68 protein-coding genes, 1 tRNA gene and 2 pseudogenes are annotated in these 46,386 nt (G+C 44.4%); 8 read left to right on the top strand and 63 right to left on the bottom strand.

All coding sequences use genetic code 11. The annotated features are described in order from the left end of the window. From D9738_RS11510 to D9738_RS11240, 54 genes and pseudogenes are all read right to left on the bottom strand, one after another. A partial coding sequence (locus D9738_RS11510) for a tail fiber protein (RefSeq protein ID WP_130260213.1) occupies positions 1-1,331 on the bottom strand: 1,331 nt, incomplete at its 3' end. 30 nt (positions 1,332-1,361) lie between these two features. Continuing rightward, positions 1,362-1,943, bottom strand: coding sequence for a phage tail protein I (locus D9738_RS11505; protein WP_000763347.1), 582 nt, complete (start codon positions 1,941-1,943; stop codon positions 1,362-1,364). Then, positions 1,936-3,060 (bottom strand): baseplate J/gp47 family protein, encoded by a 1,125-nt coding sequence (locus tag D9738_RS11500; protein WP_095585700.1) that lies wholly within the window; start codon positions 3,058-3,060, stop codon positions 1,936-1,938. Before D9738_RS11500 ends, D9738_RS11505 begins: the two co-directional genes overlap by 8 nt. Continuing rightward, positions 3,057-3,377, bottom strand: a complete 321-nt coding sequence (locus D9738_RS11495) for a hypothetical protein (protein ID WP_130260212.1) — start codon at positions 3,375-3,377, stop codon at positions 3,057-3,059. Before D9738_RS11495 ends, D9738_RS11500 begins: the two co-directional genes overlap by 4 nt. Then, positions 3,374-3,841, bottom strand: coding sequence for a phage tail protein (locus tag D9738_RS11490; RefSeq protein ID WP_000635200.1), 468 nt, complete (start codon positions 3,839-3,841; stop codon positions 3,374-3,376). The genes D9738_RS11495 and D9738_RS11490 overlap by 4 nt, the downstream gene beginning before the upstream one ends. After that, a complete protein-coding gene (locus D9738_RS11485; RefSeq protein WP_130260211.1) occupies positions 3,838-4,458 on the bottom strand; it encodes a phage baseplate assembly protein V in 621 nt (206 codons plus the stop codon). Before D9738_RS11485 ends, D9738_RS11490 begins: the two co-directional genes overlap by 4 nt. A 2-nt stretch (positions 4,459-4,460) precedes the next feature. Beyond that, positions 4,461-5,462, bottom strand: a complete 1,002-nt coding sequence (locus D9738_RS11480; RefSeq protein WP_130260210.1) for a contractile injection system protein, VgrG/Pvc8 family — start codon at positions 5,460-5,462, stop codon at positions 4,461-4,463. A gap of 200 nt (positions 5,463-5,662) precedes the next feature. Further along, on the bottom strand, positions 5,663-8,455 hold the full coding sequence (locus D9738_RS11470) for a phage tail tape measure protein (protein ID WP_171021411.1): 2,793 nt from the start codon (positions 8,453-8,455) through the stop codon (positions 5,663-5,665). A gap of 154 nt (positions 8,456-8,609) precedes the next feature. Next, on the bottom strand, positions 8,610-8,891 hold the full coding sequence (locus D9738_RS11465; RefSeq protein ID WP_130260209.1) for a phage tail assembly protein: 282 nt from the start codon (positions 8,889-8,891) through the stop codon (positions 8,610-8,612). A 9-nt stretch (positions 8,892-8,900) separates the two neighbouring features. Continuing rightward, the gene (locus tag D9738_RS11460) at positions 8,901-9,422 is read right to left on the bottom strand and encodes a phage major tail tube protein (protein WP_130260208.1); all 522 of its coding nucleotides are present in this window, start codon (positions 9,420-9,422) and stop codon (positions 8,901-8,903) included. Positions 9,423-9,438: 16 nt separating this feature from the next. Further along, complete coding sequence (locus tag D9738_RS11455; RefSeq protein ID WP_048828134.1) at positions 9,439-10,902, bottom strand: phage tail protein; 1,464 nt, start codon at positions 10,900-10,902, stop codon at positions 9,439-9,441. After that, positions 10,902-11,192 carry a hypothetical protein gene (locus tag D9738_RS11450; protein ID WP_130260207.1) on the bottom strand — a complete coding sequence of 97 codons (291 nt, stop codon included), beginning with the start codon at positions 11,190-11,192 and terminating at the stop codon, positions 10,902-10,904. Before D9738_RS11450 ends, D9738_RS11455 begins: the two co-directional genes overlap by 1 nt. Next, on the bottom strand, positions 11,193-11,678 hold the full coding sequence (locus D9738_RS11445; protein ID WP_050015676.1) for a hypothetical protein: 486 nt from the start codon (positions 11,676-11,678) through the stop codon (positions 11,193-11,195). It abuts the gene before it with no gap. Next, the gene (locus D9738_RS11440; RefSeq protein ID WP_001083980.1) at positions 11,675-12,019 is read right to left on the bottom strand and encodes a hypothetical protein; all 345 of its coding nucleotides are present in this window, start codon (positions 12,017-12,019) and stop codon (positions 11,675-11,677) included. Before D9738_RS11440 ends, D9738_RS11445 begins: the two co-directional genes overlap by 4 nt. After that, entirely contained in the window at positions 12,019-12,411 is a 393-nt protein-coding gene (locus tag D9738_RS11435) for a hypothetical protein (protein WP_171021410.1), read from the bottom strand. Before D9738_RS11435 ends, D9738_RS11440 begins: the two co-directional genes overlap by 1 nt. Further along, positions 12,412-13,455, bottom strand: coding sequence for a major capsid protein (locus D9738_RS11430; RefSeq protein ID WP_097329835.1), 1,044 nt, complete (start codon positions 13,453-13,455; stop codon positions 12,412-12,414). A gap of 20 nt (positions 13,456-13,475) precedes the next feature. Next, positions 13,476-13,859 carry a hypothetical protein gene (locus D9738_RS11425; RefSeq protein ID WP_048828128.1) on the bottom strand — a complete coding sequence of 128 codons (384 nt, stop codon included), beginning with the start codon at positions 13,857-13,859 and terminating at the stop codon, positions 13,476-13,478. Positions 13,860-13,868: 9 nt separating this feature from the next. Next, a complete protein-coding gene (locus D9738_RS11420; protein ID WP_170967954.1) occupies positions 13,869-14,933 on the bottom strand; it encodes a head maturation protease, ClpP-related in 1,065 nt (354 codons plus the stop codon). Next, positions 14,926-16,500, bottom strand: a complete 1,575-nt coding sequence (locus D9738_RS11415) for a phage portal protein (protein WP_130260206.1) — start codon at positions 16,498-16,500, stop codon at positions 14,926-14,928. Before D9738_RS11415 ends, D9738_RS11420 begins: the two co-directional genes overlap by 8 nt. Beyond that, positions 16,497-16,736, bottom strand: a complete 240-nt coding sequence (locus tag D9738_RS11410; protein ID WP_001058287.1) for a DUF6148 family protein — start codon at positions 16,734-16,736, stop codon at positions 16,497-16,499. Before D9738_RS11410 ends, D9738_RS11415 begins: the two co-directional genes overlap by 4 nt. 11 nt (positions 16,737-16,747) lie before the next feature. Beyond that, a complete protein-coding gene (locus D9738_RS11405; protein ID WP_001406385.1) occupies positions 16,748-18,604 on the bottom strand; it encodes a phage terminase large subunit family protein in 1,857 nt (618 codons plus the stop codon). Positions 18,605-18,609: 5 nt separating this feature from the next. After that, positions 18,610-19,161 (bottom strand): hypothetical protein, encoded by a 552-nt coding sequence (locus tag D9738_RS11400; RefSeq protein WP_001019009.1) that lies wholly within the window; start codon positions 19,159-19,161, stop codon positions 18,610-18,612. Further along, on the bottom strand, positions 19,161-19,751 hold the full coding sequence (locus tag D9738_RS11395; protein WP_001185429.1) for a ParB/Srx family N-terminal domain-containing protein: 591 nt from the start codon (positions 19,749-19,751) through the stop codon (positions 19,161-19,163). Before D9738_RS11395 ends, D9738_RS11400 begins: the two co-directional genes overlap by 1 nt. Before the next feature lie 556 nt (positions 19,752-20,307). Next, positions 20,308-21,027: a hypothetical protein gene (locus tag D9738_RS11390; protein ID WP_000775053.1), complete on the bottom strand. Its 720-nt coding sequence runs from the start codon at positions 21,025-21,027 to the stop codon at positions 20,308-20,310. 16 nt (positions 21,028-21,043) lie between these two features. Beyond that, positions 21,044-22,417, bottom strand: coding sequence for a ParB N-terminal domain-containing protein (locus D9738_RS11385; protein WP_130260205.1), 1,374 nt, complete (start codon positions 22,415-22,417; stop codon positions 21,044-21,046). Continuing rightward, complete coding sequence (locus D9738_RS11380) at positions 22,417-23,040, bottom strand: ParB/Srx family N-terminal domain-containing protein (RefSeq protein ID WP_040123400.1); 624 nt, start codon at positions 23,038-23,040, stop codon at positions 22,417-22,419. The genes D9738_RS11385 and D9738_RS11380 overlap by 1 nt, the downstream gene beginning before the upstream one ends. A 234-nt stretch (positions 23,041-23,274) precedes the next feature. Continuing rightward, a complete protein-coding gene (locus D9738_RS25100) occupies positions 23,275-23,700 on the bottom strand; it encodes a hypothetical protein (protein WP_240780585.1) in 426 nt (141 codons plus the stop codon). Further along, positions 23,701-23,985, bottom strand: a pseudogene (locus D9738_RS25420) (tail fiber assembly protein); the annotation flags it as partial. Between the two features lie 389 nt (positions 23,986-24,374). After that, a complete protein-coding gene (locus D9738_RS11365; RefSeq protein WP_024173201.1) occupies positions 24,375-24,830 on the bottom strand; it encodes a hypothetical protein in 456 nt (151 codons plus the stop codon). Positions 24,831-24,904: 74 nt separating this feature from the next. After that, entirely contained in the window at positions 24,905-25,102 is a 198-nt protein-coding gene (locus D9738_RS11360; RefSeq protein WP_023278665.1) for a hypothetical protein, read from the bottom strand. Continuing rightward, complete coding sequence (locus tag D9738_RS11355) at positions 25,102-25,371, bottom strand: hypothetical protein (RefSeq protein WP_023278666.1); 270 nt, start codon at positions 25,369-25,371, stop codon at positions 25,102-25,104. Before D9738_RS11355 ends, D9738_RS11360 begins: the two co-directional genes overlap by 1 nt. A 112-nt stretch (positions 25,372-25,483) precedes the next feature. Continuing rightward, entirely contained in the window at positions 25,484-26,071 is a 588-nt protein-coding gene (locus D9738_RS11350) for an MT-A70 family methyltransferase (protein WP_130260204.1), read from the bottom strand. 303 nt (positions 26,072-26,374) lie between these two features. Further along, positions 26,375-26,450, bottom strand: a tRNA-Ile gene (locus tag D9738_RS11345). Positions 26,451-26,743: 293 nt separating this feature from the next. Next, positions 26,744-27,022 carry a hypothetical protein gene (locus D9738_RS11340; protein WP_130260203.1) on the bottom strand — a complete coding sequence of 93 codons (279 nt, stop codon included), beginning with the start codon at positions 27,020-27,022 and terminating at the stop codon, positions 26,744-26,746. Beyond that, the gene (locus tag D9738_RS11335; protein WP_042038384.1) at positions 27,019-27,564 is read right to left on the bottom strand and encodes a glycosyl hydrolase 108 family protein; all 546 of its coding nucleotides are present in this window, start codon (positions 27,562-27,564) and stop codon (positions 27,019-27,021) included. Before D9738_RS11335 ends, D9738_RS11340 begins: the two co-directional genes overlap by 4 nt. After that, complete coding sequence (locus D9738_RS11330) at positions 27,548-27,844, bottom strand: phage holin family protein (protein ID WP_130260202.1); 297 nt, start codon at positions 27,842-27,844, stop codon at positions 27,548-27,550. The genes D9738_RS11335 and D9738_RS11330 overlap by 17 nt, the downstream gene beginning before the upstream one ends. Beyond that, entirely contained in the window at positions 27,831-28,226 is a 396-nt protein-coding gene (locus D9738_RS11325; RefSeq protein WP_001271967.1) for a phage holin family protein, read from the bottom strand. The genes D9738_RS11330 and D9738_RS11325 overlap by 14 nt, the downstream gene beginning before the upstream one ends. 190 nt (positions 28,227-28,416) lie before the next feature. Next, positions 28,417-28,692 carry a hypothetical protein gene (locus D9738_RS11320; protein ID WP_001705009.1) on the bottom strand — a complete coding sequence of 92 codons (276 nt, stop codon included), beginning with the start codon at positions 28,690-28,692 and terminating at the stop codon, positions 28,417-28,419. A gap of 1 nt (position 28,693) precedes the next feature. Next, positions 28,694-29,068 (bottom strand): hypothetical protein, encoded by a 375-nt coding sequence (locus D9738_RS11315; RefSeq protein ID WP_130260201.1) that lies wholly within the window; start codon positions 29,066-29,068, stop codon positions 28,694-28,696. 1 nt (position 29,069) lies between these two features. Further along, a complete protein-coding gene (locus D9738_RS11310; RefSeq protein ID WP_045133283.1) occupies positions 29,070-29,288 on the bottom strand; it encodes a DUF4014 family protein in 219 nt (72 codons plus the stop codon). A 1-nt stretch (position 29,289) separates the two neighbouring features. After that, the gene (locus D9738_RS11305) at positions 29,290-29,478 is read right to left on the bottom strand and encodes a hypothetical protein (RefSeq protein WP_045133282.1); all 189 of its coding nucleotides are present in this window, start codon (positions 29,476-29,478) and stop codon (positions 29,290-29,292) included. A 62-nt stretch (positions 29,479-29,540) separates the two neighbouring features. Further along, positions 29,541-29,753, bottom strand: a complete 213-nt coding sequence (locus tag D9738_RS11300) for a hypothetical protein (RefSeq protein ID WP_045133281.1) — start codon at positions 29,751-29,753, stop codon at positions 29,541-29,543. A gap of 45 nt (positions 29,754-29,798) precedes the next feature. Then, a complete protein-coding gene (locus D9738_RS11295; RefSeq protein WP_032206196.1) occupies positions 29,799-30,158 on the bottom strand; it encodes a hypothetical protein in 360 nt (119 codons plus the stop codon). 1 nt (position 30,159) lies between these two features. Beyond that, positions 30,160-30,696, bottom strand: a complete 537-nt coding sequence (locus D9738_RS11290) for a hypothetical protein (protein WP_089570215.1) — start codon at positions 30,694-30,696, stop codon at positions 30,160-30,162. Next, entirely contained in the window at positions 30,689-30,943 is a 255-nt protein-coding gene (locus D9738_RS25090; protein WP_089570214.1) for a hypothetical protein, read from the bottom strand. Before D9738_RS25090 ends, D9738_RS11290 begins: the two co-directional genes overlap by 8 nt. Then, on the bottom strand, positions 30,940-31,305 hold the full coding sequence (locus D9738_RS11280; RefSeq protein ID WP_000023819.1) for a hypothetical protein: 366 nt from the start codon (positions 31,303-31,305) through the stop codon (positions 30,940-30,942). Before D9738_RS11280 ends, D9738_RS25090 begins: the two co-directional genes overlap by 4 nt. After that, entirely contained in the window at positions 31,302-31,583 is a 282-nt protein-coding gene (locus tag D9738_RS11275) for a hypothetical protein (RefSeq protein WP_000823235.1), read from the bottom strand. Before D9738_RS11275 ends, D9738_RS11280 begins: the two co-directional genes overlap by 4 nt. Before the next feature lie 77 nt (positions 31,584-31,660). Then, positions 31,661-32,728 (bottom strand): DUF3560 domain-containing protein, encoded by a 1,068-nt coding sequence (locus D9738_RS11270; RefSeq protein ID WP_024227027.1) that lies wholly within the window; start codon positions 32,726-32,728, stop codon positions 31,661-31,663. Positions 32,729-32,897: 169 nt separating this feature from the next. Then, complete coding sequence (locus D9738_RS11265; RefSeq protein ID WP_001250512.1) at positions 32,898-33,275, bottom strand: hypothetical protein; 378 nt, start codon at positions 33,273-33,275, stop codon at positions 32,898-32,900. Positions 33,276-33,278: 3 nt separating this feature from the next. After that, positions 33,279-33,611, bottom strand: coding sequence for a DUF1064 domain-containing protein (locus tag D9738_RS11260; RefSeq protein WP_001270825.1), 333 nt, complete (start codon positions 33,609-33,611; stop codon positions 33,279-33,281). Further along, on the bottom strand, positions 33,608-34,012 hold the full coding sequence (locus D9738_RS11255) for a Ref family recombination enhancement nuclease (RefSeq protein ID WP_001014473.1): 405 nt from the start codon (positions 34,010-34,012) through the stop codon (positions 33,608-33,610). The genes D9738_RS11260 and D9738_RS11255 overlap by 4 nt, the downstream gene beginning before the upstream one ends. Beyond that, positions 34,012-34,245, bottom strand: a complete 234-nt coding sequence (locus tag D9738_RS11250) for a hypothetical protein (RefSeq protein ID WP_000017467.1) — start codon at positions 34,243-34,245, stop codon at positions 34,012-34,014. Before D9738_RS11250 ends, D9738_RS11255 begins: the two co-directional genes overlap by 1 nt. After that, positions 34,242-34,757: a hypothetical protein gene (locus tag D9738_RS11245; RefSeq protein WP_130260200.1), complete on the bottom strand. Its 516-nt coding sequence runs from the start codon at positions 34,755-34,757 to the stop codon at positions 34,242-34,244. Before D9738_RS11245 ends, D9738_RS11250 begins: the two co-directional genes overlap by 4 nt. After that, positions 34,754-35,248 (bottom strand): hypothetical protein, encoded by a 495-nt coding sequence (locus D9738_RS11240; RefSeq protein ID WP_000143880.1) that lies wholly within the window; start codon positions 35,246-35,248, stop codon positions 34,754-34,756. The genes D9738_RS11245 and D9738_RS11240 overlap by 4 nt, the downstream gene beginning before the upstream one ends. Positions 35,249-35,421: 173 nt before the next feature. Here D9738_RS11240 and D9738_RS11235 point away from each other — a divergent pair, with 173 nt between their 5' ends. The 5 genes from D9738_RS11235 to D9738_RS24750 all read left to right on the top strand — a co-directional run bounded on the left by D9738_RS11235 (position 35,422) and on the right by D9738_RS24750 (position 37,851). Beyond that, positions 35,422-36,078, top strand: a complete 657-nt coding sequence (locus tag D9738_RS11235; protein ID WP_021543140.1) for a helix-turn-helix domain-containing protein — start codon at positions 35,422-35,424, stop codon at positions 36,076-36,078. A 92-nt stretch (positions 36,079-36,170) separates the two neighbouring features. After that, on the top strand, positions 36,171-36,482 hold the full coding sequence (locus D9738_RS11230) for a hypothetical protein (RefSeq protein ID WP_240780584.1): 312 nt from the start codon (positions 36,171-36,173) through the stop codon (positions 36,480-36,482). Positions 36,483-36,693: 211 nt separating this feature from the next. Next, positions 36,694-37,347: a ParA family protein gene (locus D9738_RS11225; RefSeq protein WP_000156167.1), complete on the top strand. Its 654-nt coding sequence runs from the start codon at positions 36,694-36,696 to the stop codon at positions 37,345-37,347. Positions 37,348-37,390: 43 nt separating this feature from the next. Continuing rightward, a complete protein-coding gene (locus tag D9738_RS11220; protein ID WP_000730008.1) occupies positions 37,391-37,639 on the top strand; it encodes a hypothetical protein in 249 nt (82 codons plus the stop codon). 62 nt (positions 37,640-37,701) lie between these two features. Continuing rightward, positions 37,702-37,851: a hypothetical protein gene (locus D9738_RS24750; RefSeq protein WP_165383330.1), complete on the top strand. Its 150-nt coding sequence runs from the start codon at positions 37,702-37,704 to the stop codon at positions 37,849-37,851. A 598-nt stretch (positions 37,852-38,449) separates the two neighbouring features. Here D9738_RS24750 and D9738_RS11215 read toward each other — a convergent pair. Beyond that, on the bottom strand, positions 38,450-38,989 hold the full coding sequence (locus tag D9738_RS11215; protein ID WP_240780583.1) for a helix-turn-helix transcriptional regulator: 540 nt from the start codon (positions 38,987-38,989) through the stop codon (positions 38,450-38,452). 449 nt (positions 38,990-39,438) lie between these two features. Here D9738_RS11215 and D9738_RS11210 point away from each other — a divergent pair, with 449 nt between their 5' ends. The 3 genes and pseudogenes from D9738_RS11210 to D9738_RS25080 all read left to right on the top strand — a co-directional run bounded on the left by D9738_RS11210 (position 39,439) and on the right by D9738_RS25080 (position 40,778). Beyond that, on the top strand, positions 39,439-39,630 hold the full coding sequence (locus D9738_RS11210; protein ID WP_000183351.1) for a hypothetical protein: 192 nt from the start codon (positions 39,439-39,441) through the stop codon (positions 39,628-39,630). Beyond that, positions 39,627-39,983, top strand: a pseudogene (locus tag D9738_RS25085) (ORF6N domain-containing protein); the annotation flags it as partial. The gene D9738_RS11210 and the pseudogene D9738_RS25085, both read left to right, overlap by 4 nt. A gap of 78 nt (positions 39,984-40,061) precedes the next feature. Further along, entirely contained in the window at positions 40,062-40,778 is a 717-nt protein-coding gene (locus tag D9738_RS25080) for a Rha family transcriptional regulator (RefSeq protein WP_265326995.1), read from the top strand. Positions 40,779-41,587: 809 nt separating this feature from the next. Here D9738_RS25080 and D9738_RS11195 read toward each other — a convergent pair. The 8 genes from D9738_RS11195 to D9738_RS11160 form a co-directional block, all read right to left on the bottom strand. Further along, positions 41,588-41,860 carry a helix-turn-helix domain-containing protein gene (locus tag D9738_RS11195; protein ID WP_000148348.1) on the bottom strand — a complete coding sequence of 91 codons (273 nt, stop codon included), beginning with the start codon at positions 41,858-41,860 and terminating at the stop codon, positions 41,588-41,590. A gap of 63 nt (positions 41,861-41,923) precedes the next feature. Continuing rightward, complete coding sequence (locus tag D9738_RS11190) at positions 41,924-42,304, bottom strand: hypothetical protein (protein WP_130260198.1); 381 nt, start codon at positions 42,302-42,304, stop codon at positions 41,924-41,926. A 163-nt stretch (positions 42,305-42,467) separates the two neighbouring features. Continuing rightward, positions 42,468-42,767 carry a helix-turn-helix domain-containing protein gene (locus D9738_RS11185; RefSeq protein ID WP_001259435.1) on the bottom strand — a complete coding sequence of 100 codons (300 nt, stop codon included), beginning with the start codon at positions 42,765-42,767 and terminating at the stop codon, positions 42,468-42,470. Beyond that, positions 42,767-43,114: a type II toxin-antitoxin system RelE/ParE family toxin gene (locus tag D9738_RS11180; RefSeq protein ID WP_000269912.1), complete on the bottom strand. Its 348-nt coding sequence runs from the start codon at positions 43,112-43,114 to the stop codon at positions 42,767-42,769. Before D9738_RS11180 ends, D9738_RS11185 begins: the two co-directional genes overlap by 1 nt. A 244-nt stretch (positions 43,115-43,358) precedes the next feature. Next, the gene (locus D9738_RS11175; RefSeq protein ID WP_000424604.1) at positions 43,359-43,622 is read right to left on the bottom strand and encodes a hypothetical protein; all 264 of its coding nucleotides are present in this window, start codon (positions 43,620-43,622) and stop codon (positions 43,359-43,361) included. 23 nt (positions 43,623-43,645) lie between these two features. Beyond that, positions 43,646-43,933: a hypothetical protein gene (locus D9738_RS11170; RefSeq protein WP_000356589.1), complete on the bottom strand. Its 288-nt coding sequence runs from the start codon at positions 43,931-43,933 to the stop codon at positions 43,646-43,648. A gap of 643 nt (positions 43,934-44,576) precedes the next feature. Beyond that, positions 44,577-45,557, bottom strand: a complete 981-nt coding sequence (gene repA, locus D9738_RS11165; protein ID WP_240780582.1) for a plasmid replication initiator RepA — start codon at positions 45,555-45,557, stop codon at positions 44,577-44,579. A gap of 181 nt (positions 45,558-45,738) precedes the next feature. Continuing rightward, on the bottom strand, positions 45,739-46,293 hold the full coding sequence (locus D9738_RS11160) for a recombinase family protein (RefSeq protein ID WP_001199266.1): 555 nt from the start codon (positions 46,291-46,293) through the stop codon (positions 45,739-45,741). Between the last annotated feature and the right edge of the window lie 93 nt (positions 46,294-46,386).

The raw sequence follows: 46,386 nt of genomic DNA, 5'->3' as shown, positions 1-46,386 counted from the left end.
AAACCGAGGTATTCGATAACGGCGGCAACGGTCGATTTCGCAAGAATATCCCGCCCGACTTTTGTCAGAGTTGCCAGGCTGGCGACATCATTCCCCGTAAAATACGGAAACCTGTCTGCCGCAGTAGCAAGCCCAGCCAGCGCCGTCAGGGTGGCATCCTTAGGTTGCTTACCCGCAAGCGCGTTAGTCATGGTGGTCGCAAAATTCGGGTCGTTGCCCAACGCAGCCGCCAGCTCGTTCAGCGTATTCAGTGCATCAGGCGACGAATCCACGAGGGCAGCGATCGCAGCCATAACATAAGCCGTGCTTGCGATCTGAGTATTGTTAGTACCTTTTGGCGCAGTTGGTGTTGTTGGTGTTCCGGTCAGCGCAGGACTGTTTAAGGGCGCTTTCTTGTTCGTTTCATCCATTACCGCCTTAACAGCTTTTGGTGTCGCAGCCAGCGTTTCAGACGTGCTGTTGGTGGCGCTACTGAGCTGAACAATCCCTTTTTTCGCTGTGGTAGCGTCCTGTGCGGTGTATTTAGCGTTAGCAAGGTCATATGCTGCCTTAACAGCCTTAGGCGTCGCAGCAAGCGTTTCAGAATCGCTGTTAGTTGCGCTACTGAGCTGAACAATCCCTTTTCGCGCCGTGGTAGCGTCCTGTGCGGTGTATTTAGCGTTAGCAAGGTCATATGCTGCCTTAACAGCCTTAGGCGTCGCAGCAAGCGTTTCAGACGAGCTATTGGTGGCGCTGCTAAGTTGAACAAAGCCTTTTGAGGTTAAAGTAGCATCGGGATGATTACGTGATTGCTCATGTTTCACAATGGCTTGCTTAAGCCGCTTTGCTGAAACAGCAAGGGAATCATCTGTACCTGCATCAATTTCTTGTTCATTGGCAAATCTTGCTACCCCAACAACAGTTTCGGTTGCGGGAGGATTAATAAACTCAATATCACCAAATGTAATATTTTTAGTATCAAGAGTCTTGATTGCTATGTCACTTGATATTAAAGCAATAGTAGATGATGCTTTATTTATTATTGCTTGTTCTTGCGAGTATACAGCAAACAACGTTCCCTTATTTGTATACAATCCTATTGTATGGACAACATACTCATCTTTACTATCATCCTTCGCCGTTACATGAATTGTATCAGGGGAAACAACTTTGCCACCTATTGTGGTAAGTCGTTTTATTTCGTCTGTTATATTTGTTTGTGAGGTTGACGTGACATAATATCTACTACCTAAACCAACAGAAACAATCTCAACTTTATTTGTTCCTGTTTTGTTGGCATTAACCAACTCCTGACGCCCGGCGTCAGTCATCGTAAATAATAATTTACTCACGCTTAATTCCTTGAATTAACAAATTGCGAATTAGCACTCGCCAATTAATCGTACATAGGACACAGGCTGACAAGCACCAACAATACCAACACCACCAGAAACATTGGCAGCTTGCGAAAATGTAAATAATGTTCTTGCCGACTTTGCGCTCTTGATACTTCTTAACGTATCTTCCAACATCTCTTTCGAAGGAACGGCACCATCAAAAGAGTTAATCGAAGCAACAATTGAGGCTGTATATGGTTCGCCAGGTGGTGATGTTTCAAACCATTCTGTTATGTTTACCTCTCCACCCAAGCTATTTACTACATCTTCAACCGCTGCCCTTGTACCCTTTATTCGCTTTGTTCGTATTATTGATTTAAAAACAGAACGCTTTAACGATACAGGCCAACTATCCCTCCATGTATCAGCATTCCATTGCCAGGCTAAATGATCGAGAACAACTGAGTCCAGGTTATCAACAACGCTATATATTTCTGTCTTATATATTAAATTATTAATTGCTTGTAGTTCATCATCGATAGCTTTCGACATAGCTATCACGTTGGGATCTCTAGCTAAGTTAGGAGGTAAAACATCCAACAAGCTAACATTAAAGATATCAGCCATCCTCTAACCCCGCATACTGGCAATTTATATTTCTCTCTCTGGCGACCTGCGTCTCTCCAACCACAGTAAATACAGGACTTGATATTTCTAATCTTTTAGCCCCGGCATTTTTTAAACGTTGAATAATTTCATCTGGATTTATATCTCTTCCCATAACCGAACGTTGCCATTGTTTATACTCATCAATAGCTTTCTCAACCTCACTTTGAATTAATGTTGTTCTGTTTTTGTCCGATGAGTTAATCCAGTATTTAATTATTATATCGTATTCAATGCTCTCTGGTTTCTTAACAAGAACTTTATCTGTGAATGGTCGAATATTAGTTGCAGAGAGAACGCTATTTATCTGCTCCAATAGTTCATCAGAAGGTATATCTCCGTTCTCTAACAAAGAACGGATTTCTACAGTTCCGGGCGATGGTGTATATACATTCACATCTTTTATATTCTGATTGGCTGTTCTTGTCCAATATTTATAAGAATCCTCCGGCCCTGCTGTAGACAGTTTTTCCGGCGACAGTTTTATTCTTTCAGCATAATTATCATCTGACTCTGTATCAGCACCAGAATTAGATGTTGTTAGATTCCTTACGCTGGAAACATACGGCAACGGAGTCACCAACTCATTTATTTGCCCTGGTAAAAAGCCATTCCCCGATAAACCAGGTATAACAGCATATCCTGAGACTGTACCAACTGTTTTCCCAGCAGGTATTTCCAACAAAACATCTGTTTGGAAAATAACACCATTTCCAGTTGAAACTTGAGTGCCAGAAGGTATTGTATATATCCCCGATAATTTTGTTGACAGATTAAACTCAAATGTAGTCAAGGCAGATTGAGCTTCCAACCTAGGCGTATCCGTCAGATAGCCTATATGGTCGAGATATTCACCTTCACCATATGTAAGAAGGTTTTGTTTTGCAGAAAAATCGATAGCTTTTCTTTGCTGTATAATAATCTCACACAATGATAAGATGAATAATCTACGTGGATCAGCAGGTGCTAATGTTTCACCTGTTATACTCTCAAAAGCCCTGATTGAACGAGTTGTTATATCAGTCGGGTTAGAATCTGCGAAAGTAATATCTGGCAAACCACCACGCGGCAACGTCATTCTCTAACTCCTATCACAACTTTTGGCCTAATAAAACCATCAGAAACGTCTGTTCTTTCAAAACTAACAGAATGGATAATCGCTCTAGGCTCAAACTCACTAATTTTTTGAATTATTTCTCGTGTTGCTGTAGCAATAAAAATTGGACTGGGGCTATCAACAAGACTTGAATTAACTCCTAATTTTCTGGCATATGGTACAGTGCCAATCTGAGTATTAATAATAGTAGAGACATTTTGCAAAACTTCTTCTACAACTGTTTTGGGCGACCAATCAATCGAGTAAGAAGGTGATGATATGGTAAACGTATTATTCATAATAATTTACCTAACGCACTTCTAGTTTTTGACTCTATATTGCCAGCAATATCAACTAATGCTTCTTTCAGAGAGGTCTGTCCGACTTCCTGTAATTTAATGCCGACGATAATCACTCGTGGATTCCCAGTTGGACCGAAATAAGTCCATGATTCCTCTATATCTGTAATTATAAAATTACCAAAATACTGAATACCAATTACAACAGGATTTACTTCCTGAATTGATTGCATTGTCCTAAGTAATGAAAGCGCAGCCAATGGAACAATGCCAAGTGTTGTATCCAACCGCATATTAAAACTAACTTCATCCAGATCTGGACCTATATCCTCCAGAACAGGTTTAAGCCCAATAACATCATGGCGCGCTACACGACGCTTTGACGTCCTTTTAAAATTGTTGAACGTATTCACCACTATTGATGAGGCAACAAAAGGCATTGTACCAAGCATACCCACAATCATGCCTGAGCCTCCGTTGTCTGAGCGTATTCCCCCTGAGCTGTGTGATGGTGGCCTTTAGATTTAATCCCATCAACATCTATATCACCACCAACAACCTTAACATTCCCAGAAATTGTAGCTGCAACACCTCCAGCAGAAGATCCTTTCATTCCACCTTTGAAGGTTAGTAATCCTTCAACTGTAGCATTTCCGGTAATGATGGTTTCTGGAGCATCAATAGTTACGGTTCCTGTAGCCTTAACGGTTACATCTCCGACAGCATCAACAAGGAGTAAATTAGATTCTCTGTCTATCTCAATACGAGTTCCGTTATTAAATCTAATGACGCGTTTATTAACAGTATTAGATGGCGGCTTCTGTGTTTCATCATAAAAACTACCAAGAATAAAACCTTGTTGCGGCCCTGCGGGATGAAAGATACACAAAACTTGCTCACCAATATCTGGCATCCAGTAATCAGCATTCTTATCTGTATTTTTCACAATAACTGATAACTTTGCCGAAGTGACGTTATCCTGATCATCGAAAGTAACTCTTGCTGTAACATCACCATCATCAATATCAGAAACAACGCCAACTCTTATAGTCTGACGTAATAATGTTTCTAAATCATTCATAATTAATACCCATTAATTACTCTTCGGACATCAATCGAGGTGGTATAACCACTAGCCCCAATTGAATGCACAGCTTTCGATATAAGATATTTTCCAGAAAATGAACCGAATCCGCCCAGATTTATAGTTACACCAGCTACCAATCTGGTGTCTCCAACCAATACTAAAGATCCGGTATTTTGATATCTATTTTTAAGCCGCAAAGCAGCCTTTGCCTTACGTTTTGCTTCATCTAAATTAGCTACCAGTTTTCTTATCTTAAGATTCGCCCCTTCTTCTACGGATGGATCTACCCAAGTATACGAAAGCGACTTTCTTTTTTTAGGTACGCGATATTTGCACGTGCAACTTTTATACAAATCTGTAGATTGTGTGCTAAAGCTATATCTGATTATCTCATCAATACCTAACGTAAGCGTAGCGATAGGATCTTTTTGCTCAAACATCTCTTGAGCAAATATTATTAATTGGCTATCAGTGACCTTTAACGACAACCCTTCATCCTGGCAAAGTCGATGGAGAAATTTTAAATCGCTTTCCTCCATTTGATCTTCACGCGCATAATATGGATTACTATCACCATCAATAAGAAACAACAGTTCAAGGTTAGCTAATTTAGCTATAGAAGTTGCTATATCTTTAAGAGTTGTTTTTTCCCATGCATTACTTTTTAAATCACGTCTAATGCCTGATGAAACAGGAACAGAAACAGCAGTCACCTCAACAACAGAAGGTGGTCCAGAGCAAGTTATGCCATCTACCTGGAATTTCCCGCACTCAAGGACGATTTGATTTATAGGCTTAAAGCTCAAATCAATAAAATCACCCTTTTTAGGTGTCCAGTCTCCAGACCATTTCCCATCATCATTTTTTAATATAATAGAAACATCATCGACCTGACCATCTTCATTATCTGTATAAGACATTGACAAAACATCAGGTGACATATGAGCGGTAATATTTACATTCTGATATATAACATCAAAAAGCGTTTTACGTAACACTATTGCGTCTCCACGGAGGCAAATTGTTTACTGATATTGGCATAACCGGAGCATCAGGAACTTTAAGAATAATTCCCGCAGAAAAAAGCACCGTAAAGCGGTGCTCAGTATTAGCATCAATAAGAAGATAAGACAGGTACTCATTACCATACAACTTTAACGCGATACTATCCCATGAGTCCCCTTGAACCGTTCTATAATCATCCAAAACTTAATCTCCGTTGTTGGAACATATGAGCACTCAATTTCTTCTCAAAATCAGAATATCCCGCATCTAATGCTCTTTTAGCTGCCGCCTCAGTTTCCTTTGGTGAACCAGCCGGAAGATTGATTACAGGTGAATAGGTTATTCCACCAGTCACAGCGTTAACGTTCTGGCGAGGTCCAGAAGTCCCGGCGGCAGATATCCCGTGAGGTGATAAATTTGATTGCCCGAACTTGGTTGCTATTGCATTCTGTAAGCTGTTATTCCTGCTAACGCCTGATGCCAGAGTAGTCATTATTGCACCACCTGACTTTGTTAGCTGTGAGAATGGACCTTTTTTCGCGTCAGAGAACGGTAAATACTCACGTACAGAAGAAAAAACGCCTTTCACTTCATTAATTAAAGCATTTGCTTTTGATTTTATCCCAGTGATTAACGTCTCAATTATTTTTGCACCTGACTCACTCCAGTTTATTCCAGATAAATAAGCCGTTACAGATTGGAATGCTCTTATAAAGAGTCCAACTGGTGAAAAACGCATAAAAACAGATACCAGTGTATCTATGATCTTCTTTCCTGTTTCGCTCCAGTTAATACCAGAAAGGTAATTTGTTGTAAGTTTAAATGCTTTAATTAAGAACGGAAGCGGAGACATCCATTTAAAAACACTAATTAATGTACTGTAAATTCTTACTCCTGCCGAACTCCAGTTTATGTTGGAAAGATAATCCCATGTTTTACCAAACATAGATATAATCCATCCATTGAGATCAAAGTTTAAGATAAAGTTTTTTATAGCCTCAAATGATTTAACTGTATATTCCTTAACAGAAGGCCAAACTCTGACAGCATAATCTCTGATCTTATCCCAATTCTGATAGAGCAATATTCCTGCGGCAACCAGCGCAGATATAGCCATCTGAATCCACCCGAAGGGTGTTAGCTTTGTCGCTACAGATAAAGCCAGCATAGCTACCCTACACGCTATAACCACACTTTTCATGGTTAGAAACGCACCTGCCGCCATCACAATCTGAGACACAAAATTGGGGTTGTTAGCTACAAATTCACTAATTTTTGTAATCAGCGGAACCAAAACACTAAGCGCGGCATTCAAAGCAGGTTGCAAGGCCTGACCAAAACTTAATGATGCATTGCTAGCCTGAATACGTAATTGTTTCAATCGCTCCGCATTGTCTTTCGTTATGTTGGCAAAATCGCGGTCAATAACAGCACTTCCAGCCCCAAGAGATGTTGCTTTGATTCTCTGGTATTCCTTCCAGTTTTGAATCATCGGACGAACAAAGTTCTGAACCTGCATATCGCCAAATAGCTCACCAAGTAACTTCTGATCTCCGTTCTTAGTCATTTTCATGACAGAATGCATTGCAGCTTCGAATGGATTCTTCCCTTTTTTCTGCGCTGTTGTGACAATTTTATATAAATCTACACCGAAATTTTTCTTTGCTTTTTTTAGTGTTTCAGGGGAAAGTATTTTCGCCAAAAAGTTGTTCATATTATTAGCAGCCTCATCCGAAGTTGCAGCACCTTTGCGAGCTATCTGCAAAGCTGCCCCCATCGTCGCGGCGGCTTCTTTACCTCCCATTTTTAATGCCTGGAACTGAGCACCAAGCACAGGAAGATTTTTGGCCATATCTTTAAATTCAAAGTTTCCCTCTTTCCCTGCCTGAACCAGAATCCCCATTGCAGACTTCATTTGAGATGGATCAATCTTCAATGAGTCACTTAATGTAAATGATGCTTTCGAGACATCGAGGATATCAGAGCCAGTAGCTGTAGCTGTTCGTCCAATAGTTAGTAGATTCGCCTGAGCCTCTTTATAATCCTGCCCAGCAGCGACGAGAAACCCCTGAGCGGCCTGAATATCAGATGCAAACTGGTTGGTAGCCGTTCCGGTAACAAGCATCGCCTGCCCCATCGCCTGAACTTCTTCCGGCTTCATATCTGCCGTAAGACCAATCATTTTGTTTTCACGATTAAAATTTGCTGCATTGTTAGCAGCAGCAAATGCACCAGCAGCTACAGCACCAGTTTGTAATCCTGACCTTACAAGTTGACTCTTTGCCTCACCAAGATGCTCTCGCTTCAATTCACGCTGCCTTTCCAACGCGCGGTTTAACTCCTCCTGAGCACGTTTTACTGCAAGAACATTTTTCCGTGCTTCAGCCAACGCATTTTTATAGCTGTTAATTTTATCAATACGTTGTTTTTCTAATGCCCGGTTAAGTTCCTCCTGCTGTTTTTTCACTTGCTGAACATTTGCTCTGGCTAAAGCCAAAGCCGTTCTGTAGCGGTTAACCTGCTCAACGCTACGGGCCTGAGCCTCACGATTACGATCAATGCTGGCTTTAAGCTCTTTCTCTCTTGAGGCCAAAGCTCTGGCAGATGTATCAGCTCCCTGATAGGCAGACTTTAAAGCGGCCAGTTCTTCACGCTGAGAACGTAGTGATGCTCGTAAATTCGATGAATGTGTTTTTGCCTTCTCAAAGTCACGAAGCATCGCTCTGGTTGGATTGGCCGTGTTTTTTATTTGCTTCTGTAACTCTTCAACGCGAGCGGCAGCTTTATGATATTCGAGGGCAGTCTGTCCAACCTTTACTTTTACAGATTGTAGCTTTTGAATTTCCCCATGTTCTTTCGTTAATCCAGCAAGCTCGGCATTTAATTTAGCAACAGCCTGATTAGCTGTAGTAAAACTTTTGGGGAGAGAGGCGGCAACTTTGCCGCCAATTTCAAAAGCCAGCTTAAAGTTCTTATTGCTGGCCATTAGTATTAATCCTCATTAAACACATCAATCCATGCGACGATTCGCCTCAACCGAAGCGAAAGCCAGTAGGATATAGGTGTTGATTGAGATGATTGAGATAGAGAACTCGCGGCCCTCATTATTTGCTTATCAATAGGTTTTTGCTCATCAAAACCTACGAGAGCAAAAAATTCTGTACCTTTTGACAAACTTTAACAAAGTCTTTCGCTGGCAATCCATTCAGATACTCTATTGGACAGCCAATACAGCGAGCTGCCAGGGCAACATGGACTTTATTATCAAGTGATGTTTGAACTGAAACATGCCCTTGAGATTGCAGTAAGTCCGATACCTCTAAAATATCACTGCCTTTTAGGTTGTCTAAATCAAGGTTGAGTTCAGTCACTGGCTCAAAGTCTTCAAAACGATATTCTTTACTTAATTTAACGGTTTCCATTTTTTCACCTTATAAACCTAAATCATCACGAACAGTATTTAATATATCTTCGCCATCAAAGATACAAATAAAGTTCAACTTATCAATTTCTAAAACTTCTTTCCCATCAATAAATAATTTGATATAGAGAACTTCGAATTCATTTTCTGAATCAGTGGCCTTTGCTACCTGTAGCGAACCCAAATCCAGTTTTTTAGGGTTTAGCTTCATTGAAGCTCGAATAGGAACCGTTTTATATTTTCCTGTTCCGGCATCATAAACCTGCTGGCTACCGCGAAAATCTACCTGATGCGATGAGGATAGAAATAATTTTGTACCAGCAGAGGTTAGGGTTCGCCATTTAAGAGAGACAGTCATTGGTTTGAAATGCCCCAGCGTTCCGCTATCAAGCTCTCCAGCAATACCTGCACCACTAACTGTCTCTGTCATCATCTCAATTGATGGCAGCTTTGCGTCAGCAACACCGATAATACGGTTTCCCTCACCGTATACTGTAAAGTTAATAAGTCTCTCAGGAATTTGATTGCTCAAAGCAACCTCCTATTATTTATTCAGAAAACAAGTTCAGCAGATAATCAGGATTATATTCCATGACGAACTCTATATCTCTGGCAGGTGAGAATGGTGTCATTTTTACATGGAATTTAACAATCCCGTCCATCAATGACGTAATCGTGTTTTCAGACTGATCAAAGGTAACAACACCACCTGCAATATCCTGATTACCTGTGAGGCCGTTAAGCCAAATATTCGCACTTGTAACAATCGATTCAATTAATCGACGGTTTGCAGGATTGTCTATTTTTGACCAATGCGAAAGAATTAACGTATTACCCACCCAGTTAAACATACGTCGGCAAACACGAAATGCGTCTTTGGGGTCTGTAGATGTTGGATAAATAGCATTACGGTTTCCCCATGATTTCCAACCATCAAAATTAAGGCTTGTTACAATCCCCTGTCCATTTAAGTAGTTTGCCTGGCTAATGTTAAGCCATACTTCACTGCCATCTTTACGTACAGCACCGTCCATCTGTAGTTTTATATTTGACGGAGAACGTGATGGAATATCACCATACTGACTATCCAGCAAGCATGTTGCGGCCGCTAAATGGGTTGAGTGATGGTAAATATTGTCTCCAAGTTTCACCATCGGCCAGCACACTGTCTGGTTAGCGGCCATGTGATTATTGTTCTGTTTCCATTCAGGAACAGCCGAGTAATCACTGATAGTAGATTTATCGGTCGGCGCATCCGTTATAGCTTCTGCTTTGAACAATTCACTAATCAGCGCGGCCTTAGCCGCCATTAGCTGACCAACTTCACTATCAGAACTAAATCCAGGTGCAATCACTTGTCCAGGAACTAACTTGAAGCGGGGATACACATCTGACAGTAACTCAAGCCCTGTATTGGCTTTAGTGTTGGAATCCACACCACCGATAACGTCATTTTTAGTTACGGCACCGGGATCAAGATGCGTATAACTAACCTTAAGAGTAGCGTCTTTTTCGGTAATTTTTCCTCCGCTAATAGCTGTAATGACCGTATAGCCATTATCATCCAGCGCCAGCACATAATCGGTATCAACCGTTAACCCAGGCGAATCACCATCTGCTTTTTTCACAACAACAGATTTATATAAGACACCATCGTTAGAGAGCGTACCTTTCCCGCCAGAAAGTTTTACTAACTCATCAGTAACGTCTTTCTTATGCTTTGCTGGGTCAAGCACATTAATAAATACAACTGGCGCAACACCATATATGCCAAATGCGACTTTAATTACTTCGCTTAAAGTATATTTCTCGAAGTTTGTGCTATATCCTATTTTAGATACGGCCTCTGCGTAGGTATAAGCAATTATTGGTTTATTTACCGCTGATGCTGGATCTTCTAACTGATTAACAGGAGCCGTGCCAAATGCAACAATCAACCCAGCACTAACTTGCACAGGAGGAGTTATAGACGTAGCCAGCTCAGATATATAAATACCGTGGCGATATCCCATTATTTAATCTCCATGATAGAAGAAGAAACACGAGAGTACATTACATACTCAACGCTGGTTTTATCAGAAAGTCTTTTTTCTGCATCTGCAAAGTCACTGGTTGCCACAAACAAACACTTTGCACCAGGAATATATGAAATTAATTTTTCACACTCTGGAGATAAACCATTCTTGAATAGTTTATGCTTCAAAAGTGAGATTTGAGGGATTGTTGGACCTATATACACAAATGTTTGATCAACATCTTCCTTCTTTTCTATATCTTCTTTACTAATTTTCTTATTAGCCATTTAGATAAACTCCTGAGACTGAATATTCTGAGGCTTTAATACTAGCCACGTTCCAGTTGCTTCCGTTATCCAGTATGGATATGGTTGATCATCAAACATTCGCCATCTGATATCACCCTGAAAGAGAAATTTCTCTTCAAGTAAAGGCTTCTCCTGAAAATGAAACATCATCCTTTCAAGAAGAGCCATTACCCATTCATATCCAGTATGGTCCTCACAAAAACCACCTAGAAGAAACTTAACCTTAACTTCATCCGTTTCAGGCTGCATTCCTCCTTCCGTGGGCCTGATAATTACATGAGGAAATTCTGGCGGTTTATCTGGAGATGGTTGTGATTTAGGAGGCAAGTACCCTTTAAATATTGTTGGAACAAACAATTTAATATCACTGTCTGTTTCATCATAAGGAGGCCCCTGTACTAATAAATCATTGAAAACCTCATGCTCCAACCGATTTTTTATTGCATCTATCAAAAGATTAATCAAATCGGCATTCCTCTGTTAGTATTAACAGTAAGAGTTATTTCCAATACACCAACATTATCTGACACTTCATCAACAATATAATTTTTACCGTTGATTTTCATTGACTGGTCTTTGACAGGGAGAACAGGAAAATCTTTTCTTGAAACAAATAATATTATTTGCCCCTGATTTATTCCCTCTGCAAACTCAGCATATGAGCGTTTATTCCGCTCATGAATAAGGTCTGTATCAATTACGGCAAGGATATCCTTGCCGTCTATGTTATATGTATCGGCAAACTCTTTTTCATTGAGGAATATTGCAGAAATATCTTGCGCTATAACCTCTTTGAAGGAGTTCATTACTTCTTATTACCTTTTTTTTGCGTTGATTTTTTCGCATTACTGGTATCAGAAGTAGCTACAGATTCAGATGAATCATCAGCAACTGTTTCCTCATTGCCGCCATCATCCTCAAACTCAACCTCGAATACACAGCTACACGCCTCCGTTCGCGTAATCAACCCCGCGGCCACAGCATCATTAACAGCAGATGCGTATCCATGCTCAAAAGCTAACTTAGCCGCATCATAGCTCCCAGCCGATGCCAAATCACCATCCCCTTCGGTGGCAATAGCATGTCCTGACGCAATCAGTTCGGCAATCCTGGAGTTATCCATTAGCCCATTAAGCAAACGGCCCGCTTTTAGCGAGCCGTGGCTTATCGTATCAATGTTTTTAACCAGTCTGGCCATTTAAACCACCTTAGCCACCAGATAGGCGTCAGCTACACCAGGATTAGGCAGTGGAGATGACTTCATGGCAACATAACGGCCTCCCGCCTTACGAGATACCCAGGTGTCTGGAACTCGTGGTGACTCAACAATAGTCAGAGACTTTTCAACCTCATCTACAAGTTCTACAGCTCCATACAGCATCGTTCCCCGCCCCGGAGAGCCAAGGAGAATCTTATCCTCCGGCACTAATGGTTCTGGCTTTCCTGTTTTATCACTGAGAATAAGCTCGTCGTAACCATAAAAATCGAGTCCCTCAACATTACCATAATGAGTTACGCCTTCTTCTAAGTCCTCTGGCTTAATATACCCAAACTCTTTTCGGCGATTATCAAGATATTTAGTTACTGCTTCATTTTTAACGAATGCATCAACAACTTTTGCCCCCATTACGGCAACACGAGGAGTAAAACCTGAAGTTAGTGATACACGACGTTTCCAGTTGCGAACATTGACCAACGGATCTGATTTTGCTGCACTCCATAAATCATCACCTGTCAGTTCAAGATATGGTTTATCTCCTTCCTCTTCAGGCCAAAAATAAACTGTGTTATCCACTCCTTCACCAACAATATCAACCTGCCCCGTAAACAAGACTTGTGCACACATCCATTCTTCACGGCGGTTAACCATTTCATCAAGCTCAAGCAAATCTTTACCTAATTGCTCGGCGGCTCGTTCTGCTGGCGATTTTGCGTTGTAAATATTCTCACCCGGAAGCCTGTTTAAAAGCAGCTCTGCTGTTGTTACCAAATCAGGTGCAACAAGTGGTGGCTCCAGAGTTCTCGTTACAAAGCCGCGTCGCTCAACGGTTTTTGAGCCAAAACCTTTACCAACAAACGGAGCCATAGTACGGCCACCGCGAACAAAATCCAGATCAACTTTCTTTGAATTAAAGGTCTGAACACCAGGAAAAAAAGTACGAAGAAGAAAACGACGAGCCTTGAAATTCTGAATAACAGGCTCAAGCATTGTACGTCGTTCAAAAATATCAATATTCGGCATAAAAATACGACCTCTTTATATTATGCAGATGGATTTTGTTGTGCGGTATTAAGGAATATTCCAACCTTCCGGCAAGCCAGATATACATCGGCAACCTTTGCTGATTCAGGAAGGATAACCGCACGTGCATTGAACATTCCGGTCAACCATGCTGTTCCTACTTGCGCTGAATCAGTCGCATCAATACTGTGTTGAGCAATACAATACGGTTCTTTTGCCACTCCCTCTCCAGAGAGATTTATCGGAGCCACAGTGACAACATTTGTTGTCTGATCAATACTGACAAAAGCAAGTAACTCACCTCGTTTTACTTTACCGCTGGCAAGTTTAATACTTGTTGAAATTGCTGGCATACCACCAGAAATAATCAGATTATCTGGTTCAAATGAAAAAGACTCTCGCATAAACTCACCTTAATTTTTATCGCGGTTTTTAAATACTGATCCAATAACATTTTTTACTGCTTCAGCTTGTTTATCGCCGTTGTTTTCTGGTTGATTAACATCAACTGAATCATTCACCTCATTTGCGTCTTCTTGACGTTGATTAAGAAAGTTTTTGTTACGCGCTCGCTCTGCATTCATAATTTCCAAAGCAAGTTCAGCAGCAGAAACACCCGTTTTGAATTTTGCATTCTTAACTAGGTCGTCATGACCTGGAATCACGCTATTCTCGATTGTCTCAATGCGCTCGCGCTCTGATTTAACGCCCTCGTCTTTACCAGCATTAAAAACCTGATTGTATAATTCTGGATGTTTATTCTTTAATTCATCAAGAGTCACAACATCGTCCTCATTTTGTTCATTTAATTCAGTAGATAATTCATTTTTATTTTGTGGCAACTTTGCGAGCGAATCAGGTAATTTTGAAAACCTTGATGCTTCAAAAGTTATTCCATTGAGCGAAAGCATCCCTTCCTTTATGGAAGCAGATAGCCGTATTGGTTTTTCAACCTCGTCAGCAAAGCCAAGCTCAACAGCTTCTTCTGCATTTAGCCATGTTTCCTGATCCATTAGTTCAATTAATTTATCCTCAGAAAGCCCTGTTTTCTCCTTATATGCAGATAAAATACTATTTCGTATCTTATCCATCATCTCAGCAATATCACGCAATTCATCCGCATCCCCCATTGCCCATGTCCACGGATTATGGATCATCATCATAGCATTAGATGGAATAATAATTTTATCACCCGCCATTGCAATAATAGTTGCAGCCGATGCAGCAATGCCGTCGATATAAACAGTAATATTCGCCTTATGGCGTTTTAATGATGAAAGAATAGCTTGAGCAGTAAAAACAGAACCGCCATAACTATTAATTTTTACGTTGATAGTATTTGATGAAATATCCTTTAACTTATTCACTATATCAGAAGAAGAAACCTCATCAAATTCGCCAATATATCCGTAGATTAAAAGTTCAGCCGGTGAGTCATCTTCACCCGTGCTATTTTTTATTTCCCACCAATTAGGCATCATCTGTCTCCATATTTTGTTCATTTACCTCAGAAACAGGAGGCGTAATCAGCCCCAATTCACGGCGAGCACTCTCCTCCCTGCCACAAATTTGTGCGGTTTCTTCCCAGTTAAGACCTGACATTTCAGCCGCTTCTTTTTCACGGGTAGAGAATGTTTCTTCAACACGCAGTTTTGCAGCTTTGACTTCTTTAAGGGGATCTAATTGACCTTGTGATGGGCCATACCATTGAGCGCCACTCCATGCAGCGCGATATTCTGGCCCATAAAAAAAACCAGGGGCAATAACACGACCTTTAGCAACAGCTTCAGCCAACCATTCCTCATAGATCGGTTGGCAAAATGACTGAACCATCCAGTCACGTCGCATACGGAACATTTTCCAGGCTTCAAGTAATGCGGCCCTGCTTGCGCTATAACTTGCTGTAAAATGCTTTACCAAGAGTTCGTAAGGGAGTTCTAAAGCAGCCCCAATTTGACGGCATATAGCGACAACAAAACCATCAAATGCCGTATTTGGTCGCCCGGGATTTGCTGTATCTATCGACTCACCTTCCCCCAAACTTACTATGGAGCCATTCCCCATTTCTTGGGTGTTATCATCATGGTTATCGATCTGCTCGTACTGAGGGATACCTGATTCACCTACTGGTCCATCAGGAGCGTCTGTTTTAATAAAAACTGTAAACATCCCTGACACAACCGCAGCAACCAATTCAGCATCGGTGTATCGTCCTAACTGCTTCAATGCTTCAATTACAGGAGCAAGGACAGGAACGCCACGGCGTTGCCCAGGCCTTTCAAAATCCTGCATAACATGCAGAATATTTCTTCTTCCTGTTTTACTCCCATATGCGGGAATACGTTCCCACTTGCGGGTTACAAAACCAGAAGTCCCGGCTGGGTGATGTTTTGCAACCCAGTACGCCACAGGCTCGCTAAATTCACCAACCTCTACGCCACCGTAAAGATTTGGTATAAAACGATCCTCTGGATTGCAAACACGATCACCTTCAATCAAATAGACGCACAAATCATATATAACACCCTTACGCTTAATAACTGGTAGCGCAGCAAATATATCGCCAGATGTTAACGCAGATATTTGGACCAATGATTGCAATTGTCCAAAAGTACACATTCTTGATGCATCACAATTTGGAGAATCAGCCCATAATCTAAACTCACGCTCAACATGCTTTTCCCATGCCCGCGCTTCTTCCTGCGTCATCCCCAAAAAATCGGCATCAATGTTCGCATTTAGTTTTAAACCGGAACCAACAACGTTTGTCCTGATAGTTTTTATTGCGCCAACCGATAGCGGGTTTCCCATGAAGAGATCACGAGAACGCTCACGCAATTTATCTATATTTTTAACAATATCATCATCAGGAGAACCAGCTTTACTAAACCAACCCCTTAATGATTTTTTATGAGTGCTTGCACCATGACGTGAATATCCAAGGTTATTAATACTTTCAAGTGCTTCTAACCGTTTTCTTGCCAAAGCTCGATTTAATGCCCTCTGAGGTGAAAACGGTGCAATAACTCGATCAAGAATATTCATAAATCTCTTATCACCACTCGTTTAATTCGTGGGCCTCGGCGTATACCTGCTGATAATCTTTCTACTTCATTACGCCAGTAATCCATCTCTTTTCTGACTTCTGATAAATCCGCACGAGTTAACTGCCGCGTGCCAAATTTATATGACTGACCGCCAATAGCAATAGCGCGATATGCTTCCCGCCAGACAGATAACATCTCTCTGGCCTCAGTCAGAGAAAATGCTTCATTGTTCATTTATATTTCCTCTATATGGTTACGCCTTTACTTATAACTCTACGGCGTCTTCTACGTATACCTGACGAGTTCTGCACATACACATTACCTCGCATTTCCTGTTCGGCAAGCCAGTTAAAATTAGGGTTCAGAATTTCCATCGCAGCAGTTGCATAGTTACGGCAATCAAGAGGCTCGTTACGCTCGTAGACTTTCACCCACTTTTCTTTTGTCTGCCCATTTTTATATTCAAATATTTTTTTCTCTGATAATAGCCCTTTAAAGTATTCGGTATCATATCCTCTGTCAGAATCTAATGGGAAATGCATATAACCAGGACCAGGATCATGTAGCTTAATTCGTGCCATGATGGTTCCTTTACCATCATCAACCCCCAAATTAAACAACATAGCGCCTACACGGTTATTATTGCTTGGCTTTCCTATAAACGGTAAACCTACCCCACCACGACCTCTGATAGAGTATATTCGCCTTGATTCTCGCGGCTTAGTAAAGCGATATACCTCTGTCGTAAAATGCCCACCAGAGTCAATACAAACGGAAGAAATCTGTAATTTTCGACCGTCACGAAATGACCAGCTACGGAGTAAGTATTCATCAAGTTGTTTCCAGACAACATCTTGTGCGGGATCGCCAGGAAATATTTTATATTCAATCCCCCATGATTCCTTACCTTTTCCCCAACCGACCAATTCACAAACTAAATACGTGTCCTGTACGTCAACACCTGCACTTAACAATAAAACATCATCTGGTAAAAACTCTTCAAACCTTATTCTGCGTTGCAACAAGTATTCAGGATCGATATCGTCTTTAGCATCCTCTTTCCATGGCTCACCCAGCTTAAGGTTAATAAACTCCATTAATCCATTTTTATCGCGGTTTCTGGTTGCTTCCGTAAATTCTTCAACCAGCTCTGACAATGCAACCCACGGGGAGTAAAGACTGTTAATATGAAAACCAACAATACCTTTAACTCCAGTATGTTCAGCTATCCATACCCCCTTCGCCAACCAATCAACGTCTGGTTTACCAGATCCGCGCATAATCCCGCCGCACTCACAGCACTCATATCTGGCCGTTTCCGGTAACGCCTCACCTGAATCGCTCTTATCCCATCTGACTTGCGACCATTTCATCACCTGCATGGTGCCACAACATGGGCAAGGAACATGGTAGTAACGCTGATCGGAGAGCTTAAACCACTTGTGGATTTTGCTCGTTTCCTCCAAAACAGGAGTAGAAACAAAAACTTTCTTACGATTATGAAAGTTGGTAGTACGCTGAATACCTAGTTTTAGTGGGTCGCCCTCCTGCGTCACACCGTAACGATCAATCTCATCAGCTAACAGTATTCGAATTGGCCTGGATGCAAGACCTGCTGGGGAATTAGCACCAACAAGTGCTATATATCCACCAGCGTAATGCTTCATACGTATAGTCGTGCTGGACTTTTTGGCTGCACCGCGCCCCTCTTTCCCTTCATGCAGCTTGTGTTTCAAACCAGGGGAATATTTGAACGTCGGATCAATACGCTCTTTTGAAAAAGCCTCAGCCGCCTCTACCGTTGGATAAATCATCAACTGAGGAGATGGCTCCTGATCTGCAAAGTAACCCATAACATTTAGCTGTAATTCGGATTTACCAATTTGCGAGCTACATTGCATCACTACTGTTTCTGTATCAGCGTCACCAATAACATCCATTGGTTCACGCAAATATGGCACTCGGCTTGTACGCCACGGCCCTGGCTCTGGAGACGTTCCCGGCGCTACATGACGATACTTATCAGCCCATTCGGAAACAGTTAGCCGTGATTTAGGGCGAAGCGCACGGAAAAAAGCGGTGCTCCATACTGTTTCGCCCATGAGGTTTATTCTTCCTGCTTAATAAATCGGGATTCCTGGAGCGCCTGAAGCGCAAAATTAATCTCGTCTTCAATAATGCGTTCGATCTCCCTGGCTGTTTTGCCTTCACAACGGGGAGCTGCTCTTGGAGCAATACTAAATAAGCGGCTACGCAATTCATTAGCTGCCAGAAATGCATCATCCCTGACCGCATCTTTAGCGATGAGAGAGCCTTCCTTTTCTTCAAATTCAAGGCGTTTCAGCTTTGCCTGATAAATTTTTTCTGCGGTCTTAGCCTTGTTGAATTGCACCGCAACACCGGAAGTACCACCAGCTAATCCGGCATCATCAGCGGGTAACTCTGGTTGTTCCGAAGATATCCCATGCCCTCTTTTTCCGTTTTCAGCAGATACCTCACGACCAACCTGTCGGCTCGCTTCATAAGCCGCACTAGCTTTATCAAAATCCAGCTTGCCGCTTTTCAGCACTGGAATGCGACCGGAACGACAGAGCTTCGTAACCATTGCCGGAGAAATACCTTTCCGGCGGGCAAACTCTGACTTACTGACGATGGCCATTACTTGCAACCATTAGCAAGATACTGAACAAATCCCTCATGCGTTTCATGCGCGTCGTGGTACTGACGATAAACATCCAGCAACAATGCAATTTCCATATCCGTCGCGGGAATACGTTCTTTATCAATAGCCAGGTACTTAATTTGAACAACAGGGGAAGAATTATCGTCTTCTTCCTGCGGCTGTTCATCGCTTAACATTTCGTCAAGTTCTGCATCATTAAACCCAAGCAGATCAATATCAAAATCATCATCCATTAACTCTTTGACTTCTTCGGCCAGAAGCTGCATATCCCAGCCAGCATTTAAGGCCAGCTTGTTATCTGCAATCCTGTAAGCCTTCTTCTGTTTTTCAGAAAGGTTACTCAACCGAATCGCCGGAACTTTATCCATTTCCAGAATTTCGGCTGCTGCAAGCCGACCATGCCCCGCAATCAGTTCATTCTTTTCATCGATCAGCACAGGATTAGTGAAACCGAACTCACGGATACTGTTCACCAACTGTTCAACCTGCTCATCTGAATGAGTCCGTGAATTTTTGGCGTATCTGAGCAGCTTACCGACTGGTAAATATTCGATTTTTAGAGCCATTTTTTAACCGCCATAACACAACAGGTTAAAGAAAACTGTTTAACTTATTGATACTAAAAGAGAAAATGACGATCTTTTTACTCATAAAAAATCACACAAACCAGCATAATTATCTGATTTTATTAAGTTTTTATAAGTGAAAAGGATCTTGAGATGGTGTTTTGGTTAAAAGATTGGATGTATTTGCATGATTTATAACGATTTTTATCAGAACAACATCACATTGGTTAAAGATCTGCGCGTATCTTGATGATCTAAAAGAAAATTTTCTACTTTCTTTTTACCAGCACAAATACAGCAAAAAATCACGTTTTCCCGATATTTTTCAATGAGATGAGTAAATTTCTTTTACCGCAACTTTTAACCTAACTTTTTTCACGTTTAGCTAGCCGAACATCGGGGTTCGAATGACCCGCATCCAACGCTTTTGGCCAGAAGGACCCAATTCTGCCGGACGATGAAACGATGCTCGTGCTCACCCACAGACAGCCAGCGAGCGACGCTACAGAACACAGTGAATACACCCTGCATAACAACACCATCAACCACACGATGATTAACGAGAGAACGTCTTAGAAAGAATGTCATCAATAGCCTTTGTGACTTCATCAGCAAACGCATCCTCACCAGCACGTAGCGCCACGCCATGCCAATCAAGACGCTGCGAATAGTTAGGTTGCTGGATAAACGTAAGGATCAACGTAGGACGCCGCCCAACGCGCTGCCAGACGCCTGGTTGAAGCGGGTTACTTGTACCAGGTCGAACAACAAAAAACTCCGTAGGCTTGCCCTGACGGCGATTTTGATGCGCATCTCGCTGAACTCTTAGGCCAGATAAGACCTGCTGTAATTGCCCCCGCGAAATATTCCCGTATTTGTCCAGCTTTGCGCCGGGACCAGGAGCAAGCTGCCAGCCGTTAGGCAAATATCCACCAGCCCTTAGCGCCCCTTCTGAGCGTTTGTACTGTCGTTGGCCACCTTCGATTTGCGGAGTCAACGTTACAGGGGCTGGCGTTCCTCCCCATTCACGAGCATACACAATGGCTGTAGGATCACTCTTCTTTGCGGCCAAAACGTAAGTAGAGTTCTGAATCCACGGCGTGGGCCTGTCAAATACCCGATTAATTTCATTCTTAATCGCAGCCTGAGAAGCCTTTGCCGTTCTGGTTGCCGCAAGCGCCATTGCGAATGGCAATTCGCGTTCTTCAAGGCGCTGGAGTTGTCGTTGAATATCCTGAGAAGAAAAATCCATCTTTATCTCAATTCTGTCAGCCACCAGCGCCTCCTACACACTACTTAATCAACGGCCGGAAAGCCGCCAACACATCATCAGATCGTCCGATTGTTGAACCACCAGGCAACGGCAACTCAAACTCAAAACGAACAGCTTTCTCCAGACTCTCCCAGCGAAGAGAATCATCGTTAATAACGTGCAAATACCAGCTCTTACCGTTAAATACCGACCGCTTTATTCTGAAGCTATGCTCACGGCACAATTGCTTCACTTCCTCATCAGAATGAAACTTCTGATAAAACCAGTGTCCCTTCCGGTACAAAGCAGAAAAACCGTTATGGTCAATAAAATAAAGCCGACTTATAGAGCTAGCAGCTTGCGTTCGTTTAAGCACACTCTCCAGCTCTCCACGGCTACGGCCAGAAAAGAATATTGACCCACCAGCTTTACACAGGCCTTTCAGAACCGTCAGAACGGACCATTCAGCCTCGACACTATCGACCGAGTTCAAAACGCTATCGCAAATCACGTAGTCGTAACGCCCTCGCGTTTTTAAGTCGTCCACCAGCGTATCAATCATTCGGTTTGTTGCAGCCCTATCCAGAGTGTTTCCTGCGCCCTTACGGCGGAAAAGCTCAAGATCATGCAGGTTATACCCCTTTGCCCTGAGCATTCGCGCGTAGTCTCCCTGCCCCGAACCAAAATCAATTCCTCTTGGCGTCTTGGCAATGATCGGGAGGATCAACGACTCATACAGGTTTGATTTCAGGCTGCCACCATTACGCAACCGCATAAGCTGCGCATACGTCTGGATGTATGTTGTTTTCTCCAGATGAGAATACTCAAATACACCATAAGTTTTATTCAGATAACTTTGGTATTTTTCCTTCTCAACATCAGGGATCACAAACACCGTTAGCGGTGTGCGCGTCATCTTCGCTGCTAATGCATACTGAGCACAGTGAATAACCTCGCCAGACTGAGTAGCAACACAACCACCCCACGGACCATACTTGATAACCAGTTCCGCTATGTTCTTTCGAACATATGCCATTTTCGCGCGCATATTGCCTGAGATCTGGCTTGCCGATACCTGAACAAAACCATGCTTATCTTCCAGACCGGACACCCTGCAACGCTCATCTCCGCTATCAAAATCCGTTCCGTTATGCAGTTGGTTAAACCGAACTTCGTCGTATACCGTCGTTTCACAGGGCAACACATACACCGCAGCACGCGTTATTCCCAACTTACGTAGCGCCTTCGTCCTTTGGTGTCCCGCCACCAGCAAATCGCCGCGCACTATCAATGGCTTCACAAGCCCCAGCTCCCTGACGCTTTCCTCCAGCCTCGCAAGATCATCCTCACCGATAAAACGCGGGTTATATTCCGCGCCGCGTAGGTGCGTTATGTCGTAATTCAGGTGAAGCATCAGCACACCTCCCCAGCCAGCAATGCGGATACAAATCCGATATAGCTGCCATTATCATCAACATAACGAGACACCGCGCAGTCAAAACGATCCGCTTCCTCATCCGTTGCCGGGATTTTATGACCTCCAAATGACAGGTACTGAACTTTTACGCCTGATTTGGCCTCATCCTTCTCAAATGGGATATCCATACCCTCTGTGTCATCGTAGACCGCCGCACTCAATAAGTTATCCAGTTCGCGCTGAGTAAAACCAATTGAGTCCAGAGCAAAATCATCGGCCGCAAGATCTGCAAGCTCCGCGCTTAACAGCTCTTCATCCCAACCAGCATTCAGCGGAATACGGTTGTCGGCCAGACGATATGCCTTCTTCTGATTCTCCGTTAGCCCAGCCAGAACAATGCAGGGAACATCATCCATCCCCAACTGAGTGGCCGCAGCAATTCGACCATGACCAGCAATTACAACGTTGTTCTCGTCTATCAGGATCGGATTAGTCCATCCGTACTCCTGTATGCTGGCAACAATCTGATCTACCTGCTCCACGGAGTGTGTGCGAGCGTTCTTTTCATAACCAATCAACACAGAAAGTGGTAAAGAAACCACATTAAGTTGTTTTGTCATGCCGTTTATCCGCTAAAATCCCCTCGCTTGTGCAAGCAAGTGGGCCTCGGTTTGTATCCACGGCACCCTGTGGGTATGAATGACTGTCGTCAGGTCGCAACTGACGGCGGTCGCCCACCTTCCAGTAATAAAAAAGCCACCAGCATTAACTCCACAGCGAGCTGGAGTTAATGAGGCAGCTTTGGTTTGCGCATTATCGCAGCCCCTGATTAGCACAAGAGCTGCTGTAATGCGTCACTCTGGTATCAAACAGATGTGACCGTTATTTACCTCAATGCGAGAGTATCTCGGCTTACCATCCACGATTCCGGTAATGACAAGTTCGCCATCAGGCGACCATTCTTCTTTGTCGTCTTCAAGTACCGCGCCTTCTGGCAGATCAATACAAGCAAAAACAGGACAGCCAGGATGACGTTTATCCTCCATCGCAATCAGCATCGACTCACCGAACCACTCTGTAGTAGCACGGCCATCAGCCGCCTGATAGTGAATCAGATACTGGTTTTCGCCATTTGCATACTGAGCACGGGCTTGAACTTCTCCCCATTCGTCACTGATACGCATTGTTACCAGTTGGGATAATTCAAACTTAAACGGAACAGCCTCGGCACCAATAGATATCGGTGAGTTTTCTCGCTGCTCTGGACCTTCACGCTTCACAATTTGAACATCTTTGACGAGCCAATCACCTGTGTTATCTACTTTTCGATACTCATCGGTATCAGGTAACTCAATAACACTCATCCCATCCGGGCAAAGCAACGATACATCTTTCGAAACACTGCGGATAATGCCGTTATTGTCATACATCATCTTTAAAGTGTGAGGCTGAAATTTCTTCTGCTCCTCATACCAATTTCTTCCGTCTTCAGTAAAAAGCTGTAGCACATCTGGATGTTTGCCGCGGGGATCAATAAGCGGCGCACTGATATTTTTTAAATGCATCATATAAATAACCCTACATCTATCTCATTGACTTGAATGAAACGCACCCTGACCGCAATTGCTCCCGCTTACGCCGAAAAGCTCTCTGCGCCACTAAGATGCGCCACAGGACACCAGCGATAACCACCAGCGAGATACAAAAACACACGGCCACAACCATCAGAAAAATGCCAACACCATTCATGAAACTATCCATTCTTCAATGAATATCTCCAGTAATATCAAGAGATACGCCGTTCCCAGCGCGGTTCCTACCGATATAGCTAAGACAAACCTCAAAGATAACGAGGTGTCCTTCGCTTTTCTCCAGACGTAAGCGCCAGCCAGAAATACCAACAAATCTCTTATTGGAAGCGGAAACCAGAACAAATCACTCGGCAAGTCCACGGTTATATCCTTCCATTCATTTTTATCGGGTGACCAGATAGCCTTAGGCAGTTGAGCTGTAAAGCTCCTGTATCAACTAAATGATCAACTAACATGATTAGAGATTCATATTCAGCCAGATAGCTAACCTGACGCATTCGACCGCCGTTGTTCTCCAGAATGTCGGCCACCTTTGCAGCCAACTCGCTTAGACAGAAGAACTTATTCCCATATATCGTTTTATACTCGCGCTTCTGGCATTCTTCGGCTTGCGGCTGGTTATCGAGAGCTATCAGCGACCGATGGCTATCAATGAAGTCCACAATCTCATTCAGGCATTCTTTAGCTGCCTCATCGTGACTTTTTCCGTATGCTTCATGGAGGACTTTCATCCTCATCATTGCTCCGTCACATATAGTCGAAAGCGCGTAAAGCACATCACTAACCGCCATTTCTTTTTTGGTGCTTGTCGAAGGCATCCCATGTTCTCCTTTGTCTGGATGTAAAAAAGCCCCGGCAATTGCCGAGGCTCGTTGTTCGTTATCGTTACGGTTTAATGCTCGCGTCGTCCGGCGACAACTTCGGATTTGTATTTCAGGTCGCCCAGCAAGAATTGCAGTTTAAGCATCTTTGCCGCCGTGTAGTTCCCTGATTCCACAACCTCTTTCATGAGGTCATAAACGGCCGCTACATCATCAGCCAGAAGCTCTTTGCGTTGCTGCTCAGTCGCACGTTTGAAGGAAATACGCATCACTCATCATCTCCTGCCGCACATACAACCTCACAAAAAACATCAGCGGAATGTTTCTCCTTGAACGAATGACGCTCAAAACCGCACTCAATATCAGGCGCAAAAACATCCACCACATACGGTCTTTCAGAATGTTTGTTTTCCCAACGATAAACCGTAGTGACGTTGAAATGTTTTAACGCTTCACGGAACTCAACGCTGCCCGTCAGGTTTTTTGAGGTCAGGTATTGCAGGAGGTTTTTTACTACTTCACGGTCTTGTACTTTCATCGGGTTATCTCCGGTTTAACCAGGGCGGGTATCGCTCGGTTTCGGGTATAACCATAGGAAATTTTTTCCCACCTGTAAAGCACTTTTTATATAAATCTATAATTATATAATTCTATGACACTTGCCAGAGAGCATCATGCAACTGGATACCTCCGTTGCACTGGTTGCCCCAGCCATGCCAGCCATCAGGTAAATCACCGCGAGCAAACAGCTCAATACGAGGAACATCGCCTAACAGCTTTACCAGCTTGTCACGGACCACATCAGGCTTCCGAGAATGCTCCAGACGAGGCGATGTAAACGACTGAATGATCCCCGCATCAAGACGTGTCGGTAGTTTGCCTTTCACTGCAAACAAGCAATCTTCACTGTTTGCACGAGTCATATGCCCCATTCCCATCACCAGCTTATCTGGTTGTCGGCTACCACATTTGTTCCATGTGAAGCCCTTCATGGTCATAAGCCTGAATCCCCATGCTTTCACCACCAGCAACGCTTCTTCTGGCTGAGTCGGAACCCACCACATGGCCAACAAACACGATTCAGGATTAGCAAGCTGCCAGACAGGAATACGAGCAATCTCCTCAGCTTTCATCGTTGGATACTTAAAACCAGCGCCACGATTCCCATCCTTACACTTGTCTTTGTATTCCCAGGGGGGATCTGCATAAATCAGATTAAACAATGCAATTGCCTCCATGTTAGTTATGTCTCCGCCGCTCAGGCAGTCATAACGCTGGCCAGCTCTACAGCAGACACAACGAAAAGGGCACTAGCCAGACTGATTAATGCCCTTGCCTGTTGTGTGCCGGATATCGCCCGACAACGCTGTTTTGGTAACACGGCTACAGTTCCGTGCCGCTCCAGCTTTTACCCCTTTGCGGATAACAGGCCCTGCCTGTACTCACTAACCAACGGCTTCCCGAAATGTGCACCAGGCACGCATAAAGATGAGCACGAAGAAGTAACTCCACCGCGCTTATCTTTATGTGTGAGAGTGAATTGGTGGCCCCTACCGGACTTGAACCGATGACCGTGCGATTATGAGTCGCCTGCTCTAACCACTGAGCTAAGGGGCCATATTTGATTTGTTTGTCTGGTGTGGCGCCGCGCACGAAAATCCCAGCCAATAAATTCAGGATTTTTGGGCGCGGCGGCATATCAGACAAACATGGTTGATGCGTGCACCCATGAGAAAAGCGCATAGAATGTTGTAACTATATATTTATATAATTATAGAAATATATATTACTTTCGGCAGTTGATTTCCCATGCCCTGTTATGAGCCAGAATATCTTTCTTTGTCTGGCGGTCCATAACATCGATGTCGTGATCAGTCAGGTAGATGGGCTTTACCCAATCACAGGCGGTATCAACCACCACCGGGACGCTTCCACGACTCCCGCAGCTCGCGATCAACATCGTCATCAGCCATATGGTTAACACTCTGCTGTACATTCCCCACCTCTTTTGTCACTTCTATACGCCGCTCCGCAGTGGCTTTTACGGCGGCTACATTCTCATTAATGCGCTGCTTTTCAGCTTCATCTTCGGCCTTTTCTCGCCCCTTCATACGACCAAAACCAAACGCGCCGAATGCAACCAATATAATTGTGCCAATAAATGACAAAACGGCCTTCAAACCAGTCATACCACCACTCGCTCTTTCATCCAGCCGTAGACAAACGACTCATTAGCCTCGCGCTTCTCCGCCAACTCCAGATAGCGTTCGCCCTGCGTACAGTTCAGCGACGTCAGCATCACCCGTTCGCCGTCTTTTCCCCGATTCCCAAGATAAGCACGCAGCGCATTAATGGTACGTGGACCAATTCGTCCATCTGCATCCAAATCGGGATACAGCTTCCCACGCAGATTGAACACATTCAGCCAGCGTTGAAGCATTTTTGACGCCACTGTTGGCCCCATGTTGACGCCCGTGTCGCACAGTTCTGCGGCAATATCCGGCGACAGAGTTGCTATCTGGTCAAAACGTGGGCCGTACCAGTAATCAGCCTCAAGGATTTCCAGAGCCTGTTCGCGAGTTAAATCGCGCATATCGCCACGGTATCCATGAGCACGGGCAGTGTTCTGAGTAATGCCCCACTTTGTTGGGCCTCCCTTGTCGTCAGGGTGATCCACATAGCCGCCCTCTTTTCCAAGAATGCTGTTAAAAATCTCATCTTTGGTCATGATTAAACCCTAATGCGTCAACTATCCGCGCCAGATTTCCCCTGAAATACAGAACAACGACGCAGATAATCAGATTTCCAATAACCACCAGCCAGTGGGATTCTTGATAAAGACCGAACACATAACGGAAGGGAACATTGGCGTATACAATGACGTAGATATAAGCCAGAAAGGAAACAACTGGACGATGCCTGGAGTCTTTCCGTCGATAAAGCATCAGCGCCATTACTATTACTGTGCAAAGCACCGCATTAATCAGTGCTGACGGGTCACTGCTTACCATTTGAACCCCCTCCACGTAAGCGGGAAAGCATTCCAAAGATGCTACCGAGATCCTGGCTGTTTACGAACGTGAGGATTTTAATTGTCAATGCAGCCACAATAACCGCACCAAGCGCATCAAGAGGTCGATCGTTGTAGCTGGTCCATTTGGCAAGAAATGAGCCAACTAACGGCGCTCCAATCACTCCAACAATGAACGATGTAAAGAAATAGCCAATCAGCTTGAGACGGCTAATATTCACCGCTGTAGCAACATAGAAAACAGCGCCAGCAAATGCCCCGAATACAACGCCGTAATCAATACCAGTTGCAATACCAAAAACGCTGGCACCCATCAGGCCACCAGCAGCAACGGCCGTACCGGAAATTGGTTCTGCTGACATTGAAATCCTCGTTAAAAAAAAAGCCCCGCCGAAAAGGCAGGGCTTCATAAAGCAACAAATTACGCGGTAATCGCTTAACGCAGTTTTACTACGTTAAATGAAACACTACACCCAGTTACCACCTAAAACAAGGTTTTCCCATAAAAAAAACCTTCAAAATGTGGTTAATCGATCAATAAAAAAACAATACTCACAGTAGTGCAGAAAAGAATAGCGGCTTAACTGCTTTCCTCACCTCACTAGCGTACATCCCCGCAGCTATCTCAGTTGTGAACAAACGCCCTCCAACTAGCCATGCAACAGGTGCAGATGCCAGGGATGCCAGTGCAATTTCATCTGTAGCAAGCTCTCTTTCAAGATATTCACGAAATCCGGGGTTAATAGTTACCGTATCCAACATTCTCTGGCGCGCTTCCTTACGTTCACGAATATGGGCAATCAATTGCTCTTTGGTAAAAGTAGCCATATCACTTCCCTTTCCCCTGAAGCATGGCTGCGCGGCAGGCGTTCCAGCCTGTAGCGTATGCAGCCGCTTTGCTGCTGCCTTCAACTGGCGCATCCTGCCAATACATTTCATCCGGCACTACCGGTGCTGGCAGCTCGCGATACAGAGGAATTACACGACGCGGGTCTGCGTATTTATCTGGAGGACAAGGTAATAAATAACCTAAACCAATTTGCTCAACATCTCGCAGTTCCTCGTCATCAGTCCATGCCACCGGTTCTGCTTCCAGCGAGGCTAACGCTATTTCATAAGCCCGGCGCTCAATATTGTCTCGCACGTCCAGGCTGCTGATACGTTCTTTGATTTCTTTAATCATTTCTTTGTCGGTAAAAGCCATTTCAGTTTTCCTTATATGGATTAATTTTACTGTGCAGTGCGTTGAATGGCTCCGATGTCACGTCGGTATATAACTCAATAACTGGTTCAACTAATTTTCCGATTACCCAGACCAGGATTAACGGGGATATCGGTATCAGCAACACGATAAACACAATGAAAAACAGAAATTCTATCGTTCTGCTTCTTCGCGGATAATTTTTCCTGAATAATGTTGGCACATCACTCTCCTTTAGTGCGCAAGTGGTTTTTCCAGCGGTTTTGCGCCGCGCTGGGCTTGTTAAGTGAACACATCACAATATCAGCCGTATTTGTGAACAGCCCCATTCTGCGGTTACTGAGTTTTAACCATTGCTGGATGCCGCGAGCATTTCTACAGGTCAAAAGAATTTTTGCTTTACGGTTTTTCATCGTTTTGTTCTCCGATTAGTTCAGCCATTTTTATTACCGCCCTTTCGGGCGGCATCCCGACATTAATCGTTGTGGTAACTCATGGCTTCATTTGCAGCATCAACCGGATCAACCTCCCACCAGCAATAATTTGGGTCGGTTCCTTCAGGTGTCCACGGCTCTAATTCATTTTTTGCTACATTCTCGTCACCAGTAATCTTAAAAATCTGCTCAGAGAATTTTTTTACCCACTCGTTATATTTTTCCGCGTTAATGGTTTTCTGTGTATTTAACATAGATATACCTCCGGTTAAGGATTAAATTTTATTTACAGTGCTGATTTAATATTCAGTTCTGGCTTTTGTTGCCCTGCGTATCCGCGCTTTCGCGTTACGCTCAATCTGAATTAGCTTTTCTATATTTTTTCGCCTTTCCTGTTCCTCCTGGCGCAATAGCCTTACATCATCTGCCAGTCTGGTTTCTCTTTTAGCCACAGAGAGCATCCAGTCAAACGGCTCCACAACTGCACCACAGATTTTGCAGCGGACCTGACGCTCTTTTTCGTCAACCCGGACAGAAGCGTGATGGCAGTATGGTCTTTCCGATGGCTCATAAAGAAAATTAACCTGATTACGTGGGTCATCCTCTTTTACCGGAAATAAAACAATATTACTTAACTCATCTTCTGGTTTTATTTCCACGTCACTCTCCTTTGATGCGAACGCCAGCGACGCGTGGCACATTAACTTCCACAATGCGCACAGTTGGTTTGTACATCTCAATTGCTGTCAGCCAGTCAGCGCCGGTCATGCGCTTTTCTGCATCACCATTAGTCCACTGAACCGGTACACCAATAGCCTTCATCGCGATTTCTATTTCCCCGGCGATGGCGCTTTTTCCGCAACCAGTAAAACCAGATACAACGACAAGAACTTCACCTTTGGCTGGTTTTATTTCCCGTGCTTCCAGTTCTGCAATGCGTTCCTCCAGTTCGTAGACCCTGCATTGTTCTCTATCATCAATCAGATATAACCCAAGACATTCGCTTTCTACCCAACCGCCAAAATCATGATCGTAACGCTCACATGAAAACTCACCGTCACCGTCCTTTGTTGGAATGGTGTAACTATCTAATGGGCCACCATATGTCGGCACATTTCCCAATGTTGGATGCTCAATCCACATGAAAAATGCACGTCCGGTTATCGGACAAATTTCTGGTCGCCATTGGTCACTCATTGGTTTCCTCCCACGTTTTCAGACTTTCACCACAGAACGGGCAAAATGAAACTCGAATCGGTGATTTAGAAAACTCACCGGAACGCAACATCACCAAATCAGGTCCACGGGTTAAACTCTCATTCCAGATTTTGTATAGCAGTAAGCCTTTTCTTACTGAGCATTCAGCATCACGCTCAAGAGACTTTGCCAATGCAGCACACGGCTCTATTCGATTGCCATTAATTCGACAATTTGATCCACTCACTTCAACTCCTCCCGACGACGTTCCTGAAGCTCTAGCATTGCGGCTCGGAAATCCTGCCACCATTCCTCATCTGCAACGGGGGTATTTCGCTCCAGCACCTTGTCCGCATCAGCGATCAGGTTTGCCAGACTCTTGTCTGAAATCTTCGTTACCGGAGTCGTTGGTTGCTCAACCTGCCCGATAGGTTTTATCGTGCTCAAAAGGAGGCGACGGCTGGAAAGTGGCGACCCACAACGGCGCCCATCTTCCTTGCGATATGTTTCTTTCGGACCAACACACCAGGTTGTCGGCGTTTCGCGTAACTTCACTTTTTTCTCACCATCAATGGTGATGATTATTCCGGTATGGGTTTTGATGCTCATGCCACAGCCCCTCTCAACGGCTTAACTTTGGCTAATAAGGTGTTAAACAACATGGAGTTAGGATTCATGCCAAATGGCAATTCCGGTTTAGCGGAGTAGTACAGGCAACCATTTATTTTCCTGGTTGTTATCTGTCCTTCGGCAACCATGCTTCTCAGTCTGCAACGCATAGAGTTCTGCGACACACCAATGTGCTCCGCGATTACGTCCACTTTTGAACATGGGTGATCGGTCAGGAAATTAATCACATCTTGGGGGTTAATAATTTTGCGTTTCATTGTCGAGGCGTCCTTATACATTTATATAAATATATAATTCTATATACGGCGGGAGACATCCCGCCGTAGGCTTACTGTCAGGCTTTCAATAGCGATTCTTTCAGATATCGGGCATCAGCCAGGGCGTTTGGAGTAATCTTGCGAACCCATGCATTACGGGTTGGACTCCACTTAAAGGCGCGTGATTTAAGCAGCGAACGAATGTTTGCCTCTGGTTTGCCAGGGAAATAAAACAGGATGCGGTTATCCTCTGGATCTATCTCCATAGAAAAGCCGTCGTATTCTTCGCGCTGTGCTCCTGTTACAGACTTGACCGATTCAAGCTCCTTAATACGGCTCTGTAGTCGTTTGATTTCGGCGTTATTGTTGCTCAGTGCGTATGAAGGGAATCCGATGCGCCCACAGAAATCTCCGGCCAGTAACTCTTTGGCTTCGCTTTCTGTAAACCTGAGATCGATTAATGCAGAAAGCTGCTGTAATTGGTCTTTTTTGTATTTGCGAATGGCCTTATTTGCGGCCTTCATTTTGACGTGTGACTTCATGCAGCCTTGCAGCTTACGAAGCAACTTAAATAGCGCATCAGGATCATCAGACGAAATTCCATTACGACCAACACCTGCGGCTTTGCTCTCGTAGTGTGATGCTTTACTTTCGCATTCAACAAACGCTTTTCTGAATAACGCATCAGCTTTAGACAAACGGCGGCGATGGCCTTTCGCGCTATAATGGTCAACTAAAATCGGCTGGCCTAACGGGATCACATCCAACAGGTCATGCGCTCGCTTATGCGCTACCGCACCTTCTTTTCTGGCTTTTTCTGCACGAGCAATATATCGGGCAAGACGCGCGTTCTGGCGTTCCTGATAGGTGTTTACGTAATCATCTCCGCGCTGCTGCTGTTCAAGCCATGCTTTGCGCAGATCTTCTGTTACGTCCACCAGCTCCGCAGGGATACAACCAGTTTGGGCTTCATAAGAGTAACCATCCTCATAGATGCGCCCATCGTCTTCAACAAAGAAAAAGGTTTCGTGCTCATCGCTTTTGACCATACGACCATTAACATGGCGTAATAGGTAGCCAGTATCAGTGCTTAACAGGCTGTTAGGGTTGTTGATCCAGTCAGAAATAATTACTTGTTTATTCATCAGATTTCTCCGGTTTAACCAGGGCGGGTATCGCTCGGTTTCGGGTATAACCTTAGGAAATTTTTTCCTACCTGTAAAGCACTTTTTATATAAATATATAATTATATATTTATAGATTTTCGATGTTCCCGATGTCTACACACCATCAAAACAGCTCAAAATGACACTTTTACTCTCTTCGCTTTTTCAAATAGTCGACAACATACGCCCTGGCTTTTGCCAGCTTCCGGCGATACTGTCTGAGACTAAGAGAAAGGGCGTGGGCTTTATCAATATGCGGTGCATTTATGTCGAGGCCCCGAATCTCCCACGCCCCGTATTCAATTCGGACAACCAGCGCCGCAGTCTCATCAACTACCGTGAGGGCCGTCACCGCTCCCTCGATACTGGTTTCCAGTGAGTCATTTGGTGCGCCGCCCCCTCCGGTAAACTGGCAACGCGTAACCATCATCATTTCTAACATCGACGCGAAACCGCTACGGGCGTTGCAGCCATTGCGCACCCACAGCGCCCATAGCTCAAACAAGCTATCCAGATCGCGTCTCACTGTTCAGATCTCCCGTATCGTGACGGGATAAAGCGCCTCTACCTGCTTTTTCTTCATGATGTAGACGTCTGTTCGCACACCTTTAGTGTCGACACAATCAATCGTCCCATCGTCATAAAACACCATGAAATCAAGTTTATAAACGACACCACCTGGCAGATGAAAAGGCACCTGCATAAGAAACGTCACAACGCGGCCAGCTTTTCTCAGTAGCTTCAGTTCGCAGTAGTAATCAGCCTCTTTTTTGCTATCAAAAGCGATATCATCGACAACAGTTTTTTTATTGCCGTATTTGCTTTTCCTGGTCGCTGGTTTGCGAAAGCCGGTATATCTCATTTGGTATCCCCTGGTACTTCACCAAGACTAAGATCAAACCCAATTTCGTCTTTAACTGACTGCGGTAACAGCTCCCACGTCTGCGCACACAAAAATTCATCGGTGCCATAACGCTCAACAAAGCGAGCACAATTACTCAGGGGAGGGTGACGAACGGCAATATGCGGAGGCACGCGCCCACCACCAGGCACAACACCGCGATGATGTGGTGCGCACAACCCAAAGCTATGGAAGTGGCAATTCTCATCAACGCTGCCGTAATCAGGATCGTGATGTAGCTCCGTCCACAGCTCTGGATTCTCAATTTCACGGCCATCAATAATGCAAGCTATGCAACCCACGTGAGTGAGCACCGCTTGTATATAAAGTTTCTCTTTCTTCGTTGGTGTACGTCCGTTCATCAGCGCCCCTTACCATTGATAAAGAGGTTGAACTCGTTGATTAACTGGACATACATGCTTCTGGCCGCGTAGTTCTTTGCCAGCTCTTTACGGGATGAGATCCCGCAAAACTCACGCAGAATCACAGAGGCCTCAGAACTGTTTGAAATGTTCTTCCCTGTTTTACTGGTCAGAAAGCGCCAGAATTGGGGATTCTGGCAATGCATCGCAGCACCGCGAACATAACCACTCATTGATGGCCCCCGTCATTTCTGGTGCTTTTCACCGTGCGGCTGCTTAAAAACCTGCCATTACGAGAAACAGACACATCTCGTTTACCCAACCTCATTTCACGGCGGTAACATTCAGAAAATGCCTCGTCCGGCAGCATATAAATGCGACGCTTCGCCTCCGTATCCAGAAGAGAACGGCTTGGGGTTACATATAAAAACGACTCATCAATAGGGACAAAACCACGAGCAAGAATTGCTGGCAGAATGCCAGGAAGAACGCAGAAAACAGCTCCACGATGCAGCAACATCTGGTACTCCATGACCTCCGTTATCCCCGTGACGACTGTTACGGTGTCACGTCTGTTACGGCTGGCAACCAGTCGCTGCACACGTCCAATTTTCTGCTCTACAGATAGACGTTTACTATCGTTATCAATATGATCGATAACAAATCCCTTAATCGTTTGATCAAGGTAGTGCACCACCTGCGATTGAATCTGGTGATTATCACCAAAGAAGGCCAGAATCATCATTCCTCAAGCCTCCCAAGTGCTGAACGCCGGGCGTTGCTAATCTCCTTATGAATCAGCTCGATATCGCTGGAATCTTTATTCTTAAACTCCAGCACGGCAATCGCATCACGAACCTCTGAAACGGTTACGTGTGAGTGTTTCCAGCGAGCAATGAATCGCGGACCGCGTAGATTGCAACGCTCCGCAGGCATCCCCAGCTCAGAGAAAACCGCTTTCAGCCTTGATAAGCAGTTAACAGGGAGATTCCCTTTGATCTTGTTCTGCCGAACCGATGTGCCATCGCTACGCTGGCGCTGACGTTCGGCAAAATCTGCCGCCCATTGCTGGACGTTAATCCGGCCTTCCGAATACGCCACCAGCAGCGTCAGGTTATCCGCACGAGGGAATCTCTCGAAGCGATACCAGGCACCAATCAGTGATGACGTAAAGCCAAACTTTCTGGCAACACCAATTTGGCCTCCATTTTCGTCAACCCACTCCTGAAAGGTCATTTAACGAACTCCAGTTAAACCACGATATGTGGTATTAAAACCACATATCGTGAGTTTTTCAATGGGCGAAACAAAAAATAGCCTTCTATTTGTGGTCCACATCTCGTCTTACCGCGTGAAAACCACTAAATGTGGTAATGTATAAATAACCCACCATTCACGATTGATGAGACATGAAAAGCAACGACGAGAACATCAAGAAAGAAATAGGTCTGCGCATTCAGACTCTACGGAAACAATCCGGCATGACTGCCGGAGATCTCCAGCAAGTCACTGGAATAGGCTTAAGCACCTTGCAGAACTATGAGGCCGGATTAAGACAACCATCTATACCTGCCATCAAGAAAATCGCTCACGCCCTGAAAGCATCAGCGCCTTATATCGCGTGCTTAACAGATAACCCGTTCCCACCCCAGAATACTAACGCTCCTGTTATTCCTGGGCTTGTAGCTATAAAAAATGACATAGCATCGCACGCCGGAGAAAAGCCAGTGCTGGCGATAGAACAGGAGATTCTACGAAGCAAGAACATCAACCCATCGTCTCTGTCAGTTCTCCAGAGCAACGATGAGTTAATGTCACCAACAATATCCCCTGGCTCCCAAGTCCTGATTGATACAGACGATACAGAGATTCATGAGGGGATCTATGCCCTTGAAGACAGAAATGGCCTGGTTGTTTTGAGGCACTGTAGAGTCATACCGGGTGACAATGCTGTTATGCTGTCAACCGAAAGGGATGCTGAAATGAACACTAAGCATCTGAATAACGAGGAATTTAAGCGTTATAAAGTTCTGGGCCGCGTAGTTAGTGTTGTCAACTGGTTATGATACACAGCACGGCGAAAGCCGTGCATTTCTACGCTCAAAAAAACCACATTTTGTGGTTTTGACAACATGTGAAAGTATACAAGAGGCTACGCATGGAATTACATACAGCCAATAAAAACGAAACTCTGATCACTGCTGGAATCGAAATCCAAGCGTTGAACATAGCGATTGAGTGTATGTTATGCCAAATCATTGATAATGAGAAAGATATCGACTGGATAGAATCTATCCTTCATCTGGCATCAGAACAAAAAGTCTGCCTCAAAACGGCCTTACAATACGATGTGCCAGCGGTATCGAAGCTGTGCCAGCCATTGATGGCATATAACAGGGCTATTATTTCTGTATGCCTCATGATTCTCGATGAAAACCCCCTCTTAGCGACCGCTCAGAAGCTGCTCTAACCCTCTCACGTAAACAGCGACAGCTAGCAAATCAACTGATATCAACAATAGCTGACCTCTGACTGCAAGCGGGCGCCAGCCCGCTTAAATATTATAGATTTATATAATTATATAAAGTGCTTTTCATCCGCTCAAAAGTTGGTTATGCTTACCTCATTCTATAAATATAGATTTATAGAATTATATAATCAAACACATGGAGTCTCGACAAATGACTATATCTGTAGGTATTTTCAACGGAAAAGGCGGCGTAACCAAATCAACCATTGCCCGTGCTTTAGCAGTTGCTTATGCAAAGGCTGGCTGGAATGTATGCCTGATCGATATGGATGTGCTTAACGGAACGGTAACGCGTTGGGTACAACGCAGAATGGCCAACAATATCGAACCTGCAATCGCGGCGCAGCCGTGCGGCACGCCATCACAAGTCCAGAAAATCATCGAATCAGAAGTATACGACCTGGTTATCGTTGATGGCGGTGCCTACGCATCTGAATCAGTACCGAAGCTATCTGAATTTCTGGATATGGTTATTTTGCCAACCCGATTCTCTACCGATGACCTTGAAACCACCGTTAACACTGCTCACGGCATCGTTAAAAAGGGCGTACCAATCAAGAAAATTTGCATGGTGTTTTCCGGCGCGGCTGAAAACGAAGCTGACTACATCGAAGCCCAAGAGTACCTGGCTAATACGCCATACTTTGTTGTCGATAAGTACATTCCCCACAAGCCAGCTCTGAGCAAAGCTCAGGATAAGGGCTTAAGCCTCATTGAGTGCTCATACGTTGCGCCACGCAAAAAGGCAGACGACGTTATTCAGGGGATTATCAACCAGCTTGAGGCTCTGACTACTGCCGCGTAATATATAATTATAGTTTTATAGATTTATATAAGAGGGGATACACATGGCCGCACCATCAAAACCACCAAAGAAGAACAGCAAAGGCGTACCGCCATCGATCGAACAACCGCAGGTTTTCGACCCGACTGAAACGCCAACCAGAACCAAATCAGGTGGGGCACAAATGGCGTTTAACGTCGACCCTGAATTTAAACGCGAGTACAAAACGTTCGCCAGCTCAATGGATATGTCATTGAAAGAAGTGCTGACAAAGTCTTTTGAGTTACTCAAGGCTCAATACAACCAGAAGTAAGAGAAGGTGACGGCCTCCAGCGCCAACTGTTGGCCGTCGCGACACAACAAGGGGAATTTGTTATGTCCGAGAAACAATATACACGGTTACTGAAAACTCGTCTAACCGACCTCAAACGGCTGCAAGCTGGTCGCTTATTTGCCCTGCTATCCACCAGGCCAGAATGGGTACGTGAAGCAGTTCTGAAAGGCTTAATGCGCTCCAGCGTTTAAATTCAACCATAAAAAAGGCCCCCGAAGGGGCCTAATCGCTACTTGCTGCTAATGTTTATCGTCACATTCAGAGCGTTATCAGTAATCTTCCAACCCTCCCCATGTGGCGTAAACAAAGCCCCAGTAACAACGATAAAAATACACATACAGTATTTTTTCATTGTATGGCCCTTACAGGCCGTTTCACGGCATCCCCACCGACGAAAACAACGCGAGAGCAAGCACGGCTGCTTGTGCTTGCATGTACGGCAACAGGAAATCCTCCCCTAAAGTCGGTGCCCGGGTGCGAATCGGCGGGAAGGTCCACAGGTATTTTACGATTATTTTAAGATTAGTAATAGGAAATAAATTAAACGAAAAAACCAGTTTATTTTCACAAAATCAGTAACCTACCCACAATCTGTGAGTTTGCAGACACAACAAGAACCACAATTTTTTGAAGCATAATAGTGGACTATTATTACCTTTTGGGTAAAATCAACTTGCTGCTTGTGCTTGCGTGGTTGTTTATACAACAACGTAATGCTGAAAGGACCGCGAATCCGATCAGCACGAAAGAACCGTCCTCAAAAGGACGGTTTTTTTGTTTCTTCACTCATTAAAACAGTCCACGACCTGTTGATGACTCCAGATAATCTCGATTATCCACATCAGCACCGTTATCGACCCAATTTCTATATGCTTCATCGCAACAATACATTACAGCAGTTGGAGTAACAGGGATGCCGCCCCCAAATGAGAATCCCATTGAGCTAATGCTAACTCTTTCTAATGGCCTATTTCTCAATGCTTCAAACCCCTTGCTATTAAAGTAACGCAGCATCAGAGGTAAAAGGTTATCCTCGTCCTGACTGATTGTTCCAGGGAAAAAGAAGTAACCATAACGGTTAAATTCGGGAATAAGATTTTCTACCAATGACATGAAATTCACTGGAGTAATATTAAGGGCTGTGAAAGCACCAAAAAGGGCGTCAACTGTTAATATAGACTGCCCGTTCTCTATCTTTGTCCATGCGTTTGGTGTTTTTCCAGCAGCTTGAGCCAGTACTCCTTGATGCACACCTCTTTCTAGCCTAAGTTCTTTTATGATCATTAGGTGAATGGTTGAAAAACATGAGTTTTTTGACAGTTCAATCATTTTTTATCCCCATACTGAATTTTTTCTTGTTCCCGACTTTAACAAAACATCATAACTCAGGACTAATTGATTCCTTACAGGAACTATACATTCCCGTTTTTAGCATATCAAGAAAATTAAAAGCCCCGCATTCAAACCCACACTATGTGGTTTAGTCTGTTAAAATCCCGCCGTATTGACATGAATGCGCCATTGGTGGACACTTTCCGAGCCGTAGCAAAATCTACGGCCGGGATTGGAACCCCGTAGACACAATGGCGCATACCGCGTTAGCGGTTTTTTTATGCGTAAAGCACTGCTACACCCAAATTATGGTGGGGCGTGCGGGGGAGTCGTAAGACTCGCCGGTTCGTCATTGTGTCCGGTAGTTCCAACCCTGCACGTCTCACCACCCAATGATTGGAACCTGACGGTGGTGAGTATCCTTAACCTTTAAGGGAATCATCACAATGACAAACCTACCCCATGACTATTACGTCAACCTCGTAAAGATCCTTCTCAAGAAAGCCTCATACGCCGATAAATTCCGCCTGGCTGAAATCATCGAGCGCGAAGCTATGCGCATCGCCAGCAACGATAACGCTGTTTCTGACGCAAAAATCTCCCTCGTAACCAAAGTTGTTATGGGAGGTGCAAAATGAAAACGCTTCCGATCGTTAACACCCTACAGCCTATCCTGCATAATCAGATTCCAGTAATCACAACTGAGCTACTCGCCCGCCTTTATGGAACAGAAGCAATCCGTATACAGCAAAATCACCATGAAAATAAAACTCGGTTCATTGAGGGGAAGCACTTCTTTAAAGCTGTTGGTGATGAACTCAAAAATTTGCGACTAGTTTTAAACGAGTCACAAAATGAGGTGCAAATTTCCCCCAAAACTCGCTCTCTCATCCTCTGGACAGAACGCGGGGCTGCACGTCACGCTAAAATGCTCGAAACCGATCAGGCGTGGGATGTATTCGAACGGCTGGAAGACTGCTATTTCAGCCAGAACGCGCAAACGGCCGCGACCGTAACCGTCTCGCCAAACAATGCTCGTGAGGTTGTCGATACGCTCAACGCCAAACCGATGTTTTACATTAAAGTGTGCAACAACGAGCCACTCACAACCTCAGCCGATGTTGCCCAGGCATTCAGCACCACAAACAATTCCATCGTTATGGCCATCGATGCGCTACGCATTCCTCGCACGGCTGCGGCGCGTCACTTCTTTAAAGAGCAACGACCGCTGGAAGGAAGCGACCGCGAAATAACAATCTATCGCATGACAAAAGACGGATTTACCTTGCTCATGGAGAGCATCGACGGTCCAGGCGTGAAAGATATCAAGCTGGCCTACATTGAAGCCTTTAACGCTATCAGCAGCGTGTTAAAAACACAGTACGAGCGCGATCTGGCTAAACGACTGTACCAGGAAAAAACGATTATCCGCGCGGCAACAGAGCATAATCGGCTATTAACGGAACCGAACTACAGAAAGGAACTAATCAAGGAGTTTGACAAGGCAACAGGGAAAACCAAAGCGGCGCTAAATCTGCCAGCAATGACTCAGGAAAATGTGATATCAGCCTTACTTCTTGATCTGCTCAGAAACGCCAGAGCACTTATCAGCTTTGACGAAAACCTGAATCCTCAGCTCAAGCTACTACCACCGACAGGCAAAGTAGTCGACCAAGCTGATCACAACAGCATACTCAGCGTTCTGGATGCAAACCTGCCAGCCAGGACACTACAGGATCTGATAAAAACATGTGCTGATAAGCTGGCACAGAAAAGCAGACCATAACTACAAGGGGCTACGGCCCCTTACTCTTTTCTCTCTTATCAACGCCAGAGACTTTCTGAAAATCCTTTCGAATAGCGTCAGCGTCACGCGCCAAGCCCATACTCGAACGTGTCGCCATATGACGAAAATGATCAACTGCCGGAAACAAAGAAATAATGGACCCAATAGCTTGCAGCAAACTCGCTTTTCTACGCATCATAATTCCACCATAACCGATAACCACCCTTCAGACACAACCCCCCCTCCCCCCATACAGGGTGCCCTTTACCGGAGTTCCGGCCCCTTCTCAAAAGCATCAAAAAAAGCTCGAGATCGAGTACCGGAACTCATGCCACCAGATAGCTCCACATCGTTTCCAATGCTTCGCCGCCGTGTGCGCCCTGTGGCCCACAATCATGCCATTGGTCGTCTGATATACCTTCTTCTGCTCATAGAGCACAGGCGAGTTGTCGCACTCCTGCCTTTCTCAGACTCGACTTAGTTTAGATCGCTGTTCCTGGCTTGCGTCAGCACACTTTCCCCTTGTACGCATACCCGCGCGCCACTTCGCCCAAAAACACCGAACCCAACGAAGTGGCAAAGACAACGACGCGAGCGTGAGTCTGAAATGGGCACCAGTAAAAAAGGGGTTGCAGGCGCAAAAAGATTTGATTATCTTTAGACGCAAGAAAGCCGCCCCAATCAAGAGGTGTCTTTTTAAATCCAGCCTACCAAGCAAGATTTAAATTTCAGACTGAAAACCGCCCGGCAAGGCGGTTTTTGTCTTTCTGGCGCTTACATTACACCACCATAAAACGATCCGTAAAGGATCATTTGATCCCTTGTTCCAATTCTGACGACACTTTAACCTTTTCCCATACAAGGGTTTGCAGCCTTAACAGAATCGCGTCTTTATCAAGGTGTGAAAGATCCTTCACCATATCGTCAAACGACAGAACGCGAATGGCCATCTCAATGACCCTCGGCGGCTCCCCCTTCTCATATCGCTTATATGTAGCCAACGATATCCCAAATTCTTCGGCGGCTCGCTCCTGCGTCCAGTTCATCCCACGACGCCATAATTTCAATTCATAACCCGTCATAGCATTCTCCTCGCACAATATTAACACTCGCAAAGTGTCAAAATGACACTTTGCGTATTGTGTTTACTTAACGAGGAATAAAAATGGTTTATTGTTCGGCGGTGTAATCGGGGCTGGCTCGCTTTTGATCATGCGATCAGTGTACCAGGCCAGCTCCTTGTCAAAGTAAGCCTGATTAAAATAGGCAATGAATGTAGTTTCAAATCCATAACGGCCGCTAATACGCAACATCTGATTGCCGTTCTCTGTTTCCAGATATACCTGGGCACGTTCCTGATTCTCCTTCAGCCAGGTTAAAGCCTCATCGCACGAGGACACACGATACTCATCATCGTAGCCGTCATCGATGCGGCTTGAAGAAGAACGGCAAATCACGCCAACAGAACCAGCCAGGATAGTTTGAATTTTAAGGAAAGCGTTTTTGCGGATTTTAATCATGCTCATCGGGTTATCTCCGGTTTAACCAGGGCGGGTATCGCTCGGTTTCGGGTATAACCATAGGAAATTTTTTCCCACCTGTAAAGCACTTTTTATATAAATATATAATTATATAATTCTATAAGCACAAAAAAGCCCCTTTGCAACAGGGGCTTATCATTCGTTCTGATCAGATGTTAAACGCTATTCGTTTTCCTGTGGGAAGCTCAACATCCAGGCTTAATTTGCCTCCCATAGCTTCAACGTAACGCTTTAATGTCGCCAGCTTTAAATCATTTCCGCGCTGCTCCAGCTTTGTTACTGCTGGCTGGCTTATACCCATCGCCTCAGCAACCTGTTTTTGTGATAACTGGAGTTCTTCACGCATCATCTGCAAGCCGACCTCAAGAATCATCTCATCTGCCATTTCTTTAATTCGCGCCTGGCTTTCAGGTGAACGGCTGGCAATCGCCTCATCTAATGTTCTCATTACTTGCTCTCCAGTGTGTTCAGATGTGCTGCAAACTCATCCTCAGCTATACGCACCAGTTTTTCATAAAACCGCTTATCGTTACTTTTGTCTCCTGCACAAAGAACGATGGCCCGGCGAATCGGATCGAACGCATAAAAGGCTCTTATCGGACGGCCAGAAAACTGAACGCGAAGCTCTTTCATATTTTTGTACCGAGAACCTTTTACGGTATCGGCATATGGCCTGGGTAACTCAGGTCCGTAAACCTGTAGCTTTTTCAAATCAGCCAAAACCTTTTCCTGAAGAGCGTCTTCTTGCTCATTTAGCCAGTCGTCAAATCGCTGGCTAAAAAGTACCGTCCACATGCTCAATCCTATAACCTGTAGTTTATATCACTAACTATATAACCCGTAGGTTATAATTTCAAGAAAAACGGGGCTATTTAACATAATGGACGTTATCGGCACCACCGGATCACCGTTCGTTGTCGGATCTAAAAAATCCGCTCAAAAGATCATGTTTTCCTGGGCGTTTTCCACCGTTTTTTATGTTGCTTATTTGTTAATGAAATCTCGTTTTCAGTTTCGCCTTATTTTCGACGCGAAAGCCCTATTTTTGTGACTTTACTCCTGGCATATGGACTTCCCAGCGCCGAATCCCCATAGCTGCGCAAAAATCAGCCACATAATTCAATCCCGCCCATTCGCGGATACCACCACGGGCTTTTTCAATGAAAACGGCAATCCCTTTTTTATTGAGAGCAAAAAGCCGCCAGCTTTTTGTCACTTCGTCCTGGGTAGCCACAACACAAGTGAAAGCGCCCATGCGATACAGGTCCAAGAACTCTTTGCGTGTTTTGCGTACAAGTTCCATAACAAACCTCATATTTGCATGTTTCAAACATCTGTTTTGTTATCAATGAAGATTAACCCTAACCCAGCGAAGTAGCACAGCAGCGCCCAGGCTGCATACGGAATGCTGGATCTGGATGTGGACTCCTTTAACATCTGCCAGTTGCGAACATTGCGACTATCTTTTAAGCCAAGTTTTTTGGCCAACTGCGAGCCGCTCATTCCGGTCAGGCCAATGACTGCCCGAACTTCTCCACATGTAGGAGATTCCCATTCATCCGCTTTTTTTAAACAAGCCGGATTCAACATTTTTAAAACAGTATCTTTATCCATAACCATCTCCATTTATTATATCTACGATGGTAGGAAATCTTTTCCTATGTGGCAATAGAAATTTACTACATTGCGTATAAGACAAGTTTTCTATGTCTAATAGGAAATGATGTTTCTTACGTTTTATCGCGTTCTGATGGCTACAGTGTGCGTATTTATCGACGTTTATTGATAAGGCTCGCCCCTTCTTCCTGCAAAGCCCGGCCGTAGGCCTTATTTCGGCCTTATATAAATTGATTTTGTATAGTTCGAAACGCGCCGTTTCGAAAAGGATGATCAGGCTGCTCCATGCCTCCGGCAAGTGCCGGAGGAGGTATATTTGAGCGTAGCGACTCGAACCGGCGCGAGCTTTGGCTCGCTGCAAGGGCGAACATATTCACAGGCAAAGCCTGCGTAAGTTAAATAAAGAAAGTTTTAATAAAAGAAAGTGATTTTGCATTTATTTGTTTAGTGCATCTATTATAAAAAACCATTTGCATATACATATCAAAACTGTGGATAACTTTATTAGCCGATGCCTGTAAAGGCGATATTTTTGCTGTGTTCAGGTTTAGAGAAAATTAATTTAGATTGTTTTTTGAACAGATATTTTATTGCGACGTAGATAATCCTCCGGTAAAACCGGATTCATCATTCAGGTGGGTTAATGTTGGAGTGATTTCCAGGTCTTTCTTAACCTGTTATAACGCTGCTCAACGAGGGATCGTAAATATGCAAGGTCAGCTCCAGGATACATGCCATCAGCAAATTCCTGGCTAACCTCTCTAGTGATTTGATGACGAAGTTCGGCCTCTCCCTTTTCCCGAACAAGACGCGCAGCTCTCTCCGCTGCTTTCTGTTTTGCCTTTATCTCTCTGGCCGTCTTCCTCTGACGCCATACATTCTCCATCTGCTCCTGAATAACAATACGCTTATAATCAGCCTCCGTTATCGCTTTTTTAAGCCGTTCGCTATTCTTCGCATTGAAGTAATTAAGTTTCTGGCTAACCGCACGTCTCCATGCTTGTTCAGTAATACCAACGGTTTCCAGCAGTTGATCACGAATCTCTATTTTCGCTGGCCAATACTGTTTATTCACCCGATCCCAGCGACGTTCATAATCAATAAAACCTAACGCTTTCAGTTGCGACAACGCCCTTGTACAGCGCGTTATAGACTTGTTCCCTGCTTCGGATACGGTAGACAGGCCGCAAAAATCAGCCAACGCCTCAGCACTAGCCAGAACCCGCTTAGAAATGATGTTTACATGGTGCAAAATCGCAGCGATCACAGCATTAATCGCCCGACGACGATGCTCGTTTATCCGGCGCTTCCGCTCTGACGGTTGATTAACGTAGAACGCAACCTCACACGTAAGATCACGCCCATTAATGCGCTGTAAAGCATCAGATAACACCAGCGGCAGCTTGTGCGTATGGTGCTTTGGAGGCTGGAACTCCGGCGACAAATTACAAACGTAAGCTGAACGTAGAGACGGCATTGGTCTATCCATATGTTCGCTCTTGCGTCCACGGAAAACCAACGTATAATGGGAGTTGTCGAGGCGCCCATGGATATTTTTGTTGGTTTTTCCGTGGATGTCGCAAGAAGCCCGCAGATTTATCTGCGGGCTTTTTGTTTCCATATCTGGTCAGTTTCCAACCAGACACCCACAATCATAACCACGTTACGTGGTTTTAAGAGAACTCTACCACAACACTTTCGGTCATGCACGAAGTCTCTCACTGATCGAACGATAATCCACCAGTAAAAGGATCTAAATTGGATCTCGTTTTGCGAGCATCATACTACTGGCCTAACTCCAGTCAATGATTCCCAGCCGGAAACCTGCGGTAAAGCGTGGATAAGGTAACATCGAAGATAATCGCTATCCGCTTACGTGAAACACCATTCGCAATAAGCCTTCCGATCTGTTCCCATTGCTCTGGTGCCAGCTTTGAGCGGCGTCCTCCTATCCTGCCGTTAGCCCTTGCCACCGCCAATCCTGCACGCGTTCTTTCAATCATATTTTCCCGCTCCATCTCTGCGACTGCACTCAGCATCGTGTAGGCAAAGCGGCCAATTGAAGTGCTAATTTTTATCCCTTCCGTAATCGAAATAAACTCAATGTTGTTTGATAAAAAATGGTTAAGTAAATCAACAAGATGAATCAGAGAACGCCCCATTCGGTCCAGCTTCCAGACAATAACCGTATCGCCCGGTCGTAACACCTTCAGTAGCTTATCAAGTCCTGGTCGTTTTGATTTAGCACCGGATATTTTATCTTCAAAAATCCGGTCACATCCTGAACTCCTGAGCGCCTCCAGTTGTAATTCCAAATTCTGGTCAAAAGTTGACACCCTCGCATAACCATATTGCATACTTTCTAAACCGCGATTGTTGCTAAAAGCGGGAAAAAATATCGTTCAGACGACACAGAGGCAATTCGCAAAAACCTCGGTTTACAGGAAACG

The organism is Escherichia sp. E10V5 (assembly GCF_004212315.1).
Taxonomy (GTDB): Bacteria; Pseudomonadota; Gammaproteobacteria; order Enterobacterales; family Enterobacteriaceae; genus Escherichia.
The sequence above is the reverse complement of the archived record's forward strand: the minus strand, read 5'-3'. Positions and strand labels throughout refer to the sequence as shown.

What these genes read in the sequence shown, in the direction of transcription:
- D9738_RS11505 (WP_000763347.1), bottom strand. Translation starts at nt 1,943, where the DNA reads ATGGCTGATATCTTTAATGTTAGCTTGTTGGATGTTTTACCTCCTAAC.
- D9738_RS11500 (WP_095585700.1), bottom strand. Translation starts at nt 3,060, where the DNA reads ATGACGTTGCCGCGTGGTGGTTTGCCAGATATTACTTTCGCAGATTCT.
- D9738_RS11495 (WP_130260212.1), bottom strand. Translation starts at nt 3,377, where the DNA reads ATGAATAATACGTTTACCATATCATCACCTTCTTACTCGATTGATTGG.
- D9738_RS11490 (WP_000635200.1), bottom strand. Translation starts at nt 3,841, where the DNA reads ATGATTGTGGGTATGCTTGGTACAATGCCTTTTGTTGCCTCATCAATA.
- D9738_RS11485 (WP_130260211.1), bottom strand. Translation starts at nt 4,458, where the DNA reads ATGAATGATTTAGAAACATTATTACGTCAGACTATAAGAGTTGGCGTT.
- D9738_RS11470 (WP_171021411.1), bottom strand. Translation starts at nt 8,455, where the DNA reads ATGGCCAGCAATAAGAACTTTAAGCTGGCTTTTGAAATTGGCGGCAAA.
- D9738_RS11465 (WP_130260209.1), bottom strand. Translation starts at nt 8,891, where the DNA reads ATGGAAACCGTTAAATTAAGTAAAGAATATCGTTTTGAAGACTTTGAG.
- D9738_RS11455 (WP_048828134.1), bottom strand. Translation starts at nt 10,902, where the DNA reads ATGGGATATCGCCACGGTATTTATATATCTGAGCTGGCTACGTCTATA.
- D9738_RS11450 (WP_130260207.1), bottom strand. Translation starts at nt 11,192, where the DNA reads ATGGCTAATAAGAAAATTAGTAAAGAAGATATAGAAAAGAAGGAAGAT.
- D9738_RS11440 (WP_001083980.1), bottom strand. Translation starts at nt 12,019, where the DNA reads ATGAACTCCTTCAAAGAGGTTATAGCGCAAGATATTTCTGCAATATTC.
- D9738_RS11435 (WP_171021410.1), bottom strand. Translation starts at nt 12,411, where the DNA reads ATGGCCAGACTGGTTAAAAACATTGATACGATAAGCCACGGCTCGCTA.
- D9738_RS11430 (WP_097329835.1), bottom strand. Translation starts at nt 13,455, where the DNA reads ATGCCGAATATTGATATTTTTGAACGACGTACAATGCTTGAGCCTGTT.
- D9738_RS11425 (WP_048828128.1), bottom strand. Translation starts at nt 13,859, where the DNA reads ATGCGAGAGTCTTTTTCATTTGAACCAGATAATCTGATTATTTCTGGT.
- D9738_RS11420 (WP_170967954.1), bottom strand. Translation starts at nt 14,933, where the DNA reads ATGCCTAATTGGTGGGAAATAAAAAATAGCACGGGTGAAGATGACTCA.
- D9738_RS11415 (WP_130260206.1), bottom strand. Translation starts at nt 16,500, where the DNA reads ATGAATATTCTTGATCGAGTTATTGCACCGTTTTCACCTCAGAGGGCA.
- D9738_RS11410 (WP_001058287.1), bottom strand. Translation starts at nt 16,736, where the DNA reads ATGAACAATGAAGCATTTTCTCTGACTGAGGCCAGAGAGATGTTATCT.
- D9738_RS11405 (WP_001406385.1), bottom strand. Translation starts at nt 18,604, where the DNA reads ATGGGCGAAACAGTATGGAGCACCGCTTTTTTCCGTGCGCTTCGCCCT.
- D9738_RS11400 (WP_001019009.1), bottom strand. Translation starts at nt 19,161, where the DNA reads ATGGCCATCGTCAGTAAGTCAGAGTTTGCCCGCCGGAAAGGTATTTCT.
- D9738_RS11395 (WP_001185429.1), bottom strand. Translation starts at nt 19,751, where the DNA reads ATGGCTCTAAAAATCGAATATTTACCAGTCGGTAAGCTGCTCAGATAC.
- D9738_RS11385 (WP_130260205.1), bottom strand. Translation starts at nt 22,417, where the DNA reads ATGCTTCACCTGAATTACGACATAACGCACCTACGCGGCGCGGAATAT.
- D9738_RS11380 (WP_040123400.1), bottom strand. Translation starts at nt 23,040, where the DNA reads ATGACAAAACAACTTAATGTGGTTTCTTTACCACTTTCTGTGTTGATT.
- D9738_RS11365 (WP_024173201.1), bottom strand. Translation starts at nt 24,830, where the DNA reads ATGCCTTCGACAAGCACCAAAAAAGAAATGGCGGTTAGTGATGTGCTT.
- D9738_RS11360 (WP_023278665.1), bottom strand. Translation starts at nt 25,102, where the DNA reads ATGCGTATTTCCTTCAAACGTGCGACTGAGCAGCAACGCAAAGAGCTT.
- D9738_RS11355 (WP_023278666.1), bottom strand. Translation starts at nt 25,371, where the DNA reads ATGAAAGTACAAGACCGTGAAGTAGTAAAAAACCTCCTGCAATACCTG.
- D9738_RS11350 (WP_130260204.1), bottom strand. Translation starts at nt 26,071, where the DNA reads ATGGAGGCAATTGCATTGTTTAATCTGATTTATGCAGATCCCCCCTGG.
- D9738_RS11340 (WP_130260203.1), bottom strand. Translation starts at nt 27,022, where the DNA reads ATGACTGGTTTGAAGGCCGTTTTGTCATTTATTGGCACAATTATATTG.
- D9738_RS11330 (WP_130260202.1), bottom strand. Translation starts at nt 27,844, where the DNA reads ATGGTAAGCAGTGACCCGTCAGCACTGATTAATGCGGTGCTTTGCACA.
- D9738_RS11325 (WP_001271967.1), bottom strand. Translation starts at nt 28,226, where the DNA reads ATGTCAGCAGAACCAATTTCCGGTACGGCCGTTGCTGCTGGTGGCCTG.
- D9738_RS11320 (WP_001705009.1), bottom strand. Translation starts at nt 28,692, where the DNA reads ATGGCTACTTTTACCAAAGAGCAATTGATTGCCCATATTCGTGAACGT.
- D9738_RS11315 (WP_130260201.1), bottom strand. Translation starts at nt 29,068, where the DNA reads ATGGCTTTTACCGACAAAGAAATGATTAAAGAAATCAAAGAACGTATC.
- D9738_RS11305 (WP_045133282.1), bottom strand. Translation starts at nt 29,478, where the DNA reads ATGAAAAACCGTAAAGCAAAAATTCTTTTGACCTGTAGAAATGCTCGC.
- D9738_RS11300 (WP_045133281.1), bottom strand. Translation starts at nt 29,753, where the DNA reads ATGTTAAATACACAGAAAACCATTAACGCGGAAAAATATAACGAGTGG.
- D9738_RS11290 (WP_089570215.1), bottom strand. Translation starts at nt 30,696, where the DNA reads ATGAGTGACCAATGGCGACCAGAAATTTGTCCGATAACCGGACGTGCA.
- D9738_RS11280 (WP_000023819.1), bottom strand. Translation starts at nt 31,305, where the DNA reads ATGAGCATCAAAACCCATACCGGAATAATCATCACCATTGATGGTGAG.
- D9738_RS11275 (WP_000823235.1), bottom strand. Translation starts at nt 31,583, where the DNA reads ATGAAACGCAAAATTATTAACCCCCAAGATGTGATTAATTTCCTGACC.
- D9738_RS11270 (WP_024227027.1), bottom strand. Translation starts at nt 32,728, where the DNA reads ATGAATAAACAAGTAATTATTTCTGACTGGATCAACAACCCTAACAGC.
- D9738_RS11260 (WP_001270825.1), bottom strand. Translation starts at nt 33,611, where the DNA reads ATGAGATATACCGGCTTTCGCAAACCAGCGACCAGGAAAAGCAAATAC.
- D9738_RS11255 (WP_001014473.1), bottom strand. Translation starts at nt 34,012, where the DNA reads ATGAACGGACGTACACCAACGAAGAAAGAGAAACTTTATATACAAGCG.
- D9738_RS11250 (WP_000017467.1), bottom strand. Translation starts at nt 34,245, where the DNA reads ATGAGTGGTTATGTTCGCGGTGCTGCGATGCATTGCCAGAATCCCCAA.
- D9738_RS11245 (WP_130260200.1), bottom strand. Translation starts at nt 34,757, where the DNA reads ATGATGATTCTGGCCTTCTTTGGTGATAATCACCAGATTCAATCGCAG.
- D9738_RS11240 (WP_000143880.1), bottom strand. Translation starts at nt 35,248, where the DNA reads ATGACCTTTCAGGAGTGGGTTGACGAAAATGGAGGCCAAATTGGTGTT.
- D9738_RS11235 (WP_021543140.1), top strand. Translation starts at nt 35,422, where the DNA reads ATGAAAAGCAACGACGAGAACATCAAGAAAGAAATAGGTCTGCGCATT.
- D9738_RS11230 (WP_240780584.1), top strand. Translation starts at nt 36,171, where the DNA reads ATGGAATTACATACAGCCAATAAAAACGAAACTCTGATCACTGCTGGA.
- D9738_RS11225 (WP_000156167.1), top strand. Translation starts at nt 36,694, where the DNA reads ATGACTATATCTGTAGGTATTTTCAACGGAAAAGGCGGCGTAACCAAA.
- D9738_RS11220 (WP_000730008.1), top strand. Translation starts at nt 37,391, where the DNA reads ATGGCCGCACCATCAAAACCACCAAAGAAGAACAGCAAAGGCGTACCG.
- D9738_RS24750 (WP_165383330.1), top strand. Translation starts at nt 37,702, where the DNA reads ATGTCCGAGAAACAATATACACGGTTACTGAAAACTCGTCTAACCGAC.
- D9738_RS11215 (WP_240780583.1), bottom strand. Translation starts at nt 38,989, where the DNA reads ATGATTGAACTGTCAAAAAACTCATGTTTTTCAACCATTCACCTAATG.
- D9738_RS11210 (WP_000183351.1), top strand. Translation starts at nt 39,439, where the DNA reads ATGACAAACCTACCCCATGACTATTACGTCAACCTCGTAAAGATCCTT.
- D9738_RS25080 (WP_265326995.1), top strand. Translation starts at nt 40,062, where the DNA reads ATGTTTTACATTAAAGTGTGCAACAACGAGCCACTCACAACCTCAGCC.
- D9738_RS11195 (WP_000148348.1), bottom strand. Translation starts at nt 41,860, where the DNA reads ATGACGGGTTATGAATTGAAATTATGGCGTCGTGGGATGAACTGGACG.
- D9738_RS11190 (WP_130260198.1), bottom strand. Translation starts at nt 42,304, where the DNA reads ATGAGCATGATTAAAATCCGCAAAAACGCTTTCCTTAAAATTCAAACT.
- D9738_RS11185 (WP_001259435.1), bottom strand. Translation starts at nt 42,767, where the DNA reads ATGAGAACATTAGATGAGGCGATTGCCAGCCGTTCACCTGAAAGCCAG.
- D9738_RS11180 (WP_000269912.1), bottom strand. Translation starts at nt 43,114, where the DNA reads ATGTGGACGGTACTTTTTAGCCAGCGATTTGACGACTGGCTAAATGAG.
- D9738_RS11175 (WP_000424604.1), bottom strand. Translation starts at nt 43,622, where the DNA reads ATGGAACTTGTACGCAAAACACGCAAAGAGTTCTTGGACCTGTATCGC.
- D9738_RS11170 (WP_000356589.1), bottom strand. Translation starts at nt 43,933, where the DNA reads ATGGATAAAGATACTGTTTTAAAAATGTTGAATCCGGCTTGTTTAAAA.
- repA (WP_240780582.1), bottom strand. Translation starts at nt 45,557, where the DNA reads ATGGAAACAAAAAGCCCGCAGATAAATCTGCGGGCTTCTTGCGACATC.
- D9738_RS11160 (WP_001199266.1), bottom strand. Translation starts at nt 46,293, where the DNA reads ATGCAATATGGTTATGCGAGGGTGTCAACTTTTGACCAGAATTTGGAA.